Origin of the sequence: Antarcticimicrobium luteum (genome assembly GCF_004358185.1) — a bacterium.
GTDB classification, from domain to species: domain Bacteria; phylum Pseudomonadota; class Alphaproteobacteria; order Rhodobacterales; family Rhodobacteraceae; genus Antarcticimicrobium; species Antarcticimicrobium luteum.
Map to the genome: position 1 here is coordinate 113,072 of NZ_SMUV01000070.1, position 57,671 is coordinate 170,742.

48 protein-coding genes and 1 tRNA gene (2 of these 49 running past the window's edge) are annotated in these 57,671 nt (G+C 65.3%); 27 read left to right on the forward strand and 22 right to left on the reverse strand.

What is annotated here, in order from left to right:
- From E1832_RS15360 to E1832_RS15375, 4 genes are all read right to left on the reverse strand, one after another.
- Positions 1 to 107 carry the 5' end (the start) of a DUF2946 family protein gene (locus tag E1832_RS15360; RefSeq protein WP_133360651.1) on the reverse strand. 394 nt of this gene lie to the left of the window's left edge, so only the first 107 of its 501 coding nucleotides appear in the window; it begins with the start codon at positions 105 to 107; its stop codon lies beyond the left edge, outside the window.
- A 229-nt stretch (positions 108 to 336) separates the two neighbouring features.
- Positions 337 to 1,671, reverse strand: coding sequence for an aspartate aminotransferase family protein (locus tag E1832_RS15365; protein WP_133360652.1), 1,335 nt, complete (start codon positions 1,669 to 1,671; stop codon positions 337 to 339).
- Positions 1,668 to 2,423 carry a beta-keto acid cleavage family enzyme gene (locus E1832_RS15370; protein WP_133360653.1) on the reverse strand — a complete coding sequence of 252 codons (756 nt, stop codon included), beginning with the start codon at positions 2,421 to 2,423 and terminating at the stop codon, positions 1,668 to 1,670. The genes E1832_RS15365 and E1832_RS15370 overlap by 4 nt, the downstream gene beginning before the upstream one ends.
- Before the next feature lie 4 nt (positions 2,424 to 2,427).
- Positions 2,428 to 4,839 (reverse strand): GcvT family protein, encoded by a 2,412-nt coding sequence (locus tag E1832_RS15375; RefSeq protein WP_133360654.1) that lies wholly within the window; start codon positions 4,837 to 4,839, stop codon positions 2,428 to 2,430.
- 129 nt (positions 4,840 to 4,968) lie between these two features.
- Here E1832_RS15375 and E1832_RS15380 point away from each other — a divergent pair, with 129 nt between their 5' ends.
- The 5 genes from E1832_RS15380 (at position 4,969) to E1832_RS15400 (ending at position 11,013) form a co-directional block, all read left to right on the forward strand.
- The gene (locus E1832_RS15380; RefSeq protein ID WP_133360655.1) at positions 4,969 to 5,856 is read left to right on the forward strand and encodes a MurR/RpiR family transcriptional regulator; all 888 of its coding nucleotides are present in this window, start codon (positions 4,969 to 4,971) and stop codon (positions 5,854 to 5,856) included.
- Between the two features lie 116 nt (positions 5,857 to 5,972).
- On the forward strand, positions 5,973 to 6,944 hold the full coding sequence (locus E1832_RS15385; RefSeq protein WP_133360656.1) for a TAXI family TRAP transporter solute-binding subunit: 972 nt from the start codon (positions 5,973 to 5,975) through the stop codon (positions 6,942 to 6,944).
- Positions 6,945 to 7,038: 94 nt separating this feature from the next.
- Positions 7,039 to 9,639: a TRAP transporter permease gene (locus E1832_RS15390; protein WP_133360657.1), complete on the forward strand. Its 2,601-nt coding sequence runs from the start codon at positions 7,039 to 7,041 to the stop codon at positions 9,637 to 9,639.
- Entirely contained in the window at positions 9,636 to 10,064 is a 429-nt protein-coding gene (locus tag E1832_RS15395; protein ID WP_133360658.1) for a universal stress protein, read from the forward strand. The genes E1832_RS15390 and E1832_RS15395 overlap by 4 nt, the downstream gene beginning before the upstream one ends.
- Before the next feature lie 130 nt (positions 10,065 to 10,194).
- Entirely contained in the window at positions 10,195 to 11,013 is an 819-nt protein-coding gene (locus tag E1832_RS15400) for a bifunctional allantoicase/(S)-ureidoglycine aminohydrolase (RefSeq protein WP_133360659.1), read from the forward strand.
- Positions 11,014 to 11,292: 279 nt separating this feature from the next.
- Here the strand turns inward: E1832_RS15400 and E1832_RS15405 are convergent, their stop codons facing one another.
- The 3 genes from E1832_RS15405 to puuE form a co-directional block, all read right to left on the reverse strand.
- Positions 11,293 to 12,750, reverse strand: a complete 1,458-nt coding sequence (locus E1832_RS15405; RefSeq protein ID WP_133360660.1) for a uracil-xanthine permease family protein — start codon at positions 12,748 to 12,750, stop codon at positions 11,293 to 11,295.
- Positions 12,751 to 12,813: 63 nt separating this feature from the next.
- Entirely contained in the window at positions 12,814 to 13,311 is a 498-nt protein-coding gene (locus E1832_RS15410; protein WP_133360661.1) for an ureidoglycolate lyase, read from the reverse strand.
- Positions 13,312 to 13,465: 154 nt separating this feature from the next.
- Positions 13,466 to 14,881: an allantoinase PuuE gene (puuE, locus tag E1832_RS15415; RefSeq protein WP_133360662.1), complete on the reverse strand. Its 1,416-nt coding sequence runs from the start codon at positions 14,879 to 14,881 to the stop codon at positions 13,466 to 13,468.
- Between the two features lie 149 nt (positions 14,882 to 15,030).
- Between puuE and uraH the strand changes: the two genes are divergently transcribed.
- Positions 15,031 to 15,384, forward strand: a complete 354-nt coding sequence (gene uraH / locus E1832_RS15420) for a hydroxyisourate hydrolase (protein WP_133360663.1) — start codon at positions 15,031 to 15,033, stop codon at positions 15,382 to 15,384.
- A 15-nt stretch (positions 15,385 to 15,399) separates the two neighbouring features.
- Here uraH and E1832_RS15425 read toward each other — a convergent pair whose 3' ends face one another.
- Entirely contained in the window at positions 15,400 to 16,302 is a 903-nt protein-coding gene (locus E1832_RS15425) for a LysR family transcriptional regulator (RefSeq protein WP_133360664.1), read from the reverse strand.
- A gap of 107 nt (positions 16,303 to 16,409) precedes the next feature.
- On the opposite strand from E1832_RS15425, the gene E1832_RS15430 reads away from it, so the two are divergent.
- Together E1832_RS15430 and E1832_RS15435 are read left to right on the forward strand one after the other, a co-directional pair.
- Entirely contained in the window at positions 16,410 to 17,669 is a 1,260-nt protein-coding gene (locus tag E1832_RS15430; protein ID WP_133360665.1) for a urate hydroxylase PuuD, read from the forward strand.
- Between the two features lie 119 nt (positions 17,670 to 17,788).
- The gene (locus tag E1832_RS15435; RefSeq protein ID WP_133360666.1) at positions 17,789 to 19,444 is read left to right on the forward strand and encodes an AMP-binding protein; all 1,656 of its coding nucleotides are present in this window, start codon (positions 17,789 to 17,791) and stop codon (positions 19,442 to 19,444) included.
- A 218-nt stretch (positions 19,445 to 19,662) separates the two neighbouring features.
- On the opposite strand, the gene E1832_RS15440 is transcribed toward E1832_RS15435, so the two are convergent.
- The gene (locus tag E1832_RS15440; RefSeq protein ID WP_133360667.1) at positions 19,663 to 20,652 is read right to left on the reverse strand and encodes an NAD(P)H-dependent flavin oxidoreductase; all 990 of its coding nucleotides are present in this window, start codon (positions 20,650 to 20,652) and stop codon (positions 19,663 to 19,665) included.
- Between the two features lie 658 nt (positions 20,653 to 21,310).
- On the opposite strand from E1832_RS15440, the gene E1832_RS15445 reads away from it, so the two are divergent.
- From E1832_RS15445 to E1832_RS15470, 6 genes are all read left to right on the forward strand, one after another.
- Positions 21,311 to 22,903: an ABC transporter substrate-binding protein gene (locus tag E1832_RS15445; RefSeq protein ID WP_133360668.1), complete on the forward strand. Its 1,593-nt coding sequence runs from the start codon at positions 21,311 to 21,313 to the stop codon at positions 22,901 to 22,903.
- Between the two features lie 76 nt (positions 22,904 to 22,979).
- Positions 22,980 to 24,089: a M24 family metallopeptidase gene (locus E1832_RS15450; protein WP_133360669.1), complete on the forward strand. Its 1,110-nt coding sequence runs from the start codon at positions 22,980 to 22,982 to the stop codon at positions 24,087 to 24,089.
- Entirely contained in the window at positions 24,083 to 25,090 is a 1,008-nt protein-coding gene (locus E1832_RS15455) for an ABC transporter permease subunit (protein WP_133360670.1), read from the forward strand. Before E1832_RS15450 ends, E1832_RS15455 begins: the two co-directional genes overlap by 7 nt.
- Positions 25,090 to 25,989 (forward strand): ABC transporter permease subunit, encoded by a 900-nt coding sequence (locus E1832_RS15460; RefSeq protein ID WP_133360671.1) that lies wholly within the window; start codon positions 25,090 to 25,092, stop codon positions 25,987 to 25,989. The genes E1832_RS15455 and E1832_RS15460 overlap by 1 nt, the downstream gene beginning before the upstream one ends.
- A 3-nt stretch (positions 25,990 to 25,992) precedes the next feature.
- Positions 25,993 to 26,970 (forward strand): ABC transporter ATP-binding protein, encoded by a 978-nt coding sequence (locus E1832_RS15465; protein WP_133360672.1) that lies wholly within the window; start codon positions 25,993 to 25,995, stop codon positions 26,968 to 26,970.
- Positions 26,967 to 27,932, forward strand: coding sequence for an ABC transporter ATP-binding protein (locus E1832_RS15470; protein ID WP_133360673.1), 966 nt, complete (start codon positions 26,967 to 26,969; stop codon positions 27,930 to 27,932). Before E1832_RS15465 ends, E1832_RS15470 begins: the two co-directional genes overlap by 4 nt.
- Before the next feature lie 34 nt (positions 27,933 to 27,966).
- Here E1832_RS15470 and E1832_RS15475 read toward each other — a convergent pair whose 3' ends face one another.
- Together E1832_RS15475 and E1832_RS15480 are read right to left on the reverse strand one after the other, a co-directional pair.
- Entirely contained in the window at positions 27,967 to 28,299 is a 333-nt protein-coding gene (locus E1832_RS15475) for a DHCW motif cupin fold protein (protein ID WP_133360674.1), read from the reverse strand.
- 6 nt (positions 28,300 to 28,305) lie between these two features.
- On the reverse strand, positions 28,306 to 28,803 hold the full coding sequence (locus tag E1832_RS15480) for a MarR family winged helix-turn-helix transcriptional regulator (protein WP_245514007.1): 498 nt from the start codon (positions 28,801 to 28,803) through the stop codon (positions 28,306 to 28,308).
- Positions 28,804 to 28,915: 112 nt separating this feature from the next.
- Between E1832_RS15480 and E1832_RS15485 the strand changes: the two genes are divergently transcribed.
- The 6 genes from E1832_RS15485 to E1832_RS15510 are packed head-to-tail and all read left to right on the forward strand — an operon-like array spanning position 28,916 to position 37,682.
- Positions 28,916 to 30,985, forward strand: a complete 2,070-nt coding sequence (locus tag E1832_RS15485) for a hydantoinase/oxoprolinase family protein (protein WP_133360675.1) — start codon at positions 28,916 to 28,918, stop codon at positions 30,983 to 30,985.
- A gap of 11 nt (positions 30,986 to 30,996) precedes the next feature.
- Entirely contained in the window at positions 30,997 to 32,757 is a 1,761-nt protein-coding gene (locus tag E1832_RS15490; RefSeq protein ID WP_133360676.1) for a hydantoinase B/oxoprolinase family protein, read from the forward strand.
- 54 nt (positions 32,758 to 32,811) lie between these two features.
- Positions 32,812 to 33,918, forward strand: coding sequence for a sugar ABC transporter substrate-binding protein (locus E1832_RS15495; RefSeq protein ID WP_133360677.1), 1,107 nt, complete (start codon positions 32,812 to 32,814; stop codon positions 33,916 to 33,918).
- Positions 33,915 to 35,447: a sugar ABC transporter ATP-binding protein gene (locus E1832_RS15500; protein WP_165978910.1), complete on the forward strand. Its 1,533-nt coding sequence runs from the start codon at positions 33,915 to 33,917 to the stop codon at positions 35,445 to 35,447. The genes E1832_RS15495 and E1832_RS15500 overlap by 4 nt, the downstream gene beginning before the upstream one ends.
- Positions 35,440 to 36,402, forward strand: a complete 963-nt coding sequence (locus tag E1832_RS15505; RefSeq protein ID WP_133360679.1) for an ABC transporter permease — start codon at positions 35,440 to 35,442, stop codon at positions 36,400 to 36,402. The genes E1832_RS15500 and E1832_RS15505 overlap by 8 nt, the downstream gene beginning before the upstream one ends.
- A complete protein-coding gene (locus E1832_RS15510) occupies positions 36,399 to 37,682 on the forward strand; it encodes a M20 family metallo-hydrolase (RefSeq protein WP_133360680.1) in 1,284 nt (427 codons plus the stop codon). The genes E1832_RS15505 and E1832_RS15510 overlap by 4 nt, the downstream gene beginning before the upstream one ends.
- A gap of 22 nt (positions 37,683 to 37,704) precedes the next feature.
- Here the strand turns inward: E1832_RS15510 and E1832_RS15515 are convergent, their stop codons facing one another.
- From E1832_RS15515 to E1832_RS15545, 7 genes are all read right to left on the reverse strand, one after another.
- Positions 37,705 to 39,027 carry a TRAP transporter large permease gene (locus E1832_RS15515; protein ID WP_133360681.1) on the reverse strand — a complete coding sequence of 441 codons (1,323 nt, stop codon included), beginning with the start codon at positions 39,025 to 39,027 and terminating at the stop codon, positions 37,705 to 37,707.
- 1 nt (position 39,028) lies between these two features.
- Complete coding sequence (locus E1832_RS15520) at positions 39,029 to 39,466, reverse strand: TRAP transporter small permease subunit (protein WP_165978911.1); 438 nt, start codon at positions 39,464 to 39,466, stop codon at positions 39,029 to 39,031.
- Positions 39,467 to 39,617: 151 nt separating this feature from the next.
- Positions 39,618 to 40,691 (reverse strand): C4-dicarboxylate TRAP transporter substrate-binding protein, encoded by a 1,074-nt coding sequence (locus E1832_RS15525; RefSeq protein ID WP_133360683.1) that lies wholly within the window; start codon positions 40,689 to 40,691, stop codon positions 39,618 to 39,620.
- A 59-nt stretch (positions 40,692 to 40,750) separates the two neighbouring features.
- Positions 40,751 to 41,212, reverse strand: a complete 462-nt coding sequence (locus tag E1832_RS15530) for an SRPBCC family protein (protein WP_133360684.1) — start codon at positions 41,210 to 41,212, stop codon at positions 40,751 to 40,753.
- Between the two features lie 26 nt (positions 41,213 to 41,238).
- Positions 41,239 to 43,593 (reverse strand): xanthine dehydrogenase family protein molybdopterin-binding subunit, encoded by a 2,355-nt coding sequence (locus tag E1832_RS15535; RefSeq protein WP_133360685.1) that lies wholly within the window; start codon positions 43,591 to 43,593, stop codon positions 41,239 to 41,241.
- Positions 43,590 to 44,078 (reverse strand): (2Fe-2S)-binding protein, encoded by a 489-nt coding sequence (locus E1832_RS15540; RefSeq protein WP_133360686.1) that lies wholly within the window; start codon positions 44,076 to 44,078, stop codon positions 43,590 to 43,592. The genes E1832_RS15535 and E1832_RS15540 overlap by 4 nt, the downstream gene beginning before the upstream one ends.
- Complete coding sequence (locus tag E1832_RS15545; RefSeq protein ID WP_133360687.1) at positions 44,075 to 44,935, reverse strand: FAD binding domain-containing protein; 861 nt, start codon at positions 44,933 to 44,935, stop codon at positions 44,075 to 44,077. Before E1832_RS15545 ends, E1832_RS15540 begins: the two co-directional genes overlap by 4 nt.
- 151 nt (positions 44,936 to 45,086) lie before the next feature.
- On the opposite strand from E1832_RS15545, the gene E1832_RS15550 reads away from it, so the two are divergent.
- Positions 45,087 to 45,743, forward strand: a complete 657-nt coding sequence (locus tag E1832_RS15550; RefSeq protein ID WP_206021066.1) for a TetR/AcrR family transcriptional regulator — start codon at positions 45,087 to 45,089, stop codon at positions 45,741 to 45,743.
- A 335-nt stretch (positions 45,744 to 46,078) separates the two neighbouring features.
- On the opposite strand, the gene E1832_RS15555 is transcribed toward E1832_RS15550, so the two are convergent.
- Positions 46,079 to 46,164: transfer RNA gene (locus E1832_RS15555), tRNA-Leu, on the reverse strand.
- Between the two features lie 209 nt (positions 46,165 to 46,373).
- On the opposite strand from E1832_RS15555, the gene E1832_RS15560 reads away from it, so the two are divergent.
- Complete coding sequence (locus tag E1832_RS15560; protein ID WP_133360688.1) at positions 46,374 to 47,357, forward strand: complex I NDUFA9 subunit family protein; 984 nt, start codon at positions 46,374 to 46,376, stop codon at positions 47,355 to 47,357.
- An 11-nt stretch (positions 47,358 to 47,368) separates the two neighbouring features.
- On the opposite strand, the gene E1832_RS15565 is transcribed toward E1832_RS15560, so the two are convergent.
- Complete coding sequence (locus E1832_RS15565; protein ID WP_133360689.1) at positions 47,369 to 48,172, reverse strand: undecaprenyl-diphosphate phosphatase; 804 nt, start codon at positions 48,170 to 48,172, stop codon at positions 47,369 to 47,371.
- 226 nt (positions 48,173 to 48,398) lie between these two features.
- Here E1832_RS15565 and E1832_RS15570 point away from each other — a divergent pair, with 226 nt between their 5' ends.
- From E1832_RS15570 to fzlA, 5 genes are all read left to right on the forward strand, one after another.
- Positions 48,399 to 49,838: an NAD(P)-dependent oxidoreductase gene (locus tag E1832_RS15570; protein WP_133360690.1), complete on the forward strand. Its 1,440-nt coding sequence runs from the start codon at positions 48,399 to 48,401 to the stop codon at positions 49,836 to 49,838.
- A 161-nt stretch (positions 49,839 to 49,999) separates the two neighbouring features.
- Entirely contained in the window at positions 50,000 to 50,419 is a 420-nt protein-coding gene (locus tag E1832_RS15575; protein WP_133360725.1) for a GFA family protein, read from the forward strand.
- A 50-nt stretch (positions 50,420 to 50,469) separates the two neighbouring features.
- A complete protein-coding gene (gene gltB / locus E1832_RS15580) occupies positions 50,470 to 55,002 on the forward strand; it encodes a glutamate synthase large subunit (RefSeq protein ID WP_133360691.1) in 4,533 nt (1,510 codons plus the stop codon).
- A gap of 222 nt (positions 55,003 to 55,224) precedes the next feature.
- Positions 55,225 to 55,968 (forward strand): monofunctional biosynthetic peptidoglycan transglycosylase, encoded by a 744-nt coding sequence (gene mtgA / locus E1832_RS15585; RefSeq protein ID WP_133360692.1) that lies wholly within the window; start codon positions 55,225 to 55,227, stop codon positions 55,966 to 55,968.
- Between the two features lie 62 nt (positions 55,969 to 56,030).
- Positions 56,031 to 56,696, forward strand: coding sequence for an FtsZ-binding protein FzlA (fzlA, locus tag E1832_RS15590; RefSeq protein ID WP_133360693.1), 666 nt, complete (start codon positions 56,031 to 56,033; stop codon positions 56,694 to 56,696).
- Positions 56,697 to 56,804: 108 nt separating this feature from the next.
- Here the strand turns inward: fzlA and E1832_RS15595 are convergent, their stop codons facing one another.
- Both E1832_RS15595 and E1832_RS15600 read right to left on the reverse strand, forming a co-directional pair.
- Positions 56,805 to 57,560 (reverse strand): class II aldolase and adducin N-terminal domain-containing protein, encoded by a 756-nt coding sequence (locus E1832_RS15595; protein ID WP_133360694.1) that lies wholly within the window; start codon positions 57,558 to 57,560, stop codon positions 56,805 to 56,807.
- 72 nt (positions 57,561 to 57,632) lie between these two features.
- A protein-coding gene (locus E1832_RS15600; RefSeq protein ID WP_133360695.1) for a VOC family protein crosses the window boundary here: on the reverse strand, positions 57,633 to 57,671 show its 3' end. Its footprint extends 396 nt past the window's final position; the window shows 39 of its 435 coding nt (coding positions 397–435); its start codon lies beyond the right edge, outside the window — the gene reads right to left on this strand; its stop codon occupies positions 57,633 to 57,635.

Below are 57,671 nucleotides of genomic sequence, written 5' to 3' on the forward strand. Positions count from 1 at the left end.
AGAATCAGTGCGACAACCCCCAGCAGCGCCGCCACCGGACGAGCATCGCGCCGGCGCCGGGGCGCTGTGGCGGACACGAGGACCGGATTCGGGATCTGGGTGCACATAATTTATACAACGGTCATTGAATCTGAGTTGAGTCTATGTCCCAGTGAGGGGCAAGGACTTGACTAAAGTCAAACATTTCAAACCGTTTATTTTTATCTATTCCGATTGACTCGCCCCGGCGCGAGCCGCCTGAATTTTGCGACTCGCCTGCGCGCGCGGGCCGTCCCTGAGCCGTCCGCGGGCCGCATCCGTCGGTGCGGAGCGGGTCGCCGGGACACGCTGGCGGTGTCAGGTGGGAAGGTCGGCCATCACCTTGTCCAACGCCCGGGACAGCGTGTCGATCGCGCCGTCGAGTTCCGCTTCGGTGGCGATGAAGGGCGGCGCCAGCAAGACGTGATCGCCCAGCTGTCCGTCGCGGGTGCCGGACATCGGATAACAGATCAGCCCCTCGGCAAAGGCGGCCTTCTTCAGCCTGCCCGCAAGTCCCAGGCGCGGGTCGAAGGGGGTTTTGCTGTCGCGGTCGGCGACGAACTCCATCCCCCAGAACAGCCCACGCCCGCGGATGTCGCCGACATGGGGATGCTGGGCGAACCGCTCGTGCAGCCGCTGTTCCAGATAGGCGCCGCGCGCGCGCACCTGTGCCACCAGGTCGTTGTCGAGCAGCTCGCGCAGCACGGCGAGACCGGCGGCGGCGGCGACCGGGTGGCCCAGATAGGTATGGCCGTGCTGGAAGAACCCGGTGCCCCCGGCGATGGTGTCATAGATCGCGCGGGTGCAGAGCATCGCGCCGATGGGCTGGTAGCCGGCGCCAAGCCCCTTGGCGATGCAGAGGATATCGGGAACAACCGTTTCGGCCTCGCAGGCGAAGAGATGGCCGGTCCGGCCCATGCCGCACATCACCTCGTCGAGGATCAGCAGCACGCCGTAGCGATCGCAGATCTCGCGGATGCGGTTGAAATAGCCCGGCGCGGCGGGCACCGCGCCCATGGTCGCGCCCACCACCGGCTCGGCCATGAAGGCCATGACGGTGTCGGGGCCGAGGCGCAGAATCTCGTCCTCCAGTTCCTGCGCGGCGCGTTGGCCGTAGGCCTCCGGGCTCTCGCCCTCGGCGCGGCCCATGTAATCATAGCAGGGCGCGATATGGCTGACCTCGATCAGCAGCGGCGCGAATTGCGCCCGCCGCCAGGCGTTGCCGCCGGCCGAGAGCGCGCCCAGCGTGTTGCCGTGATAGCTTTGCCGCCGGGCGATCAGGTGGCGGCGCTGCGGCTCTCCCCGCTCGGTGAAATACTGGCGCGCAAGCTTGATCGCGGATTCGGTGGCCTCGGAACCGCCGGAGACCAGATAGACCCGGTCGAGGTCGCCCGGCGCATTGGCGATCAGCAGATCGGCGAGCTGTTCGGCCGGGTCCGAGGTGAAGAAGCCGGTATGCGCAAAGGCGAGCTGGTCGACCTGATCCTTGATCGCCCGCCGCACCCGGTCGTTGGAATGGCCGAGGCAGGAGACGGCGGCGCCGCCCGACCCGTCGAAGTAGCGTTTGCCGTCTGTATCGATCAGAAAGCACCCTTCGCCATGGCTGGCGGTGGGGGGCGTGGCGTGGCAGTGACGGGGAAAGATGTGGCTCATACCGCAATCCTTTTCAACTCATCGACGAGGTGGGCGACCGATTCGGCATTGTCGTGCAGCAGGGTTCCGTCGGCGCGATGCAGGTTGTTTTCAAAGCCGACGCGCAGGTCGCCGCCGCGCCGGGCGGCCTGCAGCAGGCAGGCATGTTCGGCCGGACCGAAGGCGCAGAGCATCCAGCGCCCCGGCGGTTTCGCCGCCAGCAGCGGGGCGAGGTCATCCGGTGTCGCCTTTTGCCCGGTGGCATAGCGGCCCAGCACCAGGATCGTGCTGTCCTGCCCGGGCCGGACGATGCCCTGCGCCTGCCAGCGGGCGAGGAGGGCGGCATCCTCCGGGTCATAGAGAATGTGCTGCACCTCGGTGCCGTTGTCGGCGCAGGTGCCGTAGACCCGCGCGGCAAGCTCGGGCGCGCGGGCGATTTCGCGCACCGAGACACTGGCCCAGCCGGGTTTCAGCCGCGCGAGGCAATCGAGCTGGTCGGGCACCTCAAAGATCCCGGCGGATTCGGTGGTGATCTGCACCCGCATGTCCGGCACCGCGCGGGCCAGTTCGGCCAGCGCCTCGCCATAGCGCCCGGGGTCGAGGGAATGGCGGCCCGCATCGTCGCGGATGTGCAGGTGCAGCGCGGCTGCCCCGGCCGCAAGGCAGGCGGCGGCGGTTTCCACGGTCTCGGCGATCGTGACCGGCAGGGCCGGGTGGTCCGCCTTGCCGCGCCGGGCGCCGTTGGGGGCCACCATGATAAGAGGTCTGGTCATTGCGCTATCCCTTCATCCGCGACCCTGCGGGGTCGTAGAGGGCCCCGTGTACCACAAAGGCGTCCTGCGGGGAGCGGGCGATATCGACCTTTACGCGGGTGCCGGGGGCGGGCCGATCCCCGGAGACGAAGGCAAGCGCGACCGGGCGGCCCACGCGGTACCCGAAGGCGCAGGAGGTGGTCTGCCCGATGACCCGGCCGTCGAGCAAGATCGGCTCATGTCCAAGCGGTACGGCGTCTTGATCGTCGAAACGGAGCGAGACGACGCGCGTTGCGGCGCCCTTGTCGCGGGCCTGGGCCAACGCCCCGGCGCCGATGAACCCGCCCTTCTTGCGGGTGGCGAAATCCAGCCCCGCGGCGATCGGGGTGACGTCGCTGTCCAACTCGTGGCCCATGGCGCAGAACCCCTTTTCGATACGCATGGAGGTCTGGGCGTAGAGCCCGGCCGGGGTCGCCCCGGCGGCGGTCAGCGCGGCGTAAATCGCCGGTGCGTTCTCGGCCCGGCAGGTGATCTCCCAGCCCGCCTCGCCGACATAGGACAGCCGCGCCGCGCGCACGTGATGGCTGGCGATCTGGGCCTCGCCCTGTTTGAAATAGCCGATGCCGTTCAGTTCCGGCGCGCCGATTTCAACGGCGATCCGGGCGGCATCCGGACCCATCAGGCCGAGCACCGCGTAATCTTCGGTGCTGTCGGTGAGGGTGACGTCGTATCCCTCGGCATGACGGCGGAACCAGGCCAGGTCGCGCGCGATCGCGTTGGTGCCGGTGAACAGGCGATAATGATCGGGCGCGATGCGCTGGGCGGTGAGATCGGATTCGAAGGTGCCGCGCGCATTCAGCACGGCGGTATAGATCACCGATCCGGGGGGGCGCCCCATGAAGCCCGCGCAGGTGTGCAGTAGGAACGCCTCGGCGTCCGGTCCCTTGACCTCGATCTTGCCGAAGGGGGAGGCATCGAAGAGCGCGGCGCGCTCATGCGCGGCGGTGACCTCGGCCCGGGTGTTTTCGAACCAGTCGGGGCGGGCGAAGCTTGGGCGCGGCTCTTCGGTCTTGTTGAAATAAAGCGGGCGTTCCCAGCCATAGACCTGGCCCATATGCGCCCTTGCGGCGCGGTACTCGGCGTCGAGCGGCAGGCGGCGCAAATCGCGCGCGGTGCTGAGTTGCCGCCCCGGATAGGCGATCTCGTAATGGGTGCCCAGGATCTCGGGCGCGCGGGCGATCAGATGCTCGGCCGAGTTAAACACGGGCGCGAAGCGTTTGGCGTCGGCCTCGCCGAGGTCATAGGCGGTGTGCCCGTGCACGATGCAATGGGCCAGGTTCATCCCCGCGCCGCCGCCCGAGGCGATGCCGACCGAGTTCATGCCGCAGCCCAGGAACAGCCCGCGCGTTTCCGCCGTCTCGCCCAGCATGAAACTGCCGTCGGGGGTAAAGCTTTCCGGCCCGTTCAGCAGCATCTTCACTTCCGCCGTCTCCAGCGCCGGCAGGCGGTGCAGCGCGTTCAGCATCATCGGCTCGAAATGGTCCCAATCCTCGGGCAGCAGGCCGAATTCGAAGGTTTCGTCCAGCACGCCGGGCGCGATGGGCTTGCCCATCGGTTCGAAACAGCCCACCAGCAACCCGCCGCTGTCGTCGCGGATATAAAGGTGGCTGTCATGGTCGGAGAGCGTCGGCATGTTGCCGTCGATGCCGTCGACCGGCTTGGTCAGCAGGTAGAAATGTTCGCAGGCCAGCGCCGGCACCTCGGCGCCCGCCATCGCGCCGACCTCGCGCGACCACAGCCCGGCGCAAAGGGCGATGGCGTCGCACATCACGGTGCCTTGCGTGGTCTCGACCCCGCGCACCCGGCCGTTCTCGGTCAGGATGCCGATGACGCCGGTGCGTTCAAAGATGCTGGCGCCCATGGCGCGCGCGCCCTTGACCAGCGCGGCGCAGACATCCGAGGGGCTGACACGGCCGTCCTCGGGCGACCACACCGCGCCGAGCACATCCTCGGCATTCATCAGCGGCCAGCGCTCCTGCGCCTCTTGCGCGCCGATCGAGTGGGCCTCGATGCCATAGGCGTGTGCCAGCGCCTCCTGCCTTTGGATATGGGTCATGCGGTCCGGGGTGGTGGCGATGGAGAGCGAGCCCTTTTGTATCCAGCCCACCGATTGCCCGGTCTCCTGTTCCAGCCGGCTGTAGAGATCGACCGAATAGCGGATCATCCGCGTCAGGTTGCGGCTGTGGCGCAGGGCGCGCACCTGGGCCGCCGAATGCCAGGTGGTGCCCGAGGTCAGCGCGTTGCGTTCCAGCAGGATGGCATCGCCGACCCCCATCTGGGCCAGGTGATAGAGCGTCGAGCAACCCATGATGCCGCCGCCGATAACGACCACCGAGGCGTGGGAGGGCAGGGGGGAGGAGGAGCGGGAAGAGGTCATTGTGTTACCGATGTTCCGGTGAAGGTGATCGCGTCGCGGTGAAATGATGACTGAAATACAATTTCAGTCAATCGACACACAAAATACCAAATGTTATCCTTTCGGCTGGTTTCGCAAAGGACAGCGCCCATGGATCCGACCCTGAAAACCCGAACGATTTCAGCCCTGAAGGAGGCGATTCCAGATCTGTCGCCACGACTGAAGACGGTGGCCAAGTACATTGTCGACCATCCGTCCGATTTCGGGCTGGATCCGATTCGCGAGACCGCCCGGAAATGCGGGGTCAGCACCTATACCCTGGTGCGCATGGCGGGCCGCATGGGGTTCGACAGCTATGACGAGCTGCGCGAACCGTTCCGCCATGCGCTGGTGTCGGCAACCGCGCTGGAGGAGCAGCCCGACTGGATCGACAGCATGCGCCAGCGCGGCGAGCTGGGGCAGGTCCAGGCCGAGGCGGCGCTCAACACAATGGCAATCGTGCAGCGGTCGCTGGAGCGGCAGACTTCGGGAGAAATGGAGCGCGTGGTCGATCTGCTGCTGGGGGCGCGGAACGTCTATCTGACGGCGGTGCGGGCCAGCTATGCGCTGGCCTATTACTTCCACTATGTGGGCCGGATGGCGCTGCCGACGCTTCAGCTTGTGCCTCGCCATATCAACAGCGCGATCGACGACCTGAACACCGCCGGCGAGGGGGACGTGATGATCGCCATCTCGTTCAAACCCTATTCGCGCGAGACCATCGAGGCCTGCCGCTTTGCCCATGCGCGGGGGGTAAAGCTGATCATGATCTCGGACTCAGAAGTAATCTCGTCCGAGTTTCCGCTGGAGGCGGCGCTGGTCGCGTCGACGGTCAGCACCCATCATTTCGGATGCTACACCGGGGCGATGGGAATTATCGAGAATCTGCTCGCCCTTCTGGTCAGCCGCAGCGGCGCGGACGCGCGGAAGCGAATCAATTCCTACGAGGAATTGCGGAAGGACAACAACGCATACTGGATCGCGCAGAAAAAACTTTAGTTTTTAGGTGACAACGAAAAAAACTTTGGCGACTTTTAAGGGGTGTAAGCGAAAAATCAAATCGACCCAGGCCGGTTCAACGGCCGGGCGGGGAATTGTAATCGGGAGACGTCCATATGAATGTCAAAACCACCCTCATGGGGTTCGCAGCCGCCGTCACCTTCGGGATGGCCGGCGCGGCCTCGGCGCAGGATCAGCAGTTTATCACCATCGGCACCGGCGGCGTGACGGGCGTGTATTACCCCACCGGCGGGGCGATCTGCCGGCTGGTGAACAAGGGCCGCAAGGAGCATGGCATCCGCTGTTCGGTCGAATCGACCGGTGGCTCTGTCTACAACACCCGAACCATCCGCCAGGGCGAGCTGGATTTCGGCGTGGTGCAGTCCGATGTGCAAAAGGCCGGTCTGGACGGCACCGGCGCGTTCAAGGATGACGGCCCCTATCCGGACCTGCGCGCGCTGTTCTCGGTCCATCCCGAGCCGATGCACCTGATGGCCCGCGCCGATGCCGGCATCAACAGCGTCGAGGATCTGAAGGGCAAGAAGGTCAACATTGCCAACCCCGGCTCCGGCACCCGGGTCCTGGCCGAGACGCTGATGAAGTATGCCGGCATCAGCCCGGACGATTTCGCGCTGGCCGCCGAGCTGAAGTCGTCGGAACAGTCCGCCGCGCTCTGCGATGGCAAGATCGACGCCACCATCTGGGCCGCTGGTCTGCCCAACGGATCGAGCCAGGAGGCCACATCGTCCTGCGAGGTGAAGATCATCTCACTGGACGGTGCGAACATCGACAAGCTGCTGGCGGACAATTCCGCCTATGCCGCCGCAACCATCCCGGGCGGCATGTATCCGGGCAACGCCGACGACATCCCCAGCTGGGGCCCCAAGGCGACCTTTGTGACCTCGGCCAATACGCCCGACGAGGTGGTCTATGCGGTGGTGTCCGCGGTCTTCGACAATTTCGAGGACTTCAAGAAGCTGCACCCGGCCTTTGCCCGCCTGAAGGAGACCGAGATGATCAGGGACGGCCTGAGCGCGCCGCTGCATCCGGGGGCGGAGAAATACTACAAGGAGCGCGGCTGGAAATAATCCGGCCCGCCAGACGTGATGCAATGACCCCTCCGGCGCCCGGGCGCGCCGGAGGGTTTTCCATTACAAAAGCAAGACAAGACGGGGATAACGCATGGCGCAGCGCGAAGGTGGTACCTCCGCCGAGACCGAACTTGAGGATTTCATCGCCGATTCCGACACTGGCGGACGGATCCCGAAGGATGGATTGGGGCGCAGCGCGCTGTGGTATATCCCGCTGGTCTGGTCGCTTTATCAGCTCTGGATCGCCTCGCCGCTGCCCTTCATTCTGAAGTTCGGGGTATGGAATGACACCCAGACGCGGGCAATCCACCTGGGGTTCGCGGTCCTGCTCGCCTTTCTGGCCTTTCCGGGGTTCAAGTCCAGCCCGCGCCATCACATCCCGGTCCTGACCTGGATCATAGCCATCGTCGGGGCGATTGCCGCCTCTTACCTGTGGTGGGATTACCGGGGCGTGGCCAACCGCACCGGCGTTCCGAACACCACCGATCTGGCGATCGCCGGGATCGGCATCGTGCTGTTGCTGGAGGCGGCGCGGCGGTCGCTCGGCATCCCGCTGATGGGGGTGGCGCTGTTCTTCCTCGCCTACGTGTTCTTCGGCAGCTGGTCCGGCCTGCCGGAAATGGTGCAGTGGAAGGGCGCGTCGTTCGAGAAGGCGATGAGCCACATGTGGCTGACCACCGAGGGGGTGTTCGGCGTGGCGCTGGGGGTTTCCTCGGGCTTTGTCTTTCTCTTCGTGCTGTTCGGCTCGTTGCTGAACCAGGCCGGCGCGGGCAATTATTTCCTGAAACTCGCCTTTGCGACGCTGGGCCATCTGCGCGGCGGGCCGGCCAAGGCCGCGGTGATCGCCTCGGCCGCGACCGGGCTGATCTCGGGCTCGTCCATCGCCAATGTGGTGACCACCGGCACCTTTACCATTCCGCTGATGAAAAAGGTGGGCTTCCCCTCCTACAAGGCGGGCGCGATCGAGGTTTCCTCGTCGATCAACGGGGTGCTGACGCCGCCGGTGATGGGGGCGGTCGCGTTCCTGATGACCGAATACGTCGGCATTTCCTATGTCGAGGTGGTCAAGACCGCCATCGTGCCCGCCGCGATCTCTTACATAGCGCTGATCTATATCGTGCACCTTGAGGCGCTGAAGATGAACATGCCCGGCACCAGCCGGATGCATCCGGTCAAGTTCATGCTGGGCGCGATCTTCATCATCGCGATCTCCATCGTGATCGGGGGCGGCACGCTGTTCCTGTGCGGCGTGGTGGTCGACGCGGTGGAGGCGGCGGTGGGCGCGGCCTCGACCTGGGTGCTGGTGGCGATGATGGGGCTGGCCTATGTCGCCGCCGTCAGGTTCGCCGCCAGGGGACCGGATCTGGAGGTGAGCGTCGAGTCGATGCAGCATCTGCCGCCGACGCGCGAGATCTTCAAGACCGGCATTCATTACCTGCTGCCGATCCTGCTGCTGATGTATCTGCTGATGATCGAACGCAAATCGCCGGGACTCTCGGCGTTCTGGTCGACGGTGTTCATGCTGGTGATCCTGGCCACCCAGAACCCGCTCAAGGCGTTTTTTCGCGGCGAGGGCGAGTTTGCACGCCATATCCGCGAAGGCCTTGCCGATATCGCCGAGGGGCTGATCGTCGGCGCCCGCAACATGATCGGGCTGGCCGCGGCAATGGGCGTCGCGGGCATCATCGTCGGCGCGGTCACCCTGACCGGTATCGGCCAGGTGATGGCCGAGTTCGTCGAGTTTCTGTCGGGCGGCAACCTGCTGGCGATGCTGTTCTTCGTCGCGCTGATCTCGATCGTGCTGGGCATGGGGCTGCCGACCACGGCGAATTACATCGTGGTCAGCTCGCTTATGGCGGGCGTGGTGGTCGAACTGGGCGCGCAGAACGGGCTGATCGTGCCGCTGGTGGCGGTGCATATGTTCGTCTTCTACTTCGGGATCATGGCGGATGTGACGCCCCCCGTGGGGCTGGCCAGTTTCGCCGCCGCCGCAATCTCGCGCGGGGATCCGTTGCGCACCGGGTTCCAGGCGTTTTTCTATTCGATCCGCACCGCGCTGTTGCCGTTCCTGTTCATCTTCAACACCGATCTGTTGCTGATCAATGTCGGACCGGTGCAGGCGGTGTTCGTCTTTTTGGTGGCGATGGTTGCGATGCTGCTGTTCGCCGCCGGGACGATGAATTTCTTCCTCGTGCGCTCCAGACTGTGGGAGAGCGCGATTCTACTGCTGGTCGCCTTCACCCTGTTCCGTCCGGGGTTTTTCCTCGACATGATCCAGCCCGAGTTCGAGGCGCGGCCGGCGGCAGAGCTCTTTGAGCGGGCCGGGGCGGCACCCGACGATGCCTCGCTGCGGGTGCGGCTGGTGGGCGAAAGCCTGATGGGCGATCCGATCGACGCGCGTTATCTGCTGCCACTGGGGCCGGCCGGGACGGATGGGCCGACGCGGCTGTTCGACGGGGCAGGGGTGGAGTTCCGCGAGGAGGACGGCCGGCTTTTCGTCGACAACCTGAATTTCGGCGGCCCGTCGGAACAGCTGGGCATTGATTTCGACTGGGAGCTGGTGGAGCTGGAGGTCGCGTCCGACAGGGTGTTCAAGGAGGTCTTCTATCTCCCGGCCCTGCTGCTTCTGGGCCTGGTCGCCCTGCTGCAACTGCGCCGCAAACGGCGCCAACCGGAGGGAGCACCGGCATGACAAAACATGTACTCTGCGCCGTCGATCTGACCCAGGGCGAAAGCGAGAAGGCTTTGTTGAAACGCGCCGCCGATCTGGCGGAATTCCATGGCGCATCGCTCAGCGTGGTGACGGTGGTGCCCGACTACGGCATGTCGATCGTCGGATCCTATTTCAAGGAGGGGACGATGCGACAGGCGGTCGAGGACGCCAGCCGCCAGCTGCACGCCTTTGTCGACGAGGTGCTGCCTGACCATGGTCATGTGCAGCATATCGTCGAGGTGGGCACTGTCTATGAGCAGATCCTCGACGCGATCAAACGCTCCGAGGCGGATCTGGTGGTGATGGGCGCGCACAAGCCCGATCTGGCGGACCGGGTGCAGGGGCCGAACTCGGCCCGGGTGGCGCGCCATGCGGATGTGTCGGTTTTGATCGTGCGGGATTAGAGGCGGGTCGGCGGATTATCAGGATTTCCCGGCCAGTCCTTCTGCCTCAGCCAATAGCGAAAGCGGTTGGAAATCCCCGCCGCTTGCCGCTTTGATGGCGTGACCCTGACCCATTTACGGATTGTCCCAGATGAGCGAGAGCGCCTATTACGCCCCGACCGGCGGTTTGCCGCCGCAAACGCAGATCCTGACCGACCGCGCGATGTTCACCGAGGCCTATGCGGTGATACCCAAGGGCTGTTTCAGCGATATCGTCACCAGTCTGCTGCCGTTCTGGGAGGGCGCGCGGTTCTGGGTCATGGCGCGGCCGCTGTCCGGTTTTGCCGAGACCTTTTCGCAATATATCGCAGAGCTGGCGCCGGGCGGCGGCAGCGAGCGGCCCGAGACGGACCCGGCGGCGCAGGCGGTTTTGTTCGTGGTCGCCGGGCGGATGAGCCTGACGCTGGCGGGCGAAACCCATGAGATGGGGCCGGGCGGCTATGCCTATATTCCCGCCGGGACCGCCTGGGCGCTGTGCAACCATGGCGATGCGCCGGTGCAGTTCCATTGGGTGCGCAAGGCCTACAAGCCGGTGGAGGGGCTGGCCGCCCCGGAACCCTTTGTCACCAACGAGAGGGATGTCGCGCCCACCCCGATGCCGGGAACCGAGGGCAAATGGGCGACCACGCGGTTTGTCGATCCGGCCGATCTGCGCCATGACATGCACGTGAACATCGTCACCTTCGAGCCCGGCGCGGTGATCCCCTTTGCCGAAACCCATGTGATGGAGCACGGGCTTTATGTGCTGGCGGGCAAGGCGGTTTATCGGCTGAACCAGGACTGGGTCGAGGTCGAGGCTGGCGATTTCATGTGGCTGCGCGCGTTTTGCCCGCAGGCCTGCTATGCCGGCGGGCCGGGCAAGTTCCGCTATCTGCTCTACAAGGATGTGAACCGGCATATGCCGTTGTAAGGCGTTTGCCGATCTAAACCATTGTCCAAACCGCTCGCCCGGGCGCAAGCCCGGGCAGCGCCCGCCCTCTCCCCGGCGGGTGCTTTTAGGTGTTGCGATGGCGGGACGTTCGGAGGTTATGAGGCACTGCTGCCCAGCTTCACCGTTCCGCCAAAAACGCCCACCAGGTCGGGCGCTGCCCGTCTTGCTTTTGAACGGAGGGGAGGGTGTTCCCCTAGAAACAACGCCCGCCATCTCTGCGATGACGGGCGCCGCTTTGTCGTCGGTTCGTTCGGGCGATTACTCTCCCGGCATCGACCCTTTGCCATGCCCGGCCATGCCGCCGGCGACCTCTTCGGTCGACTCGTCGGACAGATGCGCCGGCAGCACCAGATTCAGCACGATGGCGATCAGAGCGGCGGGCAGAATCCCCGAGGCGCCGAGGATGCGCAGCGTGTCGGGCAGGTGTTGCAGCGCGTTGGGCGCGCCCGGCGGCACGTTCATCACCTCGAGCTGCAGGCCCAGACCCACCGACAGCGCCACGGCAAAGATCACCATGTTGCGCCGGTTCCAGTCCACATCCGACAGCATCGAGATGCCGGCGGCAACCACCATGCCGAACATCACGATCACGCCGCCGCCCAGAACCTCGATCGGGATGGTGCGGATCACACCGCCGACCTTGGGGATCAACCCGCAGACGATCAGAAAGACCGCGCCGATGGTCACCACATGGCGGCTCATCACCCCGGTCATGGCGATCAGCCCGACGTTCTGGGAAAACGAGGTATTGGGCAGCCCGCCGAAGATCCCGGCCACGGCGGTGCCGAAGCCGTCGGCAAAGGTGGCGCCCTGAATCTCCTTGTCGGTGACCTCGCGCCCGGCGCCGCCCTTGGTGATGCCGCTGACGTCGCCCACGGTCTCGACCGCCGAGACGAAGGCCATCAGGCAGAACCCGATGACGGCGGCAAAGGAGAATTCGAACCCGTATTTGAACGGTTGCGGCAGGGCGAAACCGGCCGAGCGCGCCCAGCTCGTGGCGATGGCGTCGAAGGTGAGCATCCCCACCGCCAGCGCATAGACATAGCCCACAGCGATGCCCACCAGTACGGCGGAGATCGACAGCATGCCACGGGCGAAGAATTTCAGCACCAGCGTCACCAGGATCACCACCAGCGCCGCCGACCAGCTCATCAGCCCGCCATAACTCTCGGCGCCGCTGGCCTTGGCCGGCACGCCCCCGGCGGCGTATTCGATGCCCACCTTGACCAGCGCCAGCCCGATCATGGTGACCACAAGCCCGGTGACCAGCGGCGGCAGGGCAAAGCGGATGCGCCCGATGACCAGGCCGAGGCTGGCATGGAACAGACCGCCGATCAACACCCCGCCGAACAGCGCCGCCAGCGCATCGACGCCCTTGCCCGCGACCAGCGGGATCATGATCGGCAGAAAGGCGAACGAGGTGCCCTGCACGATCGGCAGCGCGGCGCCGACCGGGCCGATGGTGATGGTCTGCAACAGGGTGGCGACACCGGCGAACAGCATCGACATCTGGATCATGTACAAAAGCTGGGGAAAATCGGGCGAATTGGAGCCGAACCCGAATCCGGCGGCGCCTGCGACGATGATCGCCGGGGTCACGTTGCTGACGAACATCGCCAGCACGTGCTGGATGCCCAGCGGCACCGCCACCGCCAGCGGCGGGGTATAGTTCGGGTCGCGCAGCTGCTCGGGGCTGCCGATGGATGATCTGGTCATGGTCTGTCCCTCCGTGTTGGTCCGCCGGCGTTGTTGTTTTTCCGGGCCGGCGGACAGGTCGTGTCAGCCCGGCGTCACCTCATAGGGCGCGTCGAACCAGTGTTCCTCGAGGTTGTCACCCGGACCATCGGACGGCCCGATCCGGTCGATCACCGCGAACAGGCCGGGCGCCGAAAGCGGTGTGAGAACTCCGTGCCAGGTGTTGCGAAGCAGGTTGATCCCCTGCCCGGGCGCGGTCAAGAAGGCGCGCGGCACCGCCGGTGCGCCGCCCGCATCTTCTGCCACAATGACCAGGAACGATGCCGGATTGAGCGGAATGAAGGCCTGGCTGCCCAGCGGGTGCCGCTCCATCATCTCCAACCGATAAGGCAGGGCGCGCGGCGCGGCCTCGAACAGGCTGATGCCGGCGCGGCCATCGCAAAAATCGAGCCGCGCCAGATCGTGATGGCGCCCGCAGAGGCCCTGATTGATGATCTTGTCCGGTGCGTCCTTCAGCGCGATCACATCGCCAAATGGGGCGAAACCCGCGGCGGTGAGGGGTTCGGTGGTGATCTTGGTCATGGCCGTGTTCTTTCGGCGGTCGTAAACACCACAGGAGGGATGCGACCGCCCGTGGTGGGCGCGAATGCGCCCGCCTGGGGGGCGGGCGGGCGCATCCCGGATCGCAAGCGATCCGGGAATTCCATAATCCCCGGCCTGCCTTCAATCCCGCCGCTCACGGCAGAATGTCCTGCAGCCGCAGCTCGGCGATGCGCTCGACCTGGTTGCAGGCCTCCTCGAGCTCGGTATCGGTGTTGCTCTGTAGCCGACGTTCGAACGCGGCGCGGATCGACGCCTTGGTGTTGTCGCGCACCGCGATGATGAAGGGAAAGCCGTGCTTGTCCACATAGGCGGTATTGAGGCGGGTGAAATCCTCGCGCTCGGCGTCGGTCAGCATGTCCAGCCCGGCGCCGGCCTGTTCGGCGGTGGAATCGGCGGTCAGCCGCCCGGCCTGGGCCAGTTTGCCCGCCAGATCGGGGTGCGCGCGCAGCACGCCCAGACGCTCCTCCGCGCTGGCGCTGCGGAAGGCGCGGCAGAGTGCGCTGTGCAGACCGACCGCACCGTCATGGGCCGGGCCCAGCTCCAGCGCGAAGGCGCGGTCTGCGATCCAGGGGGAATGCTCGAAGATGCCGCCGAATTTGGCGACGAATGCGGCGTGATCCATCCGGCTGGGCCGATCCCAGCGCCGGTGCGGGTGGGTTTCGGCCCAGTGCCGGGCGATGTCGATGCGGCGCGGGCACCAGACATCCTCGAACTCGCCGATATAGTCGAGAAAACGTTTCAGCCCGGCCAGCTTGCCCGGCCGCCCGATCAGACGGCAATGCAGCCCGACCGACATCATTTTCGGCGCGCCCGCCTGCCCCTCGGCATAGAGCACGTCGAAGGCGTCGCGCAGATAGGTAAAGAACTGCTCGCCGGTGATGTAACCCGGCGCAGTGGCGAAGCGCATGTCGTTGGTTTCCAGCGTGTAGGGGATGATCAACTGGTCATGATCGCCCAGCTCCAGCCAATAAGGCAGGTCGTCGTCATAGGTGTCGGAGACATAGGCAAAGCCGCCTTCTTGCCCGACCAGCCGCACGGTATTGGCGCTGCAGCGGCCGGTGTACCAGCCCAGCGGGCGCGTCCCCACGACCTCGGTATGCAGGCGGATCGCCTCGGCGATCGCCGCGCGCTCCTCCTCCTCGGGCATGTTCCTGTGCTCGACCCATTTCAGCCCGTGGCTGGCGATCTCCCACCCCGCCGATTTCATCGCCGCCACCTGTTCGGGGCTGCGCGCCAGCGCGGTGGCCACGCCATAGACCGTCACCGGGATGCCCGCGCCGGTGAACAGCCGGTGCAGCCGCCAGAACCCGGCGCGCGCCCCGTATTCGTAAATCGATTCCATGTTCCAGTGCCGCTGGCCCGGCCACGGCGCGGCGCCGGCGATGTCCGACAGGAACGCCTCGGAGGCGGCATCGCCATGCAGGATGCTGTTCTCGCCGCCCTCCTCGTAATTCAGCACGAACTGCACGGCGATCCTGGCGTCGCCGGGCCATTTCGGATCGGGCGGGGTGGCGCCATGACCGCGCATATCGCGGAGGTAGCGTGTCATTCCTGTGGGCTCCTGCTGTTGGTCTGCCTTGTAGAACATTACAATAGCGCGCAGTTTCCTGTATTTTTTGAAGGAGTTGTAGCCAAATTCAGGGTGCGGCAAGATGACTGTGCGCGTAGAAAACGGGCAGACAGCCAAAGGGGGCGATGATGGCCGGGTATTTGACGACCCATGTTCTGGACACCGCGCGCGGATGTCCCGCGGCCGGGCTGAAGATCGAGCTTTTCCGGATCGAGGGCGAGGCGCGCATTCACCTGCGCACCCTCACCACCAATGACGACGGGCGCACCGACGAACAGATCCTGCCCGCGGCAGAGTTCAAGGTGGGCACTTACGAGCTGGTGTTCCACGCCGGCGCCTATCTCGACGAGACCGGCCCGGCGCAGGAGCCGCCCCGGTTTCTCGACCTGATCCCGCTGCGCTTCGGCATGGGGGAGGCGAGCCACTATCACGTGCCGCTGCTGCTGTCGCCCTTCGGCTATTCGACCTATCGGGGCAGCTGAGCGCCCATCGGCGGGTTATTTCAGCGCCGCCTGGATGCGTTCGGCCATGAAATCTATCAGCAGCCGGGTCTTGGGATCCTGCCGCCGGCGGTGCATGTAGAGACAGGCCAGCTGGATCGGTACAGGCGGTTCGTCGGGGACGACCGGCACCAGCGCGCCCGATTTCAGGAAATCCGCCACCTCGAAGACGGGTTTCAGGATGATCCCGTGCCCCTCCAGCGCCCAGCCGGTTAGAACGTCGCCATCATCGGATTCGAACGGGCCATGTACCGAGAACCGCCGCACCCCGTCCGGCGTTTGCAGCGGCCACTGGAATTCCGGCGCGCCGGGATAGCGCAGGTTCAGGCAATCGTGCTTGTCGCGCACCAGCGCCTCGCCGCTGTCGGGCATGCCGCGACGGGCGATGTAAGAGGGCGCGGCGCAGAGCACACGGGGACAATCGGCGATCTTGCGAATACGCAGGTTCGAATCCTCCGGGATGCCGAGGAAAAAGGCGAGGTCGAGCCCCTCGGCCGCCAGATCGAGCTTGCGGTCCGACAACCGCAGCCGGATGTCGATCAGCGGATATTGCTCCTTGAACGCCGGCACGGCAGGGGCGATCAGTCGCCGGCCCAGCCCCAGCGGCGCGGCGATGAACAGCGATCCGCGCGGCGTCATGGTGACATTGCTGATTTCGGCCTCGGCCGCATCCACCGCTTCGAGAATCTTGCAGGCGCCGCGATAGAACATATGGCCCTGTTCGGTGGGGTTCAGCGTGCGCGTGGTGCGCTGGAACAGCCGGACGTTCAGATGCTCTTCGAGCTGGGAAATCCGCGCCGAGGCGACGGCGGCGGAAATCCTCTGATCGCGCGCGGCGGCGGACATATTGCCCAATTCATAGACACGGACGAAGGTTTGGATGTTGTCGAGATAGGCCATAGGGGCTCATTCTTCGTTTTTATTTGAAGCATCTTGGCGCTTTCCCCGGATACATGACAATACGGGAATAGGCTAGCACGGGGGCAAACCGCCCATAGGAGGGACAGATGCAGGATTTGGCGATCATCTGGGACTGGCTGGGATTTGCGGTGCGCTGGCTGCATGTGATCACCGCGATCGCCTGGATCGGCTCGTCCTTCTATTTCATCGCTCTGGACCTCGGGTTGCGCAAGGCGCCGCATCTGCCGGTGGGCGCCCATGGCGAGGAATGGCAGGTGCATGGCGGCGGCTTTTACCACATCCGGAAATATCTGGTGGCGCCCGAGCATATGCCCGAGCATCTGACCTGGTTCAAATGGGAGAGCTATTCGACCTGGCTGACCGGTGCGGCGATGCTGATGATCGTCTACTGGGCGGGCGGCGAGCTTTATCTGATCGATGCGAACAAGGCCGATCTGACGCTGTGGCAGGGCATCGCGATTTCGGCGGCCTCGCTGACGGTGGGCTGGCTGATCTACGATTTCCTCTGCAAGTCGGGGCTGGGCGAGCGGCCGACGCTGCTGATGGTGCTGCTGTTCGTGCTGCTGGTGGCGATGGGCTGGGGCTATACCCAGGTTTTCACCGGCCGGGCGATGATGCTGCATCTGGGCGCCTTCACCGCGACGATCATGACCGCCAATGTGTTTTTCATCATCATCCCCAACCAGAAGATCGTGGTCGCCGACCTAAAGGCCGGGCGCACGCCGGATGCGAAATACGGCAAGATCGCCAAGCTGCGCTCGACCCACAACAACTACCTCACCCTGCCGGTGGTGTTTCTGATGCTGTCGAACCACTACCCGCTGGCCTTTGCGACCGAGTATAACTGGATCATCGCCGCGCTGGTGTTCCTGATGGGGGTGACCATCCGGCATTACTTCAACACCCGCCACGCGCGCGCCGGGAACCCGACCTGGACCTGGGTGGCGACGGCGATTCTGTTCATCGCCATCATGTGGCTGTCCACCGCGCCGCTGCAGCAGCAAAGCTACGAGGAGAGCGAGGCGCGCGCGCTGACGCCGGCCGAGGCGGTGTTCGCCGGGGCCGAGGGATTTGACGAGGTCACCGATATCGTGATGGGCCGCTGTTCGATGTGCCACGCGCGCGAGCCGGGCTGGGACGGCATCCATCGCGCGCCCAAGAACGTGCTGCTGGAGACCCGGCCCGAGATCGCGGCGGCGGCGCGGCAGATCTATCTTCAGGCCGGGGCCAGCCACGCGATGCCGCCCGCGAACGTCAGCTGGATGGAACCGCAGGAGCGGGCGAAGATCGTCGCATGGTATACCGGCGCGGCGCGCAACCTGCCGCTGCGGCTGGCGGCGAACTGAGGCCGGCCCGAGGGGGGGCAGCGCCCGCCGGCAAAGGGTGGCCGTCCGAGTGTCACGCAAGGAAAGTCTGGACCGTTCCGCCCCGCCGCTCCACTCTGCGTCCGAGGGAGGAGCCTTGAATGACAGTTTTGCCCAAGCCCGGCACACGGCCGTGGCATGCATTCTATAACCCCGGGGTGCGGCCCGATTACGTGCCGCCCGACACCACGCTCACCGGGATGATGGCCGAGGCCTTTGCCGCCCATGGGCCCAGGGTGCTGATCGAATACCCGGGCGAAGAGATCACCTATGCCGAAATGCAGGCCCTCGCCGCGCGCGGGGCGGCGGCGCTGCGGGCGTTTGGCCTGAATCCTGGCGACCGGCTGGCGCTGCATCTGCCCAATTGTCCCTGGCATCCGGTATTCTTCTTTGCCGCGATGACGGCGGGCCTCGTGGTCACCCATCTGAGCCCGCTCGATGCCCCGGAGGAGATCGCCCACAAGCTGGCCGACAGCGACGCAAAGCTGGTGGTGTCGCTGGCCCGGCCGGAATTTTCCGCCCCGCTGATGCGGGCGGCCTCGCATGGGAAAATCCCGCCGGTGGTGCAATGCCCCGATGGGGCGGAGGATGCCGTTTCGGACGGCGCGATCCCGGTGGCGGCGTTCTGGGCCGGGCAGGAAGGCGCGGACTGGGCGCCGGTGGCGGTGGACCCTCAGGATATCGCGTTGTTGCAATATACCGGCGGCACCACCGGCCGGCCCAAGGCGGCGGTGCTGACGCATGCCAATATTGCGGCCTCGGTGAATATCTACCGCGAATATCTGACCGGCGAGGTGGTACGCCAGCCGGGCAAGCATACGCTGCTCTATGCGCCGGTGTTCCACATTCTCGGGCTCTCCACCCAGTTGTTGCGCGGTTTTGCCGACGGGCTGACGCTGCATCTGCGGCCGCGCTTCGACGCCGCCAGGGCGCTCGACGATATCGAGACGCATGGGATCAACATCCTCTCCGGCGTGCCGACCATGTGGATCGCGATCCTGCGCCAGCCGGGGGTCGAAAAGCGTGACCTCAGCTCGCTGGAATTCATCGGATCGGGTGGCGCGCCGCTTCCCGTTGAGGTCTATCAGCGGGTCTGCCAGTTGACGGGCCTGAAGCTGCGCGGCGGCTGGGGAATGACCGAGACATCGCCGGCGGGCTCCAACGTGCCGGCGGGGCTGCCGGACGACAAGCTCGGCACCATTGGCATCCCGCTGCCGGGGCTGGAGATCAAGATCGTCGATACCGCCGATCCGGGCCGGGAGTTGCCCTATGGCGAGGACGGCGAGATGGCGATCCGGGGGCCCAATGTTACCAGCGCCTATTGGAACCGGCCGGAGGAGACGGCGGCGGCGTTCCATGACGGCTGGTTCCTGACCGGCGACATTGGCCATATGGACGCGGACGGGTTCCTTTATCTGGTGGACCGGAAAAAGGACATGATCCTGTCGGGCGGCTTCAACGTCTATCCGGTGATGATCGAGGATGCGGTGCACCGCTATCCGGGGGTGTCCGAGGCGATGGCGATCGGGGTGCCGGATGAATATCGCGGCGAAAGCGCCAAGGTCTTCGTGGTGCTGAATCCGGGGGCGGAGACGTTCACGCTGGAGGCGTTGCAGGCGTTTCTGGCCGACAAGCTGGGGCGGCACGAGATCCCGCGCGCGCTGGAGTTCCGCGAGGCGCTGCCGAAGACGTCGGTGGGCAAGCTGGACCGCAAGGCGCTGCGGGCGGAGGTGCGGGCCGAGGTCGAGGTGGCGTGAGGTTGAGCGCGCCCGACCAACAGAGCAAGCCGCGCAAGCGCTGGACCGGGGGCTGGCGCAGCGACGGCTGATCGGCGCGCTTACGTCGACCAAGCGCCAGACCGTCACGCCATAGGCGTGCCGACGAATAGACGGCGCACCTTCGGTGCGACGGGACGGTCCGGCGCTTGCGCGGCGCCCTTCGGGCTTGATTCCGCGCAGGGGGCTTTGCTCGCCGCTTACCCGCGCGTCCAGCCCAGCGTCTTGGCGAGCCGGTCCTGCGCGGCGAGGTATTCCCGCTCGAACCGGTCCACCAATTGCGCGGCCGGCACCACCTCGCGCACCGCGCCGATGCCCTGGCCCGATCCCCAGATCTCTTTCCAGCTCTTGGGTTTTTCGCGGTTCTCGCCGAAATCCATCCTGGACGGGTCGGAGCGTTCCAGCCTGTCCGGGTCCATCCCCGCAGCGGCGATCGAGGGTTTCAGATAGTTGCCCCAGACCCCGGTAAAGAGGTCGGAATAGACGATGTCATCGGCCCCGCCCTCGACGATCATCTGTTTGTAACGCGCTTCGGCGTTCGCCTCCTGCGTCGCGATGAAAGCCGAGCCGACATAGCCGCCGTCCGCCCCCATCGCCTGCGCCGCAAGGATGCTGTCGCCGCGCCCGATGGCGCCGGACAGGAACAGGGCGCCATCGAACCACTCGCGGATCTCCTGCACCAGCGCGAAGGGCGACAGCGCGCCGGCATGGCCGCCGGCGCCGGCGGCCACCGCGATCAGCCCGTCGGCGCCTTTTTCCACCGCCTTTTTCGCAAACCGGTTGTTGATCACGTCGTGCAGGGTGATCCCGCCCACTGAATGCGCCGCATCGTTGACCCAGGTCTGCGCCCCCAGCGAGGTGATCCAGACCGGCACCTTGTATTTGACGCAGATCTCCACATCCCGCTCGAGCCGCGTGTTGGAGCGGTGCACGATCTGGTTGACCGCGAAGGGGGCGGCGGGGCGGTCGGGGTTGGCCTGGTTGTGGCGGTCCAGTTCTTCGGTGATGCGGGTCAGCCAGCGTTCGAGCTCGACCGGCTCGCCCGCCTTTTCGCGCGCGTTCAGCGCCGGGAACGCGCCGACGATCCCCGCCTTGCACTGGGCGATCACCAGATCGGGGTTGGAGATGATGAACAGCGGGCTGCCGATCATCGGCAGGCGCAGGCTGGACAGGGCCGGGGGCATCGTCATCGCGGGCATCCTTTGCATTTCACGGCCCCGAAGGGGCGGGTCAGAACCTGCGGCGTTTGTCGGGCACCGTCCGGCGCCGAGGCAAGCGCGACGTGACGTGACGCCGGGTTAAGCCCCGAGTCGCCGGCGCCCCGTTCGGGCGCCTCTGATCCCCGCCCGTCGCGCGGCCCGCACGGCCGGGTCTGGCCCCTGTCTGCCGGTTACATCGGGACCGTCCCGGTTTGCGACGTGGTGGCCGCCGTTTGCGACATCGGGCGTCCTTGCCCTGCGTCAAAAAGGCGCATTTGGCCTTGTCAGATCAATCCGGGCTGCTAGCATCCATACTGCTTGACCGTTCCCGACCGTGGGTCGCTGAAACCAACCGGAAAATCACCGATCACAGATCGACGCCGCGTTCGACGACGGGACACAGCCAAGGGCGGGCATTCAACGTACGTCCCGAAAAATTAAAAGGGGGCTGAATTCTGCGCCCGGACAACGGGGATGTCCTGCAAGGGAAATTCGTTTCCGCCACGTAAGGGATTTTCATTCCCGTTCCGAGACGGTGAAAAGGTGATGCACACGTCTGCGTTGCGTATCCGGCGGGACAGTCGACCGCGAACGCGCGTTGCCGGCAGCCTATTACCACGAAAATGAAAAAGAGGAGATAATCGAAATCATGTCCTTAAAAACAACAATTGCAACAGGGCTCCTGTTGGCCGCGATCGGGGCTTCGACCGCCGCCGCCCAATCGCTGGTCTATTGCTCCGAAGGCTCGCCCGAAGGGTTCGATCCGGCGCTCTATACCGCCGGCACCACCTTCGATGCCTCCAGCCATCCGATCTATGACCACCTGGCCGAGTTCAAGGTCGGCACCACCGAGGTGGTTCCGGGCCTTGCTGAAAGCTGGGACATCTCGGAGGACGGCAAGACCGTCACCTTCAAGCTTCGCAAGGGCGTCAAATTCCATGCGAATGACCAGTTCACCCCGACCCGCGACTTCAACGCTGACGACGTGATCTTTTCCTTTGATCGCCAGGGCAACCCCGAAAACCCCTACAATCAGGTTTCCGGCGGCACCTGGGAATACTATGCCGGCATGTCCATGCCGGAGCTGGTCGAAAGCATCGAGAAGGTCGACGACTATACCGTCGTGTTCCACCTGACGCGGCCCGAGGCCCCGTTCATCGCCAACATGGCAATGGATTTCGCCTCGATCGTGAGCAAGGAATACGCCGACGCGATGATGCAGGCCGGCACCCCGGAAATGCTGAACCAGGCGCCGATCGGCACCGGTCCCTTTGTGTTCCAAGTCTATCAGAAGGACGCGGTGATCCGCTATCTTCGCAACGACGAGTACTGGGGCGACAAGGCCAAGGTCGAGTCGCTGATCTTCGCGATCACGCCCGACGCCTCGGTCCGCTATCAGAAGGTGCAGGCCGGCGAGTGTCATGTCATGGCCTATCCGAACCCCGCCGACGTGCAGGCGATGAAGGACGATCCGAGCATCGTCGTCATGGAGCAGGAAGGTCTGAACGTGGGCTACCTGGCCTATAACACCAAGGTCGCGCCCTATGACAACCCGAAGGTCCGCAAGGCCCTGAACATGGCGATCGACAAGCAGGCGATCATCGACGTGGTGTTCCAGGGTTCCGGCCAGATCGCCAAGAACCCGATCCCGCCGACCATGTGGTCCTATAACGAGGCCATCCAGGACGATGCCTACGATCCCGAAGCGGCCAGGAAGATGCTGGAAGACGAGGGTGTGAGCGATCTGACCATGAAGATCTGGGCGATGCCGGTGCAGCGCCCTTACAACCCCAACGCCCGCCGCATGGCCGAACTGATGCAGGAAGACTTTGCCAAGGTCGGTGTCAAGGTCGAGATCGTCTCTTACGAATGGGGCGAGTATCTGGACCGGTCCAAGGCGCTTGACCGTGACGGTGCCGTTCTGTTGGGCTGGACCGGCGACAACGGCGACCCGGACAACTTCCTCGCCGTGCTGCTGGGCTGTGACGGTGTCGGCGCATCGAACCGCGCGCAGTGGTGCTATCAGCCCTTCGACGACCTGATCCAGAAGGCCAAGGTTCTGCCGACCCAGCAGGAGCGCGCAGCGCTTTATGAAGAGGCGCAGAACCTGTTCAAGGAGCAGGCGCCCTGGGCGACCATCGCGCATTCGGTCGTGTTCATGACCATGCGTCCCGAGGTCGAAGGCTATGTGGTCCACCCGCTGGGCGGTCACATCTTCAATCAGGTCGGACTGGCGCAGTAACCGCCGACCCTACGCCGGGGGCGGCGCCATGCGCGCCGCCTCCATCCCATGACCTGCCAGCCAGAGGCCTGTAGACATGTCGCAGCCGCTCTCGAGCCGCCTGGCCTCCTATGCCGCCGTCGCAGCCGAGCTCGGCCTCGACGCCGTCGCGCTGGTGCCGGGCCCCAATTTCACACGCGCCATCGGCCAGGCCTTCATGAGCCACGAGCGGCCGTTCCTCGTCGTCATTCCCGCCGACGGCCCGGCCGCCGCGCTGGTGCCGAACCTGGAACTCGGAAGCTGGGCCTCGGTCGGGTTCGAGGGCGCCGTCTTTGACTGGCGCGACCAGACCGGGTACGCCACCGCCTTTGCCGCCCTGATGGCACATCTGGACATTTCCTCGCTGGCTGTCGAAGGCCAGGTGATGCGGGTCTTTGTCCATCACGCCCTGAAACGGGCGCAACCGGATCTTGAAATCACGGATGCCGAGGCGGCGATCTCGGCGCTGCGCATGATCAAGACCGCCGATGACATCGCCGCGATGCGGGTTGCGATCGGCATTTCCGAACGCGCATTGGCCCGCACGCTTGACGGCCTCCGCCCCGGCCAGACCGAAAAGCAGATCGAGCAGACGCTGGTCCGCCTGATGTTCGAGGAGGGCGCGGACGATCTGGCCTTTGCGCCCATCGTCGCCGCCGGTGACAATTCGGCCAAACCGCATGCCCATGCGCGCGAGGGATACGCGGTCAGGCAAGGCGACGCCGTCCTGTTCGACTTCGGTGCCCGCAAGGACGGGTTCGCCGCCGACATCACTCGCACCGTCTTTCTTGGCCATGCCACGGACGAGGCGAGAGAGGTCTACGACACCGTGCTGCGCGCCAATCTCGCCGGTCTCGCTGTCACCCGCGCGGGCGTCACCGCGCATGAGATCGACGATGTCGTCACCGGTGTGCTCGAGGCCTCGCCCTTTGCCGGCCGGATCCGGACAAAGACCGGCCACGGCCTTGGCCGGGAGGTCCACGAAGCGCCCTATATCATGCGGGGCAACCACCTATCCCTGCCGGCCGGCACGGTTTACACCAACGAACCGGGTCTGTACGAGATCGGCAATTTCGGGGTGCGGATCGAGGATGATGTCCTGGTGACCGAAGACGGCTGCACGAGCCTGACCGCCTTTCCAAAGGAGCTGATGGTGCTGCCATGCTGAACTATGTCCTGAGCCGCATCCTGACCTTTGTTCCCACCTTCATCGGGGTGACGCTGATCTCTTTCGGCTTTATCCGCGTTCTGCCGGGCGATCCGATCATCGTGATGGCTGGCGAACGCGGGCTGAGCCAGGAACGCTATGACCAGCTGTCCCGGCAGTTCGGCTTTGACCGTCCCATATATTCGCAGTTCTGGGATTATTTCGTCGGGGTGCTGCACGGCGACCTCGGCATTTCCTTTGTGACCAAGAAACCGGTCTGGGACGAATTCTTCGCCCTGTTTCCCGCCACGCTCGAGCTGTCGGTCTGCGCCATGGTCTTCGCCGTCGTCCTGGGTCTGCCGGCGGGGGTGATCGCGGCGGTCAACCGCGGCAAGTTCTTTGACCGCGCGCTGATGTCCTCGGCCCTTGTCGGGTATTCCATGCCGATCTTCTGGTGGGCGCTGCTGCTGATCATCGTCTTTTCCGGCAACCTGGGCTGGACCCCGGTTTCGGGGCGGATCGACCTGATCTATTATTTCAAGGATTCGACCGGTTTTATGCTGATCGACAGCCTCGCCTCCGGTCAGAAAGGCGCATTTACCTCGGCTGTCCGTCACCTGATCCTGCCTTCGATCGTGCTGGGGACGATCCCGCTGGCCGTCATCGCGCGCCAGACCCGGTCCGCCATGCTGGAGGTTCTGGGCGAGGATTATATCCGCACCGCCCGCGCCAAGGGGCTGGCCCCGGTTCGCATCAACGGCATCCACGCGCTGCGCAACGCGTTGATCCCGGTCGTCACGGTCATCGGTCTCTCGGTCGGCACCCTGCTGGCAGGCGCCATCCTGACCGAGACCATTTTCAGCTGGCCCGGTATCGGCAAGTGGATGGTCGACAGCATCTTTCGCCGCGACTATCCCGTGGTTCAGGGCGGGCTGCTGCTGATCGCTGTCATGGTCATGATCGTGAACCTCACGGTCGACATGCTCTATGGCGTCATCAACCCCAAGATCAGGAAACGGTGATGGCCGATACCTCCGTACCAGCCCAAGTCGAACAACGTCCCGACCGCCTGCGCGAGTTCTGGTTCTATTTCCGTGAGAACCGCGGCGCGGTGATCGGGCTTTGGATCTTTGTTGTCTTTGCCTTTCTCGCGCTGTTCGGTCCCTGGATCGCGCCGCATGACGCCACGCTCCAGTACCGCGAGGCGATCCTGAAGCCCCCCGCCTGGCAGTCCGGCGGCAGCTGGAGTTATCCGCTCGGAACCGATCCGCTGGGCCGCGACATGCTTTCGCGGCTGATCGAAGGCGCGCGGTATTCCTTCTTTGTCGGCGTCATCGTGGTCAGCATTGCGGCCTCCGGTGGCATCATCGTCGGCCTGATCGCCGGTTTCGCGCCGAAATGGGTCGATGCCGTCATCATGCGGATCATGGACATCGTCCTCGCGTTTCCCTCGCTGCTGCTGGCGCTGGTGCTGGTGGCGGTGCTGGGGCCGTCGCTGGTCAATGCGATGATCGCCATCGCGATCGTGTTGCAGCCGCACTATGTGCGCCTTACCCGCGCCAGCGTGATGTCGGAACTGCAAAAGGACTATGTCACCTCGGCCCGCGTCGCCGGGGCCGGCATGCTGCGGCTGATGTTCATAACCGTGCTGCCGAACTGCCTGGCGCCGATCATCGTGCAGGCCGCCCTGTCGTTTTCCACCGCCATCCTCGATGCCGCCGCGCTCGGGTTTCTCGGTATGGGCGCGCAGCCCCCGACCCCGGAATGGGGCACGATGCTGGCCGAGGCGCGCGAATTCATCCTGCGCGCCTGGTGGGTGGTCACCTTTCCCGGCCTCGCCATCCTGGTGACCGTGCTGGCGATCAACCTGATGGGCGACGGGCTGCGCGACGCGCTCGACCCGAAACTGAAACGGAGCTGAGTCATGTCGCTGCTACGCATCAGGAACCTCAGCGTCGATTTCGCCACCGCCTCGGGCCGTTTCCGGGCCGTGGACTCGGTCGATCAGGACGTGAACACCGGCGAAATCCTTGCCATCGTGGGGGAAAGCGGTTCGGGCAAGTCGGTGTCGATGCTGGCGCTCATGGGTCTGCTGCCCTGGACCGCCAGGGTCACCGCCGACGAGATCAGCTTTGACGGCCAGGATCTGCTGAACATGGACCGGCGGGCACGCCGCAGGATCATCGGCAACGATCTGGCGATGATCTTCCAGGAGCCCATGTCCTCGCTCAATCCCTGTTTTACCGTCGGCTGGCAGATCAAGGAGGCGCTGCGCTTTCACCTTGGACTGGACCGGCGCGCACGCCATGCCCGCGCGGTGGAGCTGTTCGAACAGGTGGGCATCCCGGACCCGGAAAAGCGGCTTTCGGCCTTTCCGCACCAGATGTCGGGCGGGATGAACCAGCGCGTGATGATCGCCATGGCCATCTCCTGCAAGCCGAAACTGCTGATCGCGGACGAGCCGACGACCGCGCTTGACGTGACCATTCAGGCGCAGATCCTCGATCTGCTGGCCGAGCTGCGCAACGAGACCGCAATGGGGCTGGTGCTGATCACCCATGACATGGGCGTGGTCGCCGAAACCGCCGAGCGGGTCAGCGTGCAATACGCCGGTCAGAAGATCGAGGAGCAGCCGGTGGTGCCGCTGTTCCGAACACCGCATCACCCCTATACCGCCGCGCTGCTCGATGCGCTGCCCGAACGGGCCACCGAAAAGCGGCTGCCGACCATCCCCGGCGTGGTCCCGGGCCAGTTCGACCGGCCCCCGGGCTGCCTGTTCTCGCCGCGCTGCAAATTCGCCGATGACCGGTGCAGGGGCGAACCGCCGCAACCCTGCGGGGCCGATCTGGGCCAGGCGCGCTGTTTCCATCCGCTGAGCACCGACGAAAGGCTTGCCTCATGAATGCCCCTGTCATGTCCGCAACCGGACTTCAGCGCCATTACGAGGTCAGCGGCGGTCTGCTGCGCCCGACCCGGCTGCTGCGCGCCGTGGGTGGTGTGGATTTCGCGCTCTATCCGGGCAAGACCCTGGCGGTGGTCGGTGAAAGCGGCTGCGGCAAGTCGACCCTCGCACGCATGGTCACCATGATCGAGGAGCCGACGGCGGGCGAGCTGGTGCTCGATGGCCAGCCGGTGCAGCCCGACGTCTGGGCCAGCCTGCGCAAGTCGGTTCAGATCGTGTTCCAGGATCCCTATGGATCGCTCAACCCGCGCCAGCGGATCGGCACCATCCTGATGGAGCCGCTGGTCATCAACCGCAAGGACATGTCGCGGGCCGAGCGCGAGGAAAAGGCGCGCGAGATGCTGCGCCTGGTCGGTCTGCGGCCGGAGCATTTCGAGCGCTATCCGCACATGTTCTCAGGCGGACAGCGCCAGCGCATCGCCGTCGCGCGCGCGCTGATGCTGGACCCCAGGGTGCTGGTCCTGGACGAGCCGGTTTCGGCGCTCGACCTCTCGATTCAGAGCGCGATCCTGAACCTGCTGGTCGATCTGCAGGAGCGGTTGCAGCTTGCGTATCTCTTCATCAGCCACGACCTCAGCGTGGTCCGCCACATCGCCGATGATGTGATCGTGATGTACCTGGGACGCGCGGTGGAGCGCGGCAACAAGGACGCGGTTTTCGGCAACCCGCGCCACCCCTATACCAAGGCGCTGCTCTCGGCGACGCCGCGGGCCGAGCCGGGGGCGGAAAAGACCCGGATCAAGCTGTCGGGCGAACTGCCCTCGCCGCTCTCGATCCCGGAGGGCTGCCCCTTTGCGCCGCGCTGCTGGAAGGTGCAGGACGATTGCCGCCGCACGCGTCCCGAGCTGACCGGCGATGCCCACGCCGCCGCCTGTTTCCACCCGGAGGGGGCCGCCGGCTGACCGCGGCGCCCGGCCGCCGCCCCCGGATGTCGGTTCAGTCGACGATGAAGGCCTGGCATCCGGCCTGCGTGCGCACCAGATGGGCGGCGTCCCCGAAATCGGAAACGCAGAACCCCATGCCCGGCGTCAGCCTGGTTTCGCGGCCATCCTTCAGCACCACGGTCATTTCCCCTGACAGAACATAAAGGACATGACCCCGGTCGCACCAGTGATCGGCGACATAGCCCGGCCCGTAGTCGATGACGCGCACCCGCAAGCCGTCCAGGTCAAGGCGGCGCTCCCGGGATGTGCCGTGCTCTCCGGGGCACTCCTCGGCGGCCATGTTGGTTCGGTCGAACAGGGTGAATGGCATGTCGGGAAGTTTCATCGGCCGTCAGTCTTTCTCGGTCGGTTCGGCGCGCATGGCGCCGGAATCCAGCAGCTTGGGTCCGCTGGCGATTTTCCGGGCGAGCGCGAAGAAGGTCTCGCGTTCGGCATCGGTCAGCGGGGAGAATAACTCCTCCTGGCGCAACCCCGAGACGGCCCGGATCTCGGCCAGCATGTCCTCGCCGGCTTTGGTGGCGAAGAGCCGTTTCTCGCGGCCGTCGGTGGGCGAGGTCTGATGTTTCACCAGGTCGCGCGATTCGAGGAGCGAGACCGCGCGGCTGATCGTGTTCTGGGGCCGCGGGAACAGATGTTTGATTTCTTTCGCCCGGATACCCGGAAACATGACGATCGCGAACAGCGTCGACCAAGCATGCACGGGCATCTGGTAGCGGCGTTCGATATAGCGGTTCGTAACCGCATTGTTGCCCAAGACGATGTAACTCACGACCATGAGATGGCGAAGGTCCGAGGCAAAGATCGCGTCTAGCTTGTTTTTTATGCTCATCCTGCCCCCAAAAAATTCCGAACCGCCGGTTTCGTCAAGTCCGGTTCAGAATGTCCTTGCCATATACATCCATCTGGATCAATCTTTTCTCAATCTGAATTGGAGGCATCGAATGATTGTTGTGGGCGTTGACGTTGGCGGGACCTTTACCGACCTGATCCTGGCCGATCTCACGAAACAAAAGCTGACGATCCATAAAACGCCCTCGACGCCGACCAATCCGGCGATTGGTGTCGTGACCGGCCTGCGGGCGATCTGTGACAAGGCGGGCATCACGCCCGCGGACATCGACAGCCTGTTTCACGGAACCACCGTGGGTACGAATGCGATGTTGGAACACGACGGCGCGGTCACCGGCATGATCACCAACGACGGGTTCCGCGATGTCCTGCACATCGGACGGCACCAGCGGCCGCAGCACTATTCGATCATGCAGGATCTGCCCTGGCAGAACCGACCGCTGATCCGGCGCCGGCATCGCCACACGGTGGCCGGCCGGCTGGACGCGACCGGCGCCGAGCTGGTGGCGCTGGATGAGCAGGCGGTGCGCGACGCGGCCCGCGAGATGATCGCGCAGGGCGTCGAGGCGGTGCTGGTCGGCTTCCTCTTCTCCTATGTGAATCCGGTGCATGAACGCCGCGCCGCCGAGATCGTGCAGGAAGAGATGCCGGAGGCCTTTGTCACGACGTCATCGGGCGTGGCGCCCCAGTTCCGCGAATTCGAGCGGTTCACCACGGCGGCGATGTCGGCCTTTATCGGCCCGAAAGTCCGCCGTTATATCGAGGAACTGCAGGCCGAGCTGCGTGCCCAGGGGCTGAAGGGCGAGCTGCATGTGATGACCTCCAGCGGCGGGGTTGCAACGCCCGAGATGATTTCCGAGAAACCCGCCTCGACGCTGCTGTCGGGCCTGGTCGCCGGGGTCCGGGGTGGCGCCTGGATCGGCAATCACGCGGGCACCGACCGGCTCATCACGCTGGATATCGGCGGGACCAGTGCCGATATCGGCATCATCGTCGACGGCAGGCTGACCGACGCCGATACCCGCAGCGCCTCGATCGCCGGCTTCCCGGTGATGCTGCCGATGATCGACATTCACACCATCGGGGCCGGTGGCGGCTCGATCGCCTATCTGGATCGCGGCGGCGCCTTTCGCGTCGGGCCGGAAAGCGCCGGTGCGGATCCGGGTCCGGCCGCCTATGGCAAGGGCGGCGACCTGCCCACCGTGACCGACGCCAACCTGGTTCTTGGCCGTCTGGCGCCGCGGAATTTCCTTGGCGGCGACATGACGCTGGATGCCGACGCCTCGCGCCGGGTGATCGGCGCGCTGGCCGACCAACTGGGCCGCAGCCCCGAAGAGACCGCCGAGGGCGCACTGACGGTACTCAATTCCAACATGGCCAACGCGATCCGCTCGCGCACGGTGCAAAAGGGGATCGACCCGCGCGAGTTCACCCTGTCGGGCTTTGGCGGCGCCGGTCCGCTGCATGCGGCGGAAGTCGCCGGCATGCTGGGCGTGCGCCGCGTGCTGATCCCGCCGCATCCGGGCATCACCTCGGCGATGGGCCTGCTGACGGCGGATCTGGAATATCACGCGCTGCGGACCGCCTTTGCCGTCAAGGGCAGCATCGATCATGCCCGTCTGACCTGGCTGTTCGACGATATGCAGGCCGAACTGTCGGGCATTTTCGACCGAGACGGCGTGCCCGTTGAAAAGCGCCGGATGTTGCGCGAGGGCGATCTGCGCTATGTCGGGCAAGGCTATGAGCTGAAGATCGACATTCCCGACGGACCGCTGAACGAGGCCGCGCTGGAGCAGGTCTGGCAGGCGTTCCACGACCGGCACCGCGCCGAATACGGCCATGCCTTCGAGCAGGCACCGGTCGAGATCGTGACGGTCAAGCTGCGCGGTCTGGGCGAGGTCGAAAAGCTGGGCACACCGCCCGGGGCCAAGGGTCCGGCGGTCGCCAGCCCGGTGGGGCAGGGGCAATGCGTGTTCCGCGTCGACGACGCGCTGCAAAGCTTCGAGACACCCTATTTCGACCGCACCGATCTGCCGGTCGGCGTCCCGATGCAGGGGCCGGCCATCCTGTTGCAGACGGACAGCACCACGGTGGTGCCACCGGACTGGAGCTTTGAGGTGGACCGCTTTGCCAATGTCGTGATGACCCGGAACGGGGAGTAAGGAAGATGCAGATGAAAACCCGCGTTGATCCGTTTCTCGCGGCCGTGATCCACGGCGCGCTTGAGAATATCGCCATCGAGATGGGTCACAAGCTGATGCGTATGAGCTATTCCAGCATCATCCGCGAAAGCGAGGATTTCGGCGCCGCCCTGACCGATTCCACCGGGCGGCAACTGTGCGAATGCACCATGTCCACGCCGCTGCAATCGGGGCCGATCCCAGGCTATATCGAAGGCATCCTGCGCGAGCTTGAGGCCCGCGGCGACACGGTGCGGCCCGGCGACGTCTTCATGCACAACGATGCCTATGCCGGGGCCTCGCACGGGCCGGATGTCGGTTTCGCCGTGCCGATCTTTCACCAGGACAAGCTGGCCGGCTTTGCCGTCACCACCGCGCACCACCTCGATATCGGGGCGCTGACGCCGGGCAGCTGCGGCATCGTCGACGCCGTGGACGCCTATGCCGAGGGGCTGCAGTTCAAGGCGGTCCGCGTCTATGACGGCGGCAAGAAGGTCGAGCCGGTCTGGCAGATCCTGCGCTCGAACATCCGCATCGCGGATCTGGTCGTCGGAGACATGGAGGCGCAGGTCGCCGCCGCGCGGATCGGCGCGGACCGATATGCGGCGCTGCTGGATCAATACGGGCTCGAGACGGTGACCGGCGCCTATGAGGATCTGCTGGACTACTCCGAAAAACTGATGCGCGATGCCATCGCGGCGATCCCCGACGGCAGCTATAACGCCCGCACCCATATCGACGGCTATCTCGACAGCGACGATCCCGCGCTGAAGGAGCTGCCGATCGAGGTGACGTTGACGGTCAAGGGCAGCGATGTGCTGGTCGATCTCACCGGCACCGCGCCGCAGACGCCGAACAAGCCGATCAACATGCCTCTGGTGGGCACGGTCGATTGCGCGGTCTGGCTGACGCTGCGCTCGATTCTGCTGGACAGTGACGTATACGGGGCGATCCCGCAGAACAGCGGGCTGACACGGCCGATCACCATCCACGCCCCCGAGGGATGCCTGGCCAATCCGATCTTTCCGGCGCCGGTGATCGCCCGGTTCTGCCCTGGCAACGCGGTGGCCGATACGGTGATGAAGGCCATCGCGCCTGCGGTGCCCAGACAGGTCAGCGCCGGCATCGGTAACCTGCGGGTAATGGCGTTCTCGGGCCAGACCAAGGCGGGCCCCTGGGTGCATATGGAGATCATGGAGGGCGCCTATGGCGGCCGCCACGGCAAGGACGGCATGGATGCAGTCGATACGCTTTATGCCAACACCCGCAACAATCCAGTCGAGGATATCGAAAGTCACCTGCCGCTGCGCGTGTTGAACTATGAACTGCGCGAGAATGTGGCGGGGGCGGGACAGTGGCGCGGGGGGATCGGCTCGATCCGCTCCTTCGAGCTGCTCGAGGATGGCGCGGTCTCGGTCGAGGGCGACGGCCAGCGGTTCCGTCCCTGGGGCTTTGCCGGCGGCAAGGACGGCTCGCCCGCCAATGTCGATCTGGTTCACGCGAACGGTCAGAGCGAGGCGCTGCCCTCGAAGATCCCTTATCGCCCGCTGGTCAGGGGGGACCGGCTGGTCGCCTATGGCCCCTGCGGCGGCGGTTACGGCGATCCGTTCGCCCGGGCGCCCGAAGATGTGCTCGACGATGTGCTGGACGGGCTGCTGCAGGTCGAGACGGCCCGCGAGGAGTACGGCGTCGTGATCGTCGGCGGTTGCCGTCTGGACCGGGACGCTACTGAAAAGCTGCGCGCAGGCCGATGATGTCCGCGCGCACCGCACCAGAATAACAACCAAACCAACAAGGGAGACTGCGAAATGACAAGGACGCTCAAGACAATGGGGCTGGTTTCCGCCCTGATGATGGCCACGGCCGTGCCGGCCCTGGCCCAGGACGACCCGGTGGCCGCAGCCAAGGCCAATATCGAGGCCTATTCGGGCATTCCCGAATTCACGCCGCCGGGAGAGCCGTTCGACGCCCGCGCCTGCATGGAGGGCAAGTCCATCCTGACGGTCCCGGCATCCAGCGCGATCCCCTTCATCAAGACGATCGCGGATGCAAAGGACGCCCTTGCCGAGGAATTGGGATTCGAACACAGCCAGTGGGAGAACCAGGGCAATCCGACCCAGTGGATCCAAGGCATGGACTACGCCGCCAACAACGGTTTCGATGTGGTGTCGCTCCTGGCCGGTGCCGACCCGCGCTTTTTCGAGCCGCAGGTGAAAACGGCGCAGGCGGCGGGGGTCAAGGTCGTCACCTCGCACCTGACCGGGCTTGAGATTCCGGCGCCAGCCGGTGTCGATGCCAATACCGCCATCGACTACAAACAGGCGGGCAAGCTGATGGCCGACTGGACCATCGCGCAGACCGGGGCCAAGGTGAACGCGCTGATCATCGTCTCGAACGAGGCGCTGTCAACCGACAGCCTGACCGACGGTCTGACCGAAGCCTTCGCCAAATGCCCCGACTGCACCTATGAGATCGTCAACGTGCCGATCGTCGACTGGGCCACACGCATCCAGCCCACCGTTCAGGGCAAGTTGCAGGCAAATCCGGACATCAACTATGTGATCCCGATCTATGACAGCATGTCCACCTTTGTGACCCCTGCCGTCGCCATCTCGGGCAAGCGCGACAGCGTCAAGGTCGCCACCTTCAACGGCACGCCCTTTGTGCTGGACCTGATCCGCGACGGCGTGGTCGAAATGGACATCGGCGAGAACCTGGATTGGATCGCCCATGCGATGCTGGATGCCGAGATGAGGCTGATTTGCGGGCTCGATCCGGTGACCGACAGCAAGGTGCCGCTGCGGGTGTTCACCGCCGGGAACATTGCCGAGGTTGGCAACCCGGCCGAAGCCTCCAAGGGGTATGGCGACGCCTATGTCGCCGGTTACCGCGATCTGTGGAAAGTGACGGAGTGAGCCAATCGGGCACTCCACGTCTGGCCCTCAGGGGCCTGACCAAGACCTTTGGTGGGGTCCGCGCGCTGGATTGCGCGGACCTGACCATTGCCCCGGGCGAAGTGCATGGGCTTCTGGGCACCAACGGTTCGGGGAAATCGACCCTGATCAAGGTCCTTTCGGGGTTTCATGCGCCCGATGCCGGGACGCTAGAAATCGACGGCCGGGCCGTCACGCTGCCGATGCCGCTGGGCAGAAGCGAGGCGCATGGCCTTGCCTTCGTGCATCAGAACCTTGGTCTTCTGCCCGAAGCGACGGTGCTGGAAAACCTGATCGCCGGCGATCATGAGCGGCTGAATCCCTGGTGGATCAACTGGAGCAAGGAGGCCGGCCGCGCCCGCCGCCTCTTTGCCGAGCATCACCTTGCCCTTTCGCCACAGCACGTCGTTGCGGATCTGTCGCCGGTGCAACGGGCCCAACTGGCCATCGTGCGTGCCGCCGACCGGGTGCAGGAACATCGGAGCCACGGCGTCCCCGGAACCCTGGTTCTGGACGAACCGACGCCGTTCCTGCCGCAGGAGGACGTGCGCGAGCTGTTCGCCCTGATCCGGCGGCTGACCGCGCGCGGCGTCTCGATCATTTTCGTGAGCCACGACATCGATGAGGTGCTCGAGGTCACCGACCGCTCCACCGTGCTGCGCGACGGCAAGGTGATCGGCACCTTTGAGACCGCCGCAACCGGCCGGGGCGATCTGGTCGAGGCCATCGTCGGCCGCGCCGTCGCCGCGGACCGCCGCGTTTCGGCCCTGACCCCGGCCGCGCCGGTCGCAGAGGTGCGCGGGTTGACCGGCGCGATCCTGAAAGATGTCTCCCTGTCGGTGCAACCGGGCGAGATCCTGGGGCTGACGGGCCTTATCGGCGCAGGGCATGACGAGGTGCCGATGCTGATCGCCGGTGCGCGACCAGCCGTCGCCGGGGATCTGACCCTGAACGGCCGCACATACGATCTGGGCCGGATGAGCCCCGCCGACAGCATCGCGGCGGGTATCGCGCTGATCCCGGCCGACCGCCAGACCGCCGGTATCGCGCCGGAGCTGAGCCTGACCGAAAACGCCACCCTGCCGCAGCTGCGCGGCAGCCTGGCGCTCAATCACCGCCGCAATCGCGACATCACCGCCGATCTGATGGCCAGGTTCCGCGTCAAGGCGGCCTCGCCGGATCAGCCGGCCGCGGAATTGTCAGGCGGCAATCAGCAGAAACTCGTATTGGGAAAATGGCTTCAGCTCGACCCGCGGCTGGTCCTGCTGGACGAGCCGACACAGGGGATCGACGTCGGCGCGCGGCAGGAGATCTATGACCACCTCTTGGCGCTCTGCGCCGCCGGCGGTGCGGTGATTTGCGCCACCTCGGAATTCGAACAACTGGAAATCATCGCGCACCGGGTTCTCGTTTTTGACAGGGGCCGGATCAAGGCGGAACTCAAAGGGGCGGGCGTGACCAAAGCGGCAATTGCCAAGGCCTGTTATGAAATGGCGGAAGAACATGCATAAGAGCGATCTCAGCTATCAAATGGAACGGTTCGGCCTGATCATCGTCTGGCTGGCCTTTATCGCGCTGTTCGGAGCGTTGCGGCCCGACACCTTTCTGACCTGGTCGAATTTCTCGACCATCTTCGGCTCCGAGGCGGTACTCGTGATCGTGACGCTGGGGCTGATGATCCCGCTGACGGCGGGCGATTTCGACCTGTCGATCGCGCAGATCCTGACGCTGGTGTCGATGACCGTGGCCATTCTGGATGCGCGGATGGATCTGCCGCTGGCTCTGGTGCTGCCGATTGGCCTGGCCCTTGGCGCCCTGATCGGTCTGATCAACGGCGCGATCACGCTCTATTTCCGGGTTCATTCGCTGATCGTGACGCTGGGGGTGGGCACCTTCCTGCATGGGATCACCCTGTGGATCGGCAATTCGCAGACCATTTCCGGCGTCTCTCCGATGCTGATGGAGTGGGTGATCATCCAGCGGGTGTTCGGGGTGCCGATCGCGTTCTACTACGCCATCGGGCTGGCTGTCGCGATCTGGTATATGCTGAGTTACACGGCCTTCGGCCAGCAGCTTTTGTTCACCGGGCGCGGCCGCGAGGTGGGGCGGCTGACCGGGGTTGCCGTGGATCGGGTCCGGCTCACGGCCTTTGTGCTGTCGGGGATGCTGGGGGCTTTTGCCGGCATTCTGTACACCGGCACAACCGGATCGGCGAACCCCAGTTCGGGCACCTTCCTGCTGCTGCCGGCCTTTGCCGCCGCCTTTCTGGGATCGACATGCATTCGTCCCGGCCGGTTCAATCCCTGGGGATCGGTCATCGCGGTCTATTTCCTGGTGACGGGGATCAACGGGCTGTCGATTCTGGGATTCCGCACCTTCGTGCAGGATCTGTTCTATGGCGGGGCGCTGGTGCTGGCGGTGATGATCTCGCAACTGGTGTCGGGACGGAAGGACCGGGGCCTGTGAGCGGCGCCGCCCGCCGCAGCCGCACCAACGCGCCGCATGTGAACGCGGACCGTCTCTGGTCCCGCCATATGGATCTGGCCCGGATCGGCGTCGTCGAGACGACCGGCAACTGCCGTCTGGCCCTGTCGGACGAGGATGCCGCCGCCCGCGAACTGTTTGCCGTATGGTGCCGCGACGCGGGGCTGACCCTGCGCTCGGACCGGGCCGGGAACATGTTCGCCCTGCGCCCCGGACGCGACCCGGGCCGCGCGGTGGTCGCCGCCGGCAGCCATCTGGACACCCAGCCGCACGGCGGCCGGTTCGACGGCGTTTCCGGCGTTCTGGCCGCGCTCGAGGCGGTCGAGGCGCTGAACGATGCCGGGATCGAGACCGAGGCGCCGCTGGCAGTGATCAACTGGACCAACGAGGAGGGGGTCCGCTTTGCCCCCGGTCTGCTCGGCTCGGCCTGGTTCGCCGGGCGGATCGCTGACGAGACGCTGGACAATATCGTGTCGGCGGATGGCGCGCGATTTGCCGACGAGGCCGCGCGCTCCGGCTGGAGCGGCGACATGGTGCCGGCGGATCTGACGCTCGATTCCTTCTTCGAGCTGCATATCGAACAGGGACCCGTTCTCGAGGATGCCGGGGCGCAGGTCGGTGTGGTCACCTCGGTGCAGGGTCTGTGCTGGCTGGATGTGGCGATCACCGGGCGCGATGCCCACGCCGGCACCACGCCGCTGGACGCGCGCAAGGATGCGCTGCTGGCGGCCGGGGCGATCCTGGTGGCCCTGCGCCGGACCGGGCTGGCTGCCGGGCCGGAGGCCCGGGTCAGCGTTGGCCGGCTGACTGCGGCGACGGACGCACCCAGCACCATCGCGGGTCATGTCGATCTGGTCATCGACATCCGCCACCCCGATGGCGAGGTGCTGGCGCGATTGGGCCGGGAGTGTGCCGAAGCCTGCCGCGCCGTTGCGGCCGACTATGGCTGCGAGGCCGAGGTTTCCGAGCGTTTCGCCATTGCGCCGCAACAGTTCGACGGCGATTGCGTGGCGCTGGTCGAGGACGCGGCGCTCGCGCTGGAGTTGAAATACCTCACCATGCCCAGCGGTGCCTTGCACGACGCGGCAAATGTCGCCGGTCTGGCCCCGACCGCGATGATCTTCGTGCCATGCCGCGACGGGATCAGCCACAACGTTCAGGAATACGCCGCGCCCGAAGATCTGGCCGCCGGCGCCGACGTGCTGTTGCATGCCATGCTGGAGCGGGCCGGAATCGCGCGCCGGCCCGACGGGCAGGGCTGACAAACCGGGGCCAAGCCTTGCGTCAGCCGATCACCAGCCCCGGAAACACCGCAACCAGGCTCAGGACGATCAGCATCACGCCGACATAGGGCAGCGCGCCGGCAAAGATCGACTCCAGCGATGTGCGGCCGTCGGCGAGCGTGGAGTGCACCGTGAAGATCGAGATCCCGAACGGCGGGGTCAGCAACCCGACCTCGACCGCGATGACGGTGATGATTCCGAACTGGATCAGATCGAAGCCGAGGTCCTGAGCGATCGGCGCCGCGATCGGCACCACGATCAGGAGGATCGAACTGCTGTCCAGAATCATGCCGAGCAGCAGCACCAGGGCAACATAGACCACCAGGAACCCCACGGCGCCAAAGCCGCTGTGCTGCACGAAATTTCCGATTGCGGACGGAATGCCGGCGACCGCCAGCATCTGGCTGTAGAAGCTCGCCGCAACCAGCAGGGCCAGGATTCCGACCGAAATCGACCCGGTCTGGGTCAGCACCTGCCACCATTTGCGCAGATCGAGGCTGCGGCGCAGCAAGGCGACGACCAGCGCCGCGAAGGCGCCGACGCCGCCGGCCTCGGTCGGGGTGAAAAACCCGCTGTAGAGACCGCCCAGCACGAACAGGACCAACACGACGATCGGGGTGAGCTTGCGCAGGATCTGGGGCAGGGGCATGGCCGGGGGCAGTTCCCGCGGGGCATCCCTTTGATCGAGATGCTCGCGGGTGAACACGAAGCCCGGCGCGAATTTCGCCACCATCGTGATCCACAGCACGAACCCGCCCGCCAGCAGCATGCCGGGAACCAGACCGGCGATGAACATGCGGCCGATCGACTGCTCGGCCAGAACACCATAGATGATCAGCAACAGGCTGGGCGGGATCAGCATTCCCAGCACCGAACTGCCGGCCACGGTGCCGGCCGAGAACGAGGGACGGTATCCGTGCCGCGTCATCTCGGGCACCGCGACCTTGGTGAACACCGCGGCAGAGGCGATCGACACGCCGGTGACCGCGGCAAAGACGGTATTGGCCGCAACCGTGGCGATGCCCAGCCCCCCCAGCAGCCGGCGCAACAGCGCCTCTGCCACGTCGAAGGTGTCCTTGCCGACGTTCGAAATGCTGACCAGATGCCCCATCAGGACAAAAAGCGGAATGGTGGCGAACAGATAGTTCGCCACGCCGTTGTAGGCGGCGATCGACATCAGACGCATGGACAGATCGAAATTGTCCCGGATCAGCCAGACCCCGGCAAAGGCCACCGCCATCAGGGCGACGGCGATGCGCATGCCCATCAGAACCAGCACGAACAATACGCCGATCAGGATCAGACCGATGGAAATGCTGCTCATCTCAGTGGCCCCTTTCGGATTTGGTCTGAACCGCGCTGTCTATGGCAACGGTGAGGAAGGCGAGGCTGGTCGCGCCGGACCCCAGAACCACCAGCAGGTGGAAGGGCAGGGTCGGCAGGGTCCAGACCCCGCGCACGCCAAAGAATTCGGACGCGGCCCAGGCCTCATGCGTATCCGGCCAGGCGGCGATGGCGACCAGGGCGAACAGCACGGCGCCAACCAGCGCAAAAACCGTGTCCAGCAGATGCACCGCCCAGCGGGCGTGCCGCCGAAGGCCGCGCACCAGAAAGTCGGCCCGGATCAGCGTTCCGTTCAGGGCCGCCGCCGGCAACATCAGAAAGACGATTGCCACCACGCTGCGGGCGGCGATTTCGGCCACGCCCATGATAGGCGTGGCCAGGAAATTGCGGCCGACAACATCGGCCACAATCAACAGCATGATCGCAAAGATCCACACGGTCCCAACCGCGGCCACAGTGTTCAGAACGACCTGAAAGCCCCGCCTCAGCGGACCTGGTCGAGGGGTGAGACCGATAGCTTTATTCATGCCATTTCCCGTTTGACGGAGTGGACCTGTGGGGCATCCTGCCTCAGACTTCGGCGGACCAGTCCCGCGCCGGGGTGATCCCGCGCGCCTTCAGCTCGCCGAAATAGGCCTTCAGCACGGTTGCGGCGGCGGGACCGTTGGCGTCGAGCCAGGGTTTGGCGACATTGGGCAGGGTTGCCGCCCATTTCTCGCGCTCGGCCTGGGCCATCTCGGTAACCTGAAGACCGGCCGCAACCATTTCCGTCATCGCGTTGGTGGACCGCTCGGTCACATAATCGCCGTGGCTGCGCGAGGTGATCCGCCCGGCCTCGCGCAGGGCGGTCTGAACCTCGGCCGGCAGGTTGTCGTGGAACCGCTTGTTCACCGCGATGCCGCCGAAATACATCGACCCGAACCCGACGCGGGTCAGATGGGGCGCAACCTCGTAGACGCGCGTCGGCTGAATGCCGCTGGCAAAGGACAGCGCGCCCTCGGACACGCCGGTCTGGATGTCGGTGTAATAGGTTGTCAGCGCGCCGTTGACGGGCGTGCATCCGGTCCCCGACAGCCAGTTGGCCGAGGTGCCCGGCGCGTTCAGGCGGCGGTTCTTGATGTCCTCGACCGAGGCGATCGGGAAGTTCGAGTAGACATCATAGCTGTCGGTCACCAGCGAGGACAGATGCACCATGTTCTGGCTGGTCCAGCCTTCGCGCAGTTCCGGCAGCTCGTCGGTCAGTTTGTCGAAGATGTCGATGACGACATTGTGGTCCGGGTTGGCGAAGGGGGTGAAATAGGTGACGTTCTGCAGCGGCATGGCGGAGCCTTCCCAGACCGTGCCGACCATGCCGATATCGACGATCCCGTCGCGTACGGCGGTGCGTGTATCCTTGAACTTGTAAAGCGTGCCGCCATAGTTCTCGGTCCAGTTCACCGCATAGGCGCCGCCGGCATCCGCCAGCAGGCGCTCCAACGCGGGCTGCAGGGCGTTCTGCATCGCATAGACCCAGATGTTGTTGGTCGGATGGCTGGAACCGATCTGGATGTTGATGGTTTCCGCCGCGATCAGGCGGGTGTTCAGAAACGGAGCCGCAAGCGCGGCCGAAGATGCGGCCAAAAAGGCCCGGCGTGATGATTTCATGGTTTCCTCCCTTAGAAATCCCGCGTCCTGCGCGGACAGTTTTTGATGTGAAGTTCCGCTCAGGCTGCCGGTGCGTTTTCCTCATGGGTCAGAGCGGTGTTGAAATTGGCGAAGAATTCGCCGGTCAGTTTCTGAGCCGTGGCCTTGATCAGCCGGTTTCCCAGGGCGGCCAGCTTGCCGCCCACGGCCACGTCGGCGGTATAGTCCAGCACGGTCTGCGGGCCCTCGGGCGTCAGCGTCACGCGGGCCGCCCCCTTGGCGAAACCGGCGATCCCGCCCGATCCCTTTCCCGACAGGGTGCAGGACCGCCCGGGATCAATATCGCTCAGCTCCACATCGCCCTTGAAACGCGCGGACACCGGTCCGATCTTCAGCTTCACCATGGCGGAAAAGCTTGTCTCGCTCGTTTGTTCGAGGGTTTCGCAGCCGGGGATCGCCTGCGCCAGAACATCGCGGTCGAACAGGGCCGCCCAGACCTGATCAGGTGCGGCCGCAAGGGTTTGACTGCCTTCGAGTTCCATGGTCCCTGTCCTTTCGTCAGCGCGCGTCACACATGACCGAGGGCGGTCAGGATGCGCAGCGGCGTCATCGGCGTCTGAGAAATTCGCGCGCCCAGCGGGCGCAATGCATCGTTCACGGCGTTCATGGCGGCGGCGCCGGCGGCGGCGGTGCCGGCCTCGCCCACCCCTTTGGCCCCCAGGATCGTATCCAGTGTCGGGGTTTCGACATGGGCGATCTCGATATCGGGCATCTCGCCGGCCATCGGCACCAGGTAATCCGCCAATGAGGCGTTGGTCATCTGCCCCATGTCGTCATAGAGGCATTCTTCGAAGAACGCCGGGCCCAGACCCTGAACCACGCCGCCGCGGATCTGCTCGTCGACCAGCAGCGGGTTGATGATGCGTCCGCAATCCTCGACGACCCAGTGTTTCAACAGCCGGGTCACGCCGGTCTCGATGTCGACCTCCACATGGCTGGCCTGAATGCCGTTGGTGAAGTCGAAGGGGTAGCCCGTGGGCGCGAAATGCTGCACGGCGGACAGCGAGTTGTCGCAGCCCTCGGGCAATGTGTCCGGCCGATAGGTCGCGATGCGCCCGATCTCGGCCAGGGTGATCCGTTCCCTGCCGGTGCCGCTGTCGATCACGGCGCCCCCGGCAAGGGCCAGCGTGGCCGGATCCGCCTGCAGGACCGCGCCGGCGATGGCCAGGATCTGCGCCTGCAACCTGCGCCCGGCCCGCAGCGCGGTCTCGCCGCCGATGCCGGCGCCGCGACAGGCCCAGGTGGCGCCGCCGCTCGGGGTCGTGTCGGTATCTCCGGTGGTCACCTTCACCTGATCGGGGGTGACGCCCAGCTGATCCGCGACGATCTGCGCGATGATGGTTTCGGTCCCCTGCCCCTGTTCGGTCACCGAGATCGCGCATTGCACATCGCCGCCCGGCGTCAGCCGCACCACCGCACCGTCCTGCGCGGAAATCCGCGCCCCGCCGACGCCGTAGAAGGCCGCGCCGGGATTGGTGATTTCGACGAACGGGGCAATGCCGATGCCGCGATAGATCCCCTGCCGGCGCAGTTCTGCCTGTTCTGAACGCAGGGTATCGTAGTCCATCAACTGGCGCAGCTTTGCCAGACTGGTCTGATGCGACAGCTTTTCAAACTGGTACCCGGTCGCCGAGACATGCGGATAGGCGTCATCCGCCACCAGATTGCGCGCGCGGATCTCGAACGGGTCCAGATCCAGCTGCTCGGCGGCGCGATCGACCAGCGCCTCGGTGACGGCGCAGGCGATCGGGTGGCCCACGGCGCGATACTGGCTGGTCTGCACCTTGTTCTGGAAAACGACCGACAGACGACCGCGATAGTCCGGCATCCGGTACGGCGCCCCCATCAGGCGGATCACCTGGTTGCCTTCGGCCACGCTGGTGCGGGGATAGGTCGAAAAGGCGCCGATCTGGGTCATGTCGTCGACATCCATCGCCAGAATGGTGCCCGCCGCATCCACCGCCATGCGGGCGGTGACGCGGTGATCGCGGGCATGGATGTCGGACACGAAACTTTCCAGCCGGTCCGCCACGAACCGCACCGGGCGGCCCAGCGTCAGGCTGGCGGCCACCGTCGCCATTTCTTCGTTATAGACATGCAGCTTCATCCCGAACGAGCCGCCGACATCGGGCGCGATCACGCGCACCTTGCTTTCCGGCAGCCCGAAATGGCGGGCATAGACATCCTGAAACTGATATGGAGTCTGGGTGCCCTGATGCACGGTCAGCTGGCCGGTCGAGGGATCGAAATCCGCGATGACGGCGCGTGGCTCCAGCGTGACGGCGGTGTGGCGCCCGAAGGTAAAGCTTTCCTCGACCACATGCGCCGCGCTTGCAAACGCATCGTCCAGCCCGGGCGTCTCCAGCACCGTTCGGAAACACAGGTTGCTGTCGATTCCCTCTGACGCAGGAGCGGCCCCATCGAGCAGCGCCGCGTCACCGTCCACGACCGCCTCTTCCTCTTCGATGTCCAGCAGGACCAGTTCGCACGCGTCCTCGGCCTCGGCCCGGCTGTGCGCGAGGATCATCGTCACAGGATGGCCGGCCCAGAGCACCGCGCCCTCGGCAAGGATGTTCTGCGGGGCGCTTTTCATGCCCGCGAAATGCTCCAGCGTGCCGGTCCAAGGCGCGCATGTCTTGTTCAGGGTTTCGGCGGTGAACACCCGAACCACGCCGGGCGCGGCGGCGGCGTCGGACACATCCAGCTCGGCGATCCTGCCCCGGGCCATCGGACTGCGGACAAAGGCCGCGTGCAGCATGCGCGGCAGGGCCAGATCGGTCACGAACCGCCCCCGCCCCGCCAGGTGGCGCAGGGCGTTCCCGCGGCGGTGCGCCTGTCCGATGTGTTCGTTTCCGGCCGTCATTCCACCGTCTCCCCGATGCCCGCGCGACGATCGGCCGTGGCCGCGATCGCGTCGACGATCGCCTCATAACCGGTGCAGCGACAGTAATTTCCGGACAGCGCATCGCGGATCTCGGCGCGCGACGGTCTGGGATTGTCCGACAGCAGGGCCTGGGCCGACATCACCATGCCATTGGTGCAAAATCCGCATTGCAGCGCGTTGCGATCATGGAACTGCGCTTGCAGATCGCTCACATGGCCGCTTTCATTCAATCCCTCGATTGTCTCGACCTTCTGCCCGTCGGCCTGCACGGCCAGCACCAGACAGGCGTGGACCGGCGCGCCGTCCAGCATCACGAGGCAGGCACCACAGGACCCCATTTCACAGCCCAGATGGGTGCCGGTCAGCCGCAGCCTGTCGCGCAGAAGGTCCGCCAGGCTGGTGCGCGGTTCGACGGTTTCGCGCACCGTCTCGCCATTCACGGTCAATGCGATCTCGATGTTCATGCAGCGGTCTCCAGTTTTGCCAGAACCCGGCCCAGCAGGACGCGCGCGAGATGCAGGCGCATGCTGGCGGGAAACTGCGGATCGTCCGGCGGGTCGAGGTCGTCCGCCAGCGCCGCCTGAGCCGCTGCAATCGCGGGTGCGTCCAATGCCCGCCCGGTCAGGGCCACCTGTGCCGAGGCCGCCCGTACCGGCCGGTTGCCGACCGAGAACATCGCGATACTGACATCCTGCAAACCCTCGCCCGCGGATACCGCCTGGACCGCCGCGCCGACCATCGCATAGTCGCCGCGCCGGCGGGCGATCTCGTCAAACGCGACCATCTGCCCGGCCACCGCGCAGGGAACATGGATCGCCTGCAGGACCTCTCCCGGTTCGATCGCGGTTTCGTATATGTCCACAAAGAAGTCGTCGGCGGGCACCCGGCGGATACCCTGCGCCGAGGCGATCTCGAGCTCGGCGCGCATGGCGAGGGCGGCGGCGGGAAACTCCGATGCCGGATCCGCATGCGCCAGGCTGCCGCCAAGGGTGCCGCGATTGCGGATGGCCGGATGGGCCACGAAGGGGGCGGCCGCCGCGAACAGCGGGGCATGGGTCGCGATCAGCGGATCGGTCATCGCCTGGGCATGCCGGGTCATCGCGCCGATCCGCAGCCAGCCGTCGCGCAGGTCTATTCCGGACAGCGCCTCGATGGCCGAAAGGTCGATCATCAGCGCCGGTGCCTGCAGACGCAACGCCAGGGACGGCACCACACTGTGCCCGCCCGACACAAAAACCGCGTCACCATCGGCCTCTGCATAGGCGGTCATCGCATCCGCGACGCTCCCTGCCCGGACATAGTCAAACTTCGGTGACTTCATCTTCCCCCCCCAGATCCGGCTCCCCGCCGGATTTGTAACCATCTGGTCATTTTTATTAGACAGCCTCCGAGACTTCCGTCAAGAACAAAGTGACCACTTGGTCATTTCTTCGGTTCGGTCTATTCTGGCACGAACAAGAAGCGAGAGGCCGATGGCAGGATCAGAACACGTCCAGAGCGATATGGCGCCGCGCCGCAAGAACATGCGCCGCGAGGACCGGGAAAAATTGATCGTCTCCGAAGCGGTCCGGTTCTTTGCCGAATGCGGTTTCGAAGGGCAGACCCGGGAGCTGGCAAAGCGCATGGGCATTTCCCATGCGGTGATTTACCGGCATTTCGAGAGCAAGGACGCGCTGATCGAAAGGGTCTATGATCAGGTCTATGTGAAACGCTGGAACCCCGAGTGGGAACCTTTGGTGCTGGACCGCAGCCGCAGTCTGAAGGCGCGGCTGACGCAGTTCTATATCGAGTATGCGGGGCGTGTATTCGACTATGACTGGGTCAGGATCTTTGTGTCCTCGGGGCTGAAATCCTATGGTTTGACGGAACGCTATCTGGACATCATCCGAACCAAGATCATTCAGCCGGCGGCGTTGGAGCTGCGCTTCGAAATCGATCCGGACGCGGTGCCTTGCCCGCCCAGCGAAGAAGAGCAGGAGCTGTTCTGGGGACTGCACGGGGCGGTTTTCTACATCGCGATCCGCAAATACGTCTACGGCGAACCCGTTGAGATCAATATCGAGACAGCGGTTCGCAACACCGTGACCACCTTTTTCAATGGGATCGAAAACGCGGCCCCGAACAGATGATCCGTCGCCCGCTCGGTTTGGGGGGCGACTGAGCCGCCGAGACAGGGGGCGGCCGTAGAGGATACCGCCATCAGACGGCGCCGGCCCCTCTCGATACGGCCAGGAAATGACCCTGTCTTGAACCCTGTATCGTCTGCGGCGATGGCTGCCGGTATTGGCTGGGCCAGCGGCAGGCGGATCGAGAATTCCGTCCGGAGCCGGTTCCGCCACAGTAATCGCGGCCACGGCTGCGCAGGCTGGCCGCCCGGAACTGCGTCAGGGTGCGGGGCTAGGCGGAAACAGCCGGATGACGCCGGAAAATATCCCGAAAAATCTTGGAAATTGGTGGGGGATTTTGGTGCCCAGGAGAGGACTCGAACCTCCACGTCCATAAGGACACTAGCACCTGAAGCTAGCGCGTCTACCATTCCGCCACCTGGGCAGGTGTCGTGAGCCGGGTCTCTAAGCCCCTTGGCGGGGGGTGTCAAACGGATTTTCCTTGCGGATCGCGCTTTTGTTCAAATTTTTCGCGGCGCCTTGGAAAACCCTTGGTTCCGTCGCGCGGGCACAACGGTTTCGGTGCTTTTCCGCCTTGTTCCGAAGGGGCCATGGCGGTAGATCGGAACCGAACCGATGAGCAGGAGCGTTGCCATGTCCAAACTGGTCACCATCTACGGCGGATCGGGCTTTGTCGGCCGCTATATCGCGCGCCGCATGGCAAAGGCCGGCTGGCGCGTCCGTGTCGCCGTGCGCCGCCCGAACGAGGCGATGTTTGTGAAACCCTATGGCGCGGTCGGCCAGGTCGAGCCGGTCCTGTGCAACATCCGCGACGACGCCTCGGTCGCCGCTGTGATGCAGGGCGCGGATGCGGTGGTGAACTGCGTCGGCATCCTTGCCGAGTCGGGGGCGAACAGCTTTTCCGCCGTCCAGGAAGAGGGGGCCGCCCGGATCGCCCGGATCGCCGCCGGACAGGGTGTCGCGCGGATGGTGCATCTTTCTGCCATTGGCGCCGATGCGGCGTCTGACAGCGCCTATGCCCGGACCAAGGCGGCCGGCGAGGAGGCGGTTTTGCGCCACATGCCCGACGCGGTGATCCTGCGCCCCTCGATCGTCTTCGGGCCCGAGGATCAGTTCTTCAACCGCTTTGCGGCAATGACCCGGATGGGCCCGTTCCTGCCGATCGCGGCGGCCGGCACATTGTTTCAGCCGGTCTATGTGGACGATGTGGCCCATGCCGCCGAACTGGGCGTCCTGGGTCAGGCCGCGCCTGGCATCTATGAGCTGGGCGGGCCGCGCGTGGCCAGTTTCCGCGAGCTGATGGAAACCATGCTCGGGGTCATCCAGCGCCGCCGTATCGTGATCGGCCTGCCGCGCTGGATGGCGGGGATCATGGCCGGGGTTCTGGACATGGTGCAATTCGTCAGCTTTGGCCTGATCGCCAACGGGATTCTGACCCGCGATCAGCTGCGCAACCTGGCCCGTGACAACGTGGCGGGCGAGGGCATGCGCGGTCTGGATGCGCTGGGCATCGCGCCGACGGACCTTGAGGCGGTGCTGCCTGACTACCTGTGGAAGTTCCGGCCCGCCGGCCAGTACGCAGAGCTGATGCGGTCGAGCCGCAAGCTGCGCCCGTAACCGGCGCGGCGCTAGGAATAGGCGATGACCAGCAGACCGACACCGAGGATCACCCGGTAGGCGACATAGGGCGTGAAGCTGACGCTGCGCAGCAGTCGCATCATCAGGCTGAGCGCCAGCAGGGCGGAGGCAAAGGCGAAGAGAGCGGCCAGCCCGCCGTCGCGGATCACCGCGCTGTCGGCCTCGATCGCCACCTCGGTCCCCAGCAATGCCCCCGAGGCAAAGATCGTCGGGATCGACATCAGCATCGACAGCCGCGCCGCCTCGCTGCGGGAATAGCCCATTTGCCGCGCCCCGGTTATGGTGATGCCCGAGCGCGAGGTGCCGGGGATCAGCGCCACCACCTGCCATAGCCCCAGGATCAGCGCGTCGCGCGGCCGCCAGTCAGCCGCGCCCTTCAGGGACGCGCCCGTCTGGTCGGCCCAGAACAGAACCAGACCGAAGATCAGCATGGTCCAGCCGATCACGGTGATCGATCGCATCGCCTCGTCCAGGTGGGTGAAATGCAGGACCGTGCCGGCCAGGACCACCGGAATGGTCGCGATGCTCAGCCCGAGCGCCAGCCGGGCACCCGGGGTGTCGACACGCCCGCAAAGCAGCAGCGGCAGCCCGCCAAGGGCCTGTTTCACGTCGCGCCAGAAATAGACGACCACGGCGCCCAGCGTGCCCATGTGCACCGCCACGTCGATCACCTGACCCTGATCCTGCATCCCGGTCAGGCCGGGCAAAAGAATCAGATGGCCCGAGGAAGAGATCGGCAAAAACTCGGTTACGCCCTGGATTGCGGCGATGAGGATCAGTTGCAGGATGGGCATGGCACAGAGAGTCCGGGGGATGGGGGTGCGTGACGTTAGATATAAGTATTTGTGGCGGAATGGAAAGTTCGCAATTAGGTCCGAAGCGGACTGAAAATCACAACTAATTTTCGGTAACCGCTGCGACGCGGCATGATGAAAGTGATTTTAGGTCAGTCTTTCTGACTTTTAATCTGTTTCGCCATCTCATAAACAGGCGCAGCCAAGCAATCATGGAGTTCGAGCCGTGGCCAAACAACCGATGCTGAAATTCGTCCAGATCGAACGGGACATGCCGGAAAAGCGCGCGGCTGATGCGCGCCGGACCGATTTCCATGAAATTTACGCGGAATTCGCCAACGAAAAGGCAAAGGAGCAGGCCAGCCGGTGCAGCCAGTGCGGTGTGCCCTATTGTCAGTCGCACTGCCCTCTGCACAACAATATCCCGGACTGGCTGCGCCTGACCGCAACCGGGCGGCTGGAAGAGGCCTATGAGGTCAGCCAGGCCACCAATACCTTTCCTGAAATTTGCGGACGGATCTGCCCGCAGGACCGGTTGTGCGAAGGCAACTGCGTGATCGAGCAGTCCGGCCATGGCACCGTGACCATCGGCGCGGTGGAAAAGTACATTACCGATACGGCCTGGGAAAACGGCTGGGTCAAACCCATCGACCCGGCGCACGAAAGGACCGAAAGCGTCGGCATCATCGGCGCCGGCCCCGGCGGGCTGGCCGCGGCCGACATGCTGCGTCAGGCGGGCGTGCAGGTGACGATTTATGACCGCTACGACCGCGCCGGCGGGCTGCTGACCTATGGCATTCCCGGCTTCAAGCTGGAGAAGGATGTCGTCATGCGCCGCAACGAGCTGCTGGCGGCCGGCGGCGTCAACTTCGTGATGGATTGCAATGTCGGCGAGGACATCTCGTTCGAGGAGATCCGCGCAAAGCATGAGGCGGTGATCATCGCCACCGGGGTCTACAAGTCGCGCGATCTGGAAATGCCGGGCAGCGGTGCCCGGGGCATTGTCCGCGCGCTGGACTTCCTGACCGCCTCCAACCGCAAGAGCTTTGGCGATGCGGTCGAGGAGTACGACAACGGAACGCTGAGCGCCGAGGGCAAGCGCGTGGTGGTCATCGGCGGCGGCGACACCGCGATGGACTGTGTGCGCACCGCGATCCGTGAAGGCGCGGCATCGGTGAAATGTCTCTACCGCCGCGACCGGGCGAATATGCCGGGCTCGCAGCGCGAGGTGCAGAACGCCGAGGAAGAAGGCGTCGTGTTTGAATGGCTGTGCGCGCCCAAGGGATTCACCGACGAGGGCGGCAGGGTCGCCGGCGTGCTGGTGCAAAAGATGCGCCTGGGTCCGCCCGACGTGACCGGCCGGCAGGCGCCCGAGGTGATCGAGGGGGCCGATTATGTCGAGGGGGCCGACCTGGTGATCCAGGCGCTGGGCTTCGAGCCCGAGGATCTGCCCAGCCTCTGGGGCGTGGATGGGCTTGACGTGACCCGCTGGGGCACCGTCAAGGCCGAGTTCACCACCGGGGCCACCGTTCTGGACGGCGTCTATGCGGTGGGCGACATCGTGCGCGGCGCCTCCCTGGTGGTCTGGGCGATCCGCGACGGGCGCGACTGTGCGCAGGCGATCCTGGAGCGGTTTGCGGCCCCCGAGGCGGTTGCCGCCGAATAGCGAACGGGCGGGACAGCCGGGGCGCGGCAGGCCCGCACCCTTCTGGCGCACCCGTCCACAGTCGCAGCCACAGCCGGCACGGGGCGGCGCGAAGGGAAAAAGGGCATGTTCTCTGACCTGAACTGGAGAAACCGGGAATGACGGATCGAAGCGGACAATGTATGTGCGGCGCGGTGCGTTTCACCGCACGGGATGTGACCCCGAAAGCGGGGATCTGCCATTGCGAGATGTGCCGCCGCTGGACCGGCTCGGCGCTGATCGGCGTGACGGTCGACAAGGCCTCGCTGAGCTGGGACGGCACCGAGAATATCGCGGAACTCCAGAGCTCGCCCTGGGCGAAACGCGCCTGGTGCAGCAAATGCGGCAGCGGCCTCTATTACGAAGTGACCGCCGAGAGCCCCTTTGCCGGCACGCAGGAACTGCCGATCGGGATTTTCGACGATCCCGACGGGTTCGAGATCATCAACGAGATCTATTTCGATCACAAGCCCGACAGCTACGCCTTTGCCGGCAGCGACACCCGAGAGTTGCTGACCCGTCAGGACTGTATTGACAAATTCTCCGTGCCGAACGGCGCGTGACCGCAGGAAATCCGCCCGCAGCCCGGGCCCCTTTGGGAAGGGAGACAGAAATGACGAAATTTGACGCCGATTGGGCCGCCGCCGAAGAGGCCAAGCGCAAGTGGATGGCCGAGAACGGCATGTACTCCGAGCAGGATGAGCATTCCTCCTGCGGGGTCGGGCTGGTGGTCTCCATCGACGGCACCAAGAGCCGCAAGGTGGTCGCGGCCGGGATCGACGCGCTCAAGGCGGTCTGGCACCGCGGCGCGGTGGATGCCGATGGCAAGACCGGCGACGGCGCCGGCATCCACGTGCAGATCCCGGTTCCCTTCTTCTATGACCAGATCCGCCGCACCGGGCACGAGCCGCGCCAGGACCAGCTGATGGCGGTGGGCCAGGTGTTCCTGCCGCGCACCGATTTCGGCGCCCAGGAAACCTGCCGGACCATTGTCGAGACCGAAGTGCTGCGGATGGGCCACTATATCTATGGCTGGCGCCACGTGCCGGTCGACATCTCGGTGCTGGGCGAAAAGGCCAACGCCACCCGGCCGGAGATCGAACAGATCATCATCTCCAACGCCAAGGGCGTGGACGAAGAGCAGTTCGAGCGCGAACTCTACGTGATTCGCCGGCGGATCGAAAAGGCCGCCGCGGCGCAGGGGATCAACGGGCTTTATATCGCGTCGCTGTCCTGCCGGTCGATCATCTACAAGGGCATGATGCTGGCCGAGCAGGTGGCGGAGTTTTATCCCGACCTCAAGGATGACCGCTTCGAGAGCGCCTTTGCGATCTATCACCAGCGCTATTCCACCAACACCTTCCCGCAATGGTGGCTGGCGCAGCCGTTTCGGATGCTGGCGCACAACGGCGAGATCAACACGCTGAAGGGCAACGTCAACTGGATGAAGAGCCATGAGATCCGCATGGCGTCGGCGACATTTGGCGACATGGCCGAGGACATCAAGCCGATCATCCCCGGCGGCAGCTCGGACTCCGCCGCGCTGGACGCGGTGTTCGAGGTGCTGGTGCGCGCCGGCCGCAAGGCGCCGATGGCGAAAACCATGCTGGTGCCCGAAAGCTGGTCGAAACAGGCGGTCGAACTGCCCGAGGCCTGGCGCGACATGTATTCCTACTGCAACTCGGTGATGGAACCCTGGGACGGACCGGCCGCGCTGGCGATGACCGACGGGCGCTGGGTCTGTGGCGGGCTCGACCGCAACGGGCTGCGCCCGATGCGCTACGTGGTGACCGGTGACAACCTGCTGATCGCAGGATCCGAGGCCGGCATGGTTCCCTCGGACGAGGCGACGGTGCGCGAAAAGGGTGCGCTGGGGCCGGGCCAGATGATCGCTGTCGACATGGAAGAGGGGCAACTGTTCCGCGATACCGAGATCAAGGACAAGTTGGCCGCCAGCCAGCCCTTTGGCGAATGGGTCAGCAAGATCAACGATCTCGATGAAGAACTGGCGCGCGTTACCGAAAAGCCGCTCTATTCCGGCGAGGATCTGCGCCGGCGGCAGGCGGCGGCAGGCTATACCGTCGAGGAGCTGGAGCAGATCCTGGCGCCGATGGCCGAGGACGGCAAGGAGGCGATCGCCTCGATGGGCGACGACACGCCCTCTGCGGTGCTGTCAAAGCAATACCGGCCGCTCAGCCATTTCTTCCGCCAGAACTTCAGCCAGGTGACCAACCCGCCGATCGACAGCTTGCGCGAATACCGGGTGATGAGTCTCAAGACCCGCTTCGGCAACCTCAAGAACGTGCTCGACGAGGACAGCTCCCAGACCGAGATTCTGGTGATGGAAAGCCCGTTTGTCGCCAACGCGCAATGGGATGAGCTGGTCAAGCATTTCAACGCCGACCTGGTCGAGATCGACTGTACCTTTGCCCCCGGCGGCGGGACGCTGCGCGAGGGGCTGTCGCGGATCCGCGCCGAAGCCGAGGACGCGGTGCGCTCCGGCGCCGGGCATCTGGTGCTGACAGACCACATGTCCGGGCCGGACAAGGTGGCGATGCCGATGATCCTGGCCACCAGCGCGGTGCACAGCCACCTGACGCGCAAGGGGCTGCGGACCTTCTGTTCGCTCAACGTGCGCTCGGCCGAATGTATCGACCCGCATTATTTCGCGGTGCTGATCGGCTGCGGTGCGACGGTTGTAAATGCGTATCTGGCTGAGGATTCCATCGCCGACCGGATCGACAGGGGGCTGCTGGATGGCTCGCTCACCGAGAACGTGGCGCGCTATCGCAGCGCCATCGACCAGGGTCTGCTCAAGATCATGTCGAAGATGGGGATCAGCGTCATCTCTTCCTATCGTGGCGGGTTGAACTTCGAGGCGGTCGGCCTTTCGCGCGCCATGTGCGCCGAGTTCTTCCCGGGCATGACCAGCCGGATCTCGGGCATCGGAGTGAGCGGCATCCAGCGCAAGGCCGAAGAGGTCCATGCGCGTGGATGGTCCGGCGGGGCGCAGGTGCTGCCGATCGGCGGCTTCTACAAATCCCGCAAATCCGGCGAGACCCACGCCTGGGACGCGCAGGGCATGCATATGCTGCAGATGGCCTGCAACCGCGCCTCTTTCGAGCTGTGGAAACAGTATTCCGCCAAGATGCGGAGCAATCCGCCGATCCACCTGCGCGACCTGCTCGACATCAAGCCGCTGGGCAAGGCGATCCCGCTGGAAGAGGTGGAGAGTATCACCGCGATCCGCAAACGGTTCGTGACGCCGGGGATGTCGCTGGGCGCGCTCAGCCCCGAGGCGCACAAGACGCTGAACGTGGCGATGAACCGGATCGGCGCGAAATCCGACAGCGGCGAGGGCGGCGAGGATCCGGCGCATTTCGTGCCGGAGCCCAACGGCGACAATCCCAGCGCCAAGATCAAACAGGTGGCCTCGGGTCGCTTCGGCGTCACCGCCGAATACCTCAACCACTGCGAAGAGCTTGAGATCAAGGTTGCCCAGGGCGCCAAGCCCGGCGAGGGCGGCCAGCTGCCCGGTCTGAAGGTCACCGACCTGATCGCCCGTCTGCGCCATTCGACCAAGGGGGTGACGCTGATCAGCCCGCCGCCGCACCACGACATCTATTCGATCGAGGATCTGGCGCAGCTGATCTACGACCTGAAACAGATCAACCCGCGCGCCAAGGTGACGGTAAAGCTGGTGGCAAGCTCGGGCGTCGGCACCATTGCCGCGGGCGTCGCCAAGGCAAAGGCGGATATCATCCTGATCTCGGGCCACAACGGCGGCACCGGCGCCTCGCCCGCGACCTCGATCAAATATGCCGGTCTGCCGTGGGAGATGGGCCTGACCGAGGCGCATCAGGTACTGGCGATGAACAACCTGCGCGGGCGCGTGACGCTGCGCACCGACGGCGGGCTGCGCACCGGGCGCGATATCGTCATGGCGGCGATGATGGGGGCCGAGGAATACGGCATCGGCACCGCCGCGCTGATCGCCATGGGCTGCATCATGGTGCGCCAGTGCCAGTCGAACACCTGTCCGGTGGGCGTCTGCACCCAGGATCCGGCATTGCGCGACAAGTTCACCGGCACCGCCGACAAGGTGGTCAACCTGATCACCTTCTACGCTCAGGAGGTGCGCGAGATCCTCGCCTCTATCGGCGCGCGCAGCCTCGGCGACGTGATCGGCCGGGCCGACCTGCTGACCCAGGTCAGCCGTGGCTCGGCGCATCTGGATGATCTGGACCTCAACCCGCTCCTGATCACCGTCGATGGCGCCCATGAAATTGTCTACAACCGCGACAAGCCGCGCAATGTGGTGCCCGACACGCTGGATGCCGAGATCGTGCGCGACGCCGCACGGTTCCTGAAGGACGGCGAAAAGATGCAGCTGTCCTATGCGGTGCAGAACACGCACCGGACGGTGGGCACCCGCACCTCGAGCCTGATTGTGCAGAACTTCGGCATGCGCAACGCCTTCCAGCCGGATCATCTGCACGTGAAACTGCAGGGCTCTGCCGGCCAGTCTCTGGGCGCCTTTGCCGCGCCGGGGCTGAAACTGGAGGTCTCGGGCGACGCCAACGACTATGTCGGCAAGGGCCTGTCGGGCGGCACCGTGGTGGTGCGCCCGCCGCAGGTGAGCCCGCTGGTCGCCGATGAGAACACCATCATCGGCAACACCGTGCTCTATGGCGCGACGGCGGGGTATCTGTTCGCCGCCGGCCGTGCCGGGGAACGCTTTGCCGTGCGCAACTCCGGCGCGCATGTGGTGGTCGAGGGCTGCGGCTCCAACGGTTGCGAATACATGACCGGCGGAGTTGCGGTGATCCTTGGCTCGATCGGCGCCAATTTCGGCGCCGGCATGACCGGCGGCATGGCCTATCTGCATGACCCGGACGGCAAGGCGCAGACCCTGATGAACATGGAGACGCTGGTGACCTGCCCGGTGACCATGGACCACTGGGAGGGCGAGCTTAAGCGGTTGATCGAACGTCATCTGGCGGAAACGAACAGCCGCAAGGCCGCCGACATCCTGCAGCACTGGGATCTGGAAAAGGACAATTTCCTGCAGGTCTGCCCGAAAGAGATGCTCAAGCACCTGCCGGTGCCGCTGAGCCGTCAGGATCAGGCCGTCCCGGCGGAATAGGCCCGCAGCACAAAGACCGAAAGGCCCCGCCGGACCGGCGGGGCCTTTTCCATTCGCAGGGATGGTCCGGGCGCCCCTGGTGGTCCCGGCCCGCTTGCCCGATTGCACTGCGGGTGTGCCTGTGCCACCGCAGCGGTGCGATTCCGCCACCCTTCGGTCTGCTGCGATCCCCGGGTTCCCGCCCCTCTTTCGCGTTTTGGCGCCGCGCCCTATAGCTGAGGCATGGCCCGAAAAACCAAGACATCAAAAACAGCCTCGAAACCCGCGCGGAAACCGCCGGGGAACCCGGCTTTCGCGCCGGTCCGCTGGCTGCGGCGCTGGGCGCTGCGCATCGTGCTGGCGCCGGTCGGTCTGGTGGTTGTCCTGGTGCTGCTGTTCTCGGTGGTGAACCCGCCGATCACCCACACGATGTGGGTCGAATACGGCAAATACGGCCGACTCGAGCGCGAGTGGGTGCCGCTCGAACAGGTGGCCCCGGTCATGGCGCGCGCCGTGGTGGCCGCCGAGGATGCCAACTTTTGCCAGCACTGGGGCTTCGACCTCGGCGCGATCCGCGCCGCGATCGCCGAGGGCGCCAGCCGCGGCGGCTCCACCCTCACCCAGCAGGTGGTCAAGAACGTGTTTCTCTGGCAGGGACGCAGCTGGATCCGCAAGGCGCTGGAAACCGCGATCACGCCGCTGGTCGAGGCGGTCTGGTCCAAACGCCGTATCGTCGAGGTCTATCTCAACGTGGCCGAGATGGGCGAGGGTCTTTTCGGCGTCGCGGCGGCATCGCGCAGCTACTTCAAGGTGGCGCCCGGGGATCTGACCGCGCGGCAGGCGGCGCTGATCGCCGCCGTGCTGCCCTCTCCCCGCAGCCGCTCGGTCACCGCCCCCTCAGACCGGGTGCGGCAACGGGCTGCGGCGATCGCGGACGGGGCGGCCACCATCCGCGCAGACGGACGTTCGGCCTGTTTCGAGGATTGAAAATCATCGCGCGGCAGGGCATTGGTGATCGGACACCCCGAAACCAGTGACCCCGGATCCCGATGGCCCGACTGTATCACGTTCCGCTCTCCCCGTTCTGCCGCAAGGTCCGCCTGGCGCTGGCCGAAAAGCGAATCGAGGTGCAGCTGGTCGAGGAACGCTATTGGGAGGCGAGCCCGGATTTCCTGCGCCGCAACCCGGCGGCCAAGGTGCCGGTGTTGCAGCTCGACGGGCGGACCATGGCGGAAAGCGCGGCGATCTGCGAATATCTCGATGAGACCCGCCCCGATCCGCCGCTGATGCCCCGCGACCCGGCCGAGCGACTGGAGGTGCGCCGCCTGATCGGCTGGTTCGACGACAAGTTTCATGGCGAGGTGACCTCGAAACTGCTGTACGAGCGGGTCAACAAGAAGGTCACCGGCCAGGGCTATCCCGACAGCGGCAACGTCAAGGCGGGCTCGAAGGCGATCAAGTATCACCTGGACTACATGCACTGGCTGTTGGATCGCCGCCGCTGGCTGGCGGGCGACGCGATGACACTGGCCGATTTCGCCGCCGCGGCGCATCTGAGCTCGCTCGACTATATCTCGGACGTGGACTGGAACCGCTCTGCGGTGGTCAAGGACTGGTATGCCAAGATCAAATCGCGCCCGGCCTTCCGCTCGATCCTGGCCGATCAGGTGCCGGGCTTTCGCCCGCCGCCGCATTATACCGACCTGGATTTCTGAGCCCGGCATCGAGGTGGGGGGCCGCCCCCCACACTCCCATCCTTTTCTGGCTGAAAATATCCCCGCCGGAGGCCTGAAATCTCAGGCGCTCCAGGTAAGACTCAGACCCTAACTGGCGTAATTCGAGCCCTCTTCGTCGAGGATCGCCTTGAGCTCGGCCAGGTGGCGGACGTCCTGTTCGGGATAGTCTTCCAGCTCGCGCGCGGTCTTTTCGGCCACCTCGTCGGAGAGCACCCGCAGCGGCTGCCCGGTTTGCAGCGCGCGGATATAGGTCTCGGCGGCGCGCTCGAAATAATAGAGCCGGTTGAAGGTCTCAGCGACGGTGGCCCCGATGACCATCACCCCGTGGTTGCCCATGATCATCACCTTCTTTTTCGGGTCGGTGAGCAGCGCGGCACAGCGTTCACCCTCGTCCTCGAAGGCGAGCCCGCCATAGCCGTCGTCGATCACATAGCGGTTGAAGAAGGTGGCGCAGTTCTGGTCGATCGGCGGCAGGTTGCTGTCGGCCAGGCTGGCCAGCACGGTGGCGTGGATCGAGTGAACGTGCATGGCGCAGCGGGCGTGCGCGCAGTGGCGGTGGATGCCGCCGTGCAGCCCCCATGCGGTGGGATCTGGCGCGTCGGGTCCGGTCTGTGTTTCGGGATCGTTTGCGTCCACCACGATCAGGTCGCTGGCCCGAATGCGCGAGAAATGCACCTGGTTGGGGTTCATCAGGAACCGCGTGCCGTCCTCGTTGATCGCCAGGCTGAAATGGTTGGCGACGGCCTCGTGCAGGTTCAGCCGGGCGGTCCAACGGAAGGCGGCGGCAAGGTCGACGCGTTCGGCCCAATGGTCGATGTTGGGGCGCAGGTCGGTTACAGTCATGTCAGGCTCCTTCGATGGTTTGGCGCCAGCCTGCCCCCGCCCGGCCAGAAGGGCCAGCGGAAAGTCGCGCGCTTAGCCGGGGGGCGGGGCGATCGGGCGGCTGGGCACCCA

Coding starts and splice junctions, on each gene's coding strand:
- E1832_RS15365 (WP_133360652.1), bottom strand. CDS start 1,671: ATGAGCCACATCTTTCCCCGTCACTGCCACGCCACGCCCCCCACCGCC.
- E1832_RS15370 (WP_133360653.1), bottom strand. CDS start 2,423: ATGACCAGACCTCTTATCATGGTGGCCCCCAACGGCGCCCGGCGCGGC.
- E1832_RS15375 (WP_133360654.1), bottom strand. CDS start 4,839: ATGACCTCTTCCCGCTCCTCCTCCCCCCTGCCCTCCCACGCCTCGGTG.
- E1832_RS15380 (WP_133360655.1), top strand. CDS start 4,969: ATGGATCCGACCCTGAAAACCCGAACGATTTCAGCCCTGAAGGAGGCG.
- E1832_RS15385 (WP_133360656.1), top strand. CDS start 5,973: ATGAATGTCAAAACCACCCTCATGGGGTTCGCAGCCGCCGTCACCTTC.
- E1832_RS15390 (WP_133360657.1), top strand. CDS start 7,039: ATGGCGCAGCGCGAAGGTGGTACCTCCGCCGAGACCGAACTTGAGGAT.
- E1832_RS15395 (WP_133360658.1), top strand. CDS start 9,636: ATGACAAAACATGTACTCTGCGCCGTCGATCTGACCCAGGGCGAAAGC.
- E1832_RS15400 (WP_133360659.1), top strand. CDS start 10,195: ATGAGCGAGAGCGCCTATTACGCCCCGACCGGCGGTTTGCCGCCGCAA.
- E1832_RS15405 (WP_133360660.1), bottom strand. CDS start 12,750: ATGACCAGATCATCCATCGGCAGCCCCGAGCAGCTGCGCGACCCGAAC.
- E1832_RS15410 (WP_133360661.1), bottom strand. CDS start 13,311: ATGACCAAGATCACCACCGAACCCCTCACCGCCGCGGGTTTCGCCCCA.
- puuE (WP_133360662.1), bottom strand. CDS start 14,881: ATGACACGCTACCTCCGCGATATGCGCGGTCATGGCGCCACCCCGCCC.
- uraH (WP_133360663.1), top strand. CDS start 15,031: ATGGCCGGGTATTTGACGACCCATGTTCTGGACACCGCGCGCGGATGT.
- E1832_RS15425 (WP_133360664.1), bottom strand. CDS start 16,302: ATGGCCTATCTCGACAACATCCAAACCTTCGTCCGTGTCTATGAATTG.
- E1832_RS15430 (WP_133360665.1), top strand. CDS start 16,410: ATGCAGGATTTGGCGATCATCTGGGACTGGCTGGGATTTGCGGTGCGC.
- E1832_RS15435 (WP_133360666.1), top strand. CDS start 17,789: ATGACAGTTTTGCCCAAGCCCGGCACACGGCCGTGGCATGCATTCTAT.
- E1832_RS15440 (WP_133360667.1), bottom strand. CDS start 20,652: ATGACGATGCCCCCGGCCCTGTCCAGCCTGCGCCTGCCGATGATCGGC.
- E1832_RS15445 (WP_133360668.1), top strand. CDS start 21,311: ATGTCCTTAAAAACAACAATTGCAACAGGGCTCCTGTTGGCCGCGATC.
- E1832_RS15450 (WP_133360669.1), top strand. CDS start 22,980: ATGTCGCAGCCGCTCTCGAGCCGCCTGGCCTCCTATGCCGCCGTCGCA.
- E1832_RS15455 (WP_133360670.1), top strand. CDS start 24,083: ATGCTGAACTATGTCCTGAGCCGCATCCTGACCTTTGTTCCCACCTTC.
- E1832_RS15460 (WP_133360671.1), top strand. CDS start 25,090: ATGGCCGATACCTCCGTACCAGCCCAAGTCGAACAACGTCCCGACCGC.
- E1832_RS15465 (WP_133360672.1), top strand. CDS start 25,993: ATGTCGCTGCTACGCATCAGGAACCTCAGCGTCGATTTCGCCACCGCC.
- E1832_RS15470 (WP_133360673.1), top strand. CDS start 26,967: ATGAATGCCCCTGTCATGTCCGCAACCGGACTTCAGCGCCATTACGAG.
- E1832_RS15475 (WP_133360674.1), bottom strand. CDS start 28,299: ATGAAACTTCCCGACATGCCATTCACCCTGTTCGACCGAACCAACATG.
- E1832_RS15480 (WP_245514007.1), bottom strand. CDS start 28,803: ATGAGCATAAAAAACAAGCTAGACGCGATCTTTGCCTCGGACCTTCGC.
- E1832_RS15485 (WP_133360675.1), top strand. CDS start 28,916: ATGATTGTTGTGGGCGTTGACGTTGGCGGGACCTTTACCGACCTGATC.
- E1832_RS15490 (WP_133360676.1), top strand. CDS start 30,997: ATGAAAACCCGCGTTGATCCGTTTCTCGCGGCCGTGATCCACGGCGCG.
- E1832_RS15495 (WP_133360677.1), top strand. CDS start 32,812: ATGACAAGGACGCTCAAGACAATGGGGCTGGTTTCCGCCCTGATGATG.
- E1832_RS15505 (WP_133360679.1), top strand. CDS start 35,440: ATGCATAAGAGCGATCTCAGCTATCAAATGGAACGGTTCGGCCTGATC.
- E1832_RS15515 (WP_133360681.1), bottom strand. CDS start 39,027: ATGAGCAGCATTTCCATCGGTCTGATCCTGATCGGCGTATTGTTCGTG.
- E1832_RS15520 (WP_165978911.1), bottom strand. CDS start 39,466: ATGCTGTTGATTGTGGCCGATGTTGTCGGCCGCAATTTCCTGGCCACG.
- E1832_RS15525 (WP_133360683.1), bottom strand. CDS start 40,691: ATGAAATCATCACGCCGGGCCTTTTTGGCCGCATCTTCGGCCGCGCTT.
- E1832_RS15530 (WP_133360684.1), bottom strand. CDS start 41,212: ATGGAACTCGAAGGCAGTCAAACCCTTGCGGCCGCACCTGATCAGGTC.
- E1832_RS15535 (WP_133360685.1), bottom strand. CDS start 43,593: ATGACGGCCGGAAACGAACACATCGGACAGGCGCACCGCCGCGGGAAC.
- E1832_RS15540 (WP_133360686.1), bottom strand. CDS start 44,078: ATGAACATCGAGATCGCATTGACCGTGAATGGCGAGACGGTGCGCGAA.
- E1832_RS15545 (WP_133360687.1), bottom strand. CDS start 44,935: ATGAAGTCACCGAAGTTTGACTATGTCCGGGCAGGGAGCGTCGCGGAT.
- E1832_RS15550 (WP_206021066.1), top strand. CDS start 45,087: ATGGCAGGATCAGAACACGTCCAGAGCGATATGGCGCCGCGCCGCAAG.
- E1832_RS15560 (WP_133360688.1), top strand. CDS start 46,374: ATGTCCAAACTGGTCACCATCTACGGCGGATCGGGCTTTGTCGGCCGC.
- E1832_RS15565 (WP_133360689.1), bottom strand. CDS start 48,172: ATGCCCATCCTGCAACTGATCCTCATCGCCGCAATCCAGGGCGTAACC.
- E1832_RS15575 (WP_133360725.1), top strand. CDS start 50,000: ATGTGCGGCGCGGTGCGTTTCACCGCACGGGATGTGACCCCGAAAGCG.
- gltB (WP_133360691.1), top strand. CDS start 50,470: ATGACGAAATTTGACGCCGATTGGGCCGCCGCCGAAGAGGCCAAGCGC.
- mtgA (WP_133360692.1), top strand. CDS start 55,225: ATGGCCCGAAAAACCAAGACATCAAAAACAGCCTCGAAACCCGCGCGG.
- fzlA (WP_133360693.1), top strand. CDS start 56,031: ATGGCCCGACTGTATCACGTTCCGCTCTCCCCGTTCTGCCGCAAGGTC.
- E1832_RS15595 (WP_133360694.1), bottom strand. CDS start 57,560: ATGACTGTAACCGACCTGCGCCCCAACATCGACCATTGGGCCGAACGC.